Below are 57671 nucleotides of genomic sequence, written 5' to 3'. Positions count from 1 at the left end.
TTTGGAGGATCTGTTTCCGCTTATCGGTTATCTCAAAAAGGTTATAAGGTATTGGTGATCGAATCGGGAAAACGTTGGAAGGCTACAGACTTTCCAAAAACCAATTGGAGTTTACGTAAGTATCTTTGGATGCCGAAACTAGGTTTTTATGGAATCCAAAGAATCAATTTACTCAATGATTTTTTACTTGTGAGTGGGTCTGGTGTTGGTGGTGGTTCATTAGTGTATGCATGTACATTATATGTGCCTTCCTCAAAAGTATTAAACTCTCCTTTGTATTCAAAAATGGGTGGGGAAAAAACTTTATTACCCTATTATGATGTAGCAAAACACATGCTTGGTGTGACCGAAAATCCCCAACTTTGGGAACCAGACCGTCTCCTTTTAGAAACAGCAAAAACTTTTGGTAAGGAAGATACTTTCCGTAGAACTCCTGTGGGAATTTATTTTGGAAACAAAAAAGATCCCAAGGATCCTTTTTTTGGTGGGGATGGTCCAGACCGTGATCCATGTAACTTCTGTGGTGGTTGTATGGTGGGTTGTCGCCATAACGCAAAAAACACTTTGGATAAAAACTATTTATACTTAGCAGAAAAGTTGGGGGCCGTTATCCTTCCTGAAACCAAAGTCACTTCACTCATTCCTATCAATCAAAAAGGCATTCCCGATCCGGAAGCGAGTGGGGAATTTGGATATGAATTGGAAACAAGGAGCACAACTGGTTGGTTTGGTTCTCCTAAAAGAAAACTTCGTTCCAAACAAGTGGTGTTATCTGCTGGTGTGATGGGAACCGTTGGTCTTCTGCTTAAGATGCAACAAGAAAACAAAATGATTCGTTTGTCTGAGAAGTTAGGCGATACCGTTCGAACCAATAGTGAAACGGTTTTACCTGTGACTGTTCCTGCTAGCAAGGGCGCTGATTATTCCAAAGGGATTGCCATCACCTCTTCTGTCCATCCCGATGAAAATACACATATCGAACCGGTTCGGTATTCAAAAGGATCTGATTTTTTTGGAGTCCTTGCTAGTGTGATGACGGATGGAGGAGGAATTTTTCCAAGACCACTCAAATTTTTTTGGACGATGGTTCGCCATCCTCTTTATTTTTTGAAATCTCATAACCCCATTGGATTTGCAAAAAATTCCATCATTTTACTTGTGATGCAAACGGTCGATAATAGCGTACGACTTGTACGGAAAAGACGGTTCATTTGGCCTTTCCAAAAAACAATTACCTCTGCTCTGTCAACTGGAGAACCAACTCCAACTTACATTCCTATTGCCAATGCTTTTGCAAGAAAACTAGCTGAAATTGTTGGAGGGATTCCTCGCAGTTCCTTTAATGATACCCTCCTCAATGCTCCTGTTACGGGTCATATTATGGGAGGTTGTGTTGTGGCCGATTCTCCGGAACGGGGTGTGATCGATATGGAAAACAAAGTGTTTGGTTATAAGAACCTACGTGTTTGTGATGCCTCCATGCTCACTGTCAATTTAGGAGTGAATCCAAGTTTGACGATCACAGCCCTTTCCGAACGAGCGATGAGTTTGGTTCCCACAAAAGATAAAACTCCTATCCAATTTCTTTCGTTTGAAACCAAAAAAGGTTTTGATAAAATTCTTGGATCCTTTCCAAAGAAATCTTCCGTTAAAAAATCGACTTCTGTGAGGAAACGTGTATCATAACCTAAATGAGTTTGATTGACGTTGCCAAGTCGGGAAGTATCGAAGAATGGGAGAGTGAGATCCGTGCAGGCGCTGATCCTAATGAGTTAGATTCCTATGGAACAAATCCTCTCTCTTGGATGTTCAAGATGGAGAATGAGGATTTGTTTCGGTATGCTATCTTACAAGGTGCCGATCCCGCTTTTCCTTACCGCATCCCAGGCAATGTAATCTTTGATATCATCAGTCAAAACAAAGAATCCTTTCTAAATATTCTCGTCGAAACTTATTCAGTTTGGAAAACCTCACCTCACCTTCTGACCCGAGATAAAAACGGAAACACGATCTTTCATCTTTCCGTTTTACAATCCGCCGAACCACTTTGGGAAGAGATCTCTGACTCCTTAACAGAGGAGGTTCTCTCTTTACGAAACGAGGAGGGCCGATCTGTATTTTTAGCAGCGATCGCGGAAGATCGAATGGAAATTGTAACAAATCTCATCCTTAAATTTCCTAAGGGAATCGAACACAAAGACAGTGAAGGAAAAACGGCACTTCATTTAGTCGCAGAAAGAAATTTATATGATCTTTGTTCTTATCTTTTGGAGGAGGGAGATTTTTCTTTAGAAACAAAAGACAATTTGGGGAACACCGCTTTGTTTTTAGCAGCCTCTGCCGATGCCGTTGAATGTTTGATAGATCTACTAGACGCAGGTGCGAATCCCTTTGTTTGGGGAGAGAAGGACGAATCCATCACACGACTTTTGGACCGCGAAAAGTTTGGCCATAGTTTGAAAACTTGGAAAGACTTTGTCATCAAAAAAGCAATCCTCGGTGCCGGGTATTCGCACCGAGAAGAGATGATCGATTACATCAAAAAAGAAAAACCATTCAAACCAGAAGAATTAACCAAAGCAAAGTTAGTTGACCTAATCTGAATTCATCATTTTTGCGGAGTGGAATCATCTCCCAAAAACTTAGGTCCATAATTTCCTTCTCGGTCTGTGTGAGTCCGGTCAGACTTTGGACTTTCAAAGGTATAATGTTGTTCTATATTGGTTTTGAAAGGTGCATTCTCTGGTGATTCACCGTATTGGTGGAGTTCACCAATTCTTAAATCCGACCGGGGGTGTTTACCGAGCCTACCTGAAAATCGAAAGAAAGATGCCAACTTGGGATCTACCCTGTGGTGGCCGTCAGGGTCTTTGTCTGCAGTTTGGCCCACCCAACCCGGTTCTTCCCAAGCCACTAGCCTTTCGATTCTTTGTTTGATCATTTTACGTGCGTCAACATAATGTGTTGGTTCGGAGATGCCTTTGGATTCTGAATCATCTAAAGGGACTGTATTATCTTTGATTCCAGAACCAATTTTAACATTCGTTAAATCTTTCTCGGTTATATCTTTTGGAACAATCAGGATAGATGTTTCTGGATTCAAACTTGGAAACACATCCCAAGGATCAGAAACATAATTAAACAAGGCATTTCCTGCATGTAGTTTAACCGTATAATCGCCATAAGCTGATGTTGGATTCCCTCCATCGGAACCCATATTGCCTTTCGCCACATAAAGGATTGGGTGATTTTTTATAGAGTTAATATTTCTAAAATCTGTATCAAGCAGGATATGGTCATGGCCTGTGAGTAAAATTCGTTTTGGTTTTCCATCTCTAGAGATAAGGAGTGCATAGGATTCTAAATCACCTTGGTGGATATTGCCAAACTTGGTTGGTCCTTCATTCCAATCGTACCAAATCCAATAGGAAATGACCATATCTCCATTCCCCACTTCATACCAATAGTTACTGTTGTCTCTAAATCCAGGAAGCGCTTCCTTCTGTGTTCCCGAGACAGTTGTATTGGCATAACGCACGTGATAGTATAAATGGGTTTGTTTTTCTGTTTCTCTTAGGTCAGGAAATTCCACATAGTTCCAAGTGGTTTGGCGAAGGGATTTGCGGCGAATGTCTTTATTGGGAAGTATATATTCTTTTGACTGAAAATAGTCTGCATACTTTTCGATATTAGTTGGTAAATATTTTTTATCTTTATGAAAGACAAGAATGGGTGAAAACTTTGCAGCCAGCTCTTCTTGTTTCTGATTGGGAATTAAGTTCTCTTGGCTTACAAAAGTAAACTCATGTCTTATGTTAGGATTTTTGAAAAGAGAATCTGTATTTTGAATCCAGTAAGGATTGTGGCCAGGAGAGTATTTTCCATGGACTTTTTGAATTCCTTCAATGCTAATTGCGAGATGAGTCCAATTGTTTGGTAACTCTTGTGAGAAGGTGATTTGGTCCGAAGTGGAGTCCATTGATTGATTGGTTGTCTGTGTACTCGTGGATACAGGCGTATAACAGTCTTTAGCACTGGGTGAGGTGCAAAAATAAAACTTTAAAGAGTAAAAAATCTTTTCCCCTTTTAATTCTTTGGGAATGGATTTGAGTTTTAAATGAAACTGAATGGATTTTGGTTGGGAAGTTTCTTTTTCATTCGAACTAGAACAATTGATTGTAAATATTAAAAAAACGAATAACGGAAGATAAGTTGCGGTTTTGCTGATTAAGTTCATTTGGTTTTTAAGGCATAAAAAAACCCCTGTTTCCAGGGGTTTTGGTTTGAGATAAGATTTAGATTACTCTGCGTCTTTTTTTGCTTTTTTCTCTTTTTTGGCTTTCTTAGCTTTTTTAGCCTTCTTTGCGCTATCTTTGTTATTCTTTTTCTCTTTTTTCTCACCGTCTTTGTTGTTCATTTTTTCTTTTTTAGGTTTAACGGTTTCAGAAGCTTCATCAGCTTGCATAGTCGGTTCTTCGTCTGCTTCTGTTTGAGCAAACAGACCAAAAGTGCTGAAAGAGAATAGAGTGAGAATCACAAGAAATTTTTTCATTTTTTACCTCGTATCGAATGTGCGACCAATTAGATACTATTTGGACGATTAGACAATCGTAAATTTAGAGGTTTTTGTGAATTATTTACCTACACAAAATTTACTAAAAATTCTGCCTAGAATTTCTTCATTATCCACATGACCGTTGACTTCACCAATTTCTTTCAGGGAAGAATTGATCTCTTGGATATAAATTTCAGCGGGAGCTCCATCTTCCATAAGATGGACAGCTTCTGATAAACTAGATTCGATTTTTTGAATGTGATACCTTTGTCTATCTTCTAATAAAACTACATCTTCTGCATTATCTTGGGATGTGAGTTTTGTTTTTAAAAGTTCTAATAGGTGAGAAATCCCCAGTTTTGTTTTACAAGAGATTTCTGTAATTTCTAACTCAAATTCTTTTTGAAGGTCTTCCAATTGATTTGAATTCCAATCTTTATTTTTTTCATCGATTTTATTGGCTACAAGGATGGAACCATGGAGTCTTTCTTTATGTTTTGATAAAAACGAACTTTTGTCGAAAGGAAGAGAGGTATCAATGAGAAGTAGTTTCACATTGGCACTGTCGGCTTCTCTTTTGCTTCGTTCAATTCCCATCTGTTCAATATTATCCGATGTTTCTCGGATTCCTGCTGTATCCACGAGCCGAATAGGGATTCCATCCAAACTCAATTCTTCTGCTATATAATCTCTGGTTGTACCGGGAATGTCGGAGATAATCGAACGATCCTTGCCAATGAGTAAATTCATTAAGCTGGATTTTCCTGTGTTGGGTTCTCCAAATAAAACGACGGTAGATTGTAAAATTAAAGTTTCTGCTCGTTCTGAATCTTGGATTAACTTCGAACAAAGATTCTTGAGTGAGATCATCCGATTTTTTCTTTCTTCCAAACTTTCAAAGGTAAGGTCTTCTGTGGAAAAATCAATTTCAGCTTCGCACTCTGCTTTGAGTGAAATGAGATCACTTCTGATTTTGGAACTTAACTTTGTGATTTCCCCAAACACATTTTTTTGAGCCAATTCCAATTCATATCGAGAACGTGCTTCAATCAGTCGACTGATGGCTTCTGCACCGGATAGATTGATTTTTCCATTCAGATACGCTCTTTTGGTAAACTCACCCTTCTGTGCCGGGCGGGCTCCCTTTTCAAAAAGGATTTGTAAACCACGTTTGAGAAGGATTGGATTTCCATGTAAATGAAACTCAGCTAAGTCTTCACCTGTATAGGAGTTAGGTGATGGGAAATAGAAAAAAACAATTTGGTCGAGAGGTTTTTCTGCATCTACGAAATCGCAGAAAATAGCAGTTCTTTTTTGGTTTTTAATAAATTCTTCGGTGAGGGGAGAGGCGTTCTTTTGGAGAACAGAAAGGGCAATGGGCAATACGGCAGAGCCCGATACCCGAAGGATGCCAATCGCTCCGGGACCTGAGGCAGTGGACAATGCCGCAATGGTATCAATCAAGATCTTCTTGGTCTACTCCGTCTGCAAAGTCTTCGACAGGAAGGCCTTTTTTCGAATTATCTTCCAAATCTTTGTATTTATGTTTTTCTTTTGCAGAGATGACACGAACTCTTTTGAAAGTTCCGTTGCCTTCGGATCTAGTGAAAACTCTTTCGTCTTCTTGGATTGCCATGTGAACAATTCTTCGTTCAAACGGATTCATTGGATCTAAAAGTTTGGATCTTCCTGATTTGATCACCGATGCTGCCACCGATTTTGCCAATCGAATGAGAGATAACTCGCGTTTGTCGCGATAAGATTCAATATCTAATACAATTTTTCTATTGTGGCGAATTCTTGGATCGACCATCAGGTTCAGAAGGAATTGAAGTGAATCTAAAGTGCCCCCTCTTTTTCCAATGATGAGTCCAGATTCTTTACTGGTAAGTTCTACATAGATTTTTCCATCTACATCACCCATTCCCACTACTTCCGCAGGTATTCCCATTTTTTTCAAAATGGTTATGATCACTCCATGGATGATTTTTTCGGATGGGATGTCATTGTTAGCAACAAACGCGCGTACAACGGCAGGTTTTTTTTGTGTGATTCCCAAAAATCCGGATTTTCCGGAATCAACTACTTCGAATCGTAAATCGCCTGGTTGGAGACGAAGAGTTTCTAAAGAGTATTCTTCCGCCTCACTTTTAGTTTTTCCTTCGGCTTCGAAAATGTAATTATTCATCTGTGATCTTCCTTGTTAAACAATGATTTCATTTTTTCTTTTTGTTCTGGTTTCTAAATCCAGGTCGGGCAACCGTCGTTGCGTTGTTTGCTGGTTCTGGCCCATTATTCTTTGGTTTTTTATCTTCCGATTTTCCAAACTTGTTTGTATACACTTGTTGGGCAATGGATAGAATGTTTTGCATTGTCCAATACATGGTCACACCGGCAGGCATTGACCAGAAGAAGTATAACATGATGACAGGCATCATATACATCATCATCTTTTGGTTCGGGTCTGTCGAAACAGTTGTCATTCGAGATTGAACCACTTGAGTTGCTACCATGATGAGTGGTAGGATGTTGATGGCGAGGGCTCCGATGAACGCTAACTTGGGAGTTGTATAAACTGTATCTGGTTCACTTAAATCTTTGATCCATAGAAATGGAGAATTCCAAAGATCCACTGTGTCAGAAAACGCGGTATAAAGTGCGATAAAGATAGGAATTTGGATGAGCATCGGAAGACAACCCGCCATTGGATTGGTTCCATTTTTCTTATACAACTCTACCGTTTTTTCTTGTTTGAGTTTTGGATCATCCGCATACTTCTCATTGATGAGTTTAATCTGCGGAGATAACTCTTGCATCTTTTTCATCGATTCCGCTTGTTTTTTGTTCAGCGGATAGAATGCTAATTTGAATAGGATGGCAAAAATAACAATGGCCCAACCGTAGTTCGGAATTACTAAATAGATCTTTTTTAAGATCCAAACAATTCCGTTGCGAAGAGGAGTTGTAATCCCTTGGTTGAATGATTTGTCGAGTGAATCACTGAGACCAGCAAATACTGAGTCTTTATTGATTTTTGGATCAAGTTTTGAATCTCTAAATGCTGTTCCGTCCAGCTCTCGAACCCCGACGTAGGCCGCATAATCTAGGTTCACTTCTTCACCAGGACCAAGTTTCCAATTGTCGTAAGCAAGAAGGACCCCTGTTTCATTTCCTTTCCGGTTATCGAGAAGGACTCCCGCTGGGTTATCATTTAAAGGATCGATGACCCCAATGAAGTAACGGCTTCCGGTTCCCACAAAGTCAACCTTATCATTAGAACCTTTTTTGATTTCGTAACGAGTGTCTTTTCCTTCGTTGGAACCAAATAGGTTATCAAAAAATCCTTGGGTACTTGTTCCATCTACATGGTCTTTAAAACTTCCATCTAAGTAATAATAACGGAAGTAATGCGCGTTGTCGCGGTCATTAAAGTCTTCTTTTTTCTTAAGAACTGGTCCAAGAGAACTAAATGATCTAAAATATACATCTGACTTAGTGGGTGAAACATTGATGGTTTCGTTAGTTCTGTTTTTTAGAGTTAAATGAAATTTGAAATAGTTTTCAGAAGGGAAAAATTGGAATTTCTTTTGGATTGTAAATTTGCCATCTAACGAAGGTGCTTCGAAGATAACAGTTTTTGTTTCAGCATTATAACTGGAACTAAAGTTTACTAAGTTATAGGCGGAAAAAGGAATTGTGTCTTTGTCTTCAATAATATTGAAGTCAAAACCTTGTCCTCTCGTGAGTTCCACAGCCTTTTCTTTTTTTCCATCAAATTCGATTTCAAACTTAGGATCTTTCGCTATCGCAAATTCTGAACCATCTGGTTCTTTATGGTCTTTGATATAGTATTCAGTGATTCGTCCACCTAAACTAGAGAAATGGACTAAGAAGGAATCCGTTTTAAGCGAAAACTTTTTTTCATCTTCTGGTTTTACGGGAACTAACTTTGTAGTTTCCGTTGTTGGTTTTTTTAGTTCGGCTTTTGGATCCGCAGGATTTCCCGAAAGTTTCTCTTTCTCAGAGCCTTCTTGTTTAGAAGTTTCATCCGCGGTTTTTGGTTTTGGCGTTTGTGGAGGAAAGAAGAAATAGTTTATCCCCATCCATACTGCTAAACTTAAGAATAGCGCGAGGAATAAACGACTTTGTCTGTTAGTGGAATCATTTTGCATAAGTTAACTCTTGTTAAAGGATTTCGGTAAAGGGTCATGCCCACCTTCGTGATAAGGGTGGCATTTAGAGATTCGGATCACACTAAGAACAAACGCTTTGTACCATGGGTAGGTTTCAAACGCTTGTTTGGCATATTCAGAACAACTTGGGGTAAATCGGCAAGCCGGAGGCAATAGGGGGGACAGCAGTTTTTTGTAGAGGAAAATAAGGACCAAAAACAGCCGATTCATGGGAATTGTTTTAGAACCGAAAGGAAAAAAACCTCTCGGTCTTCCTTAGATAACTTCGCAAATCCTACCTGCGCCAATAGTGCGTAATCGTATCCTATTGGAAATGCAGGAAGATGTTTCCGAACCAGTTCTCTCAGGATTCGTTTGGAACGGTTACGTTCAACGGCTGTTTTGTGAGTTTTATCGGGGCAAAATAAAAAACTGGCAAACGGAAGGCCGTTTTTTCGGACAAGCCATCGCATTGGTGGCCTGCCCATTTTACGATTCTGACGAAAGAGTTCCTGGATTCTGGTTGGGTCGTGAAGGGTCTCCGAAGGAAGCTCCTAAACTAGAACTTTCTCCCGATTTTTTCGTCGGAAACAGTTAATTTAGCGCGTCCTTTTCTTCTTCTGGAGGCTATCACATTTCTTCCACCTGGGGTAGCCATTCTAGTTCGGAATCCGTGAGTTCTCACGCGTTTAATATTACTCGGTTGGTACGTACGTTTCATGAAACACCTAATTTATCTATATATGATCGCAAAAATATGAGGTCTTTTGAAAGGTTTTTGGTACCCTCATGGAAGTCAAGGGGAATTGGGAAAAATGATTGGACAGCGACTTTCTTATGAGACATAAGGTAAAACTTTGGGTGGGGAGCCTTCGAAGAGTTTCCTTTTGCGAAGCGATTCCACAGTCAGTAGGTTTCTTTTCATTTTATGGGGAATTGTGGTAATCCTTGGGGGAGGATTTCGTAATGAAAAAAGAAACGGACTTAGCTTTTCCTCTGATGATCAAAATCGCCTCATTGTCTTTTGTGATCGGTTCATTTATGGCCCTGTCTTTATTTTCAGAACCAACGAAAAACAAAAGCCCGAAACAAATCAATCCACCCCAAAATTTGAATCTAGAGTCTGGCCTCAGACAATCCATTTTGTATTTCAAACGAATGCCAAAAGATACAAAAATTCGTTTTTTGGAAGAGGAGTATACGAATGGCGAAGTTCTTAGTTCTTTAGAAGATCTTTATTCGGTAGTCCTTGATGCATCAGAATTTCAGATTCAAACTGAAATCAAAAAACGTTTCCAGTTGATTGAATTAAGTCCTTCCGACGGACCACCTACTATAACAGGATATTATGAAATACGAATTCATGGAAAAACTAAGCCAGAAGGAGAATACCAATACCCAGCATTATCTCCACCATTGTTGAAACAAACCAATGCTGTTCTAGAAAATCCAATTCACTTTTCTCGAGAAAGATGGAATGAAAAATCCCTTTGGGAAAAATATTCAAAACCAATTGTGTTTTTACGTTTGACCGATTTACATTTAGCACAATTGGAAGGATCGGCACTGATTCAGACGGAGACAAACGAATTGTTTCGTATCAATTACGCAGCGGACAATGGCCAAAATTATATCAGTCCTTCCGTTTATCTTAAAGGAATTTGTCCTAGTTTAAAACCATATCATTTATTCAATTGTATCCAATCAAACCCAAAAGAAGTCACGGAAGCGATTCTTAAAAATCCAAGATATATTTTCTTTGAGAAAGAAACTCAAGCTAATCCTAAAATAATGGAAGAAGGACTTGGACCATTGGGAAGTGGAGGAATCCGTTTAGTTGCTTTTCGTTCTGTCGCCATGGACAAAAAAATCCCCTTAGGATTTCCTGTCCTTTTATCCTTTCGATCGAGTGATGAACAGGCAAACGATCGTTTGGTGTTTGTGCACGACCGTGGCAATGCGATCACTGGTGAAGGCAGATTGGATTATTATCTGGGAAGTGGAAAAGGAGTGGAAGCAGTCGCAAACAATTTATTAACTAAGGGAAAAGTGACTTTGTTACTCCCCAAAAAAGAAAAACCGAGAAGGGAAGAGCAAATAAATAAAAAAATAAATCCGAAGATTATTGTTCCTTTTTAATTCCATGATAAAAAATTTCAAAAAGAGTTTCGATTTCTTCTTTTGGATCCATTGGCAATTTCGGGGCCAATACAAATTTCGTAATTAATAAACTAGCACCTAAACTAAAAGAATTCCTTACGATTTGATGGGGATCTAAATCCTTTCTGATTTCACCAATTTCTTGGAAGTAGCGAATCGCCTCTAGTGAGGTATCATATAAATTTGTTTTCCAGAGATTCCCAAAAATTTCAGCGAACTCCTTGGAGAAAAGAAGAGCACCGAGCAGTAGTTTTAATTTTTTTGGTTCTTTGGCTACCGCTTCCCATCTTGCCTTGAGAATCATAATATACCAATCCTTAAAATCTGGTTTCAATGATTGTAATCGTTCCTTTAGGTCTGACATATGACCGGGAACAATTGTGGACAATAGTAAACCAGACAAAATCCTTTTGTATAAATCAAACTTTGTAGGAAAATATTTAAAAAGCGTACGTTCTGTAACGCCAGCTCTTTTTGCCAATTCCGCTGTGGTAGCACCTGCAAATCCTAATTCTGCAAAAACATCTTCTGCGGCGCTGATGATGTCTTCTTCCTTCGCTGATTGAGGATTTTTATAGGCATTAAATTCATTTTGTAATAGTTTTAAGGTCAGTTTCATCAAGTTCCATTCGATCCTTTTGGATCATTTTTTCCCTCCTGTCAAATTTTTCGATTGATTTTTTGTATAGTAATTACTTTACATTGAAATTATATTGGTATAGCATACACTATACCTTGGAGAAGGGTATGAAAAAAGTCAAATTGGGACTATTGCCAAAGTTACAAATTCAGTGGAATCGGAAGCCAGTAACTTCTGCAGAAACAGGAAGAGAGGTTATGGCAGATGGGCGAGTTAAATATTGGATTCGACATGAAACATTAAAAGGAGTTCATGCTAATATGTTAGTCTGGTGGTTTCAACATTTAGAAGGGGATATAACATATGAGGGAGGTGTCTATAATCGATACCATGTATGGCATCCGGAAGACCATGTTCATGTCAGTTACGAAAAACGAAAACCCGATGGGAGTGTTGGGCCAGGTGCTGAACTTAGAATCGTAGAATACCTAGGTAGGCATAAGAGTTATTTAGTGAATGTTGTCAGTTCGATTGAAAAATTAGATGAGGAGGGTTTCATTCATAATCCTCGTTTGTATGGGATTTTGCCTATTGCTCGAATGGAATATAGTTTTAAAGAAACGGAAAATGGAACCAGTTATGAGAATTGTTTGATTGTGGGATGGAAAGGTTTTACCTTTCAGTTACTTCGACCATTCTTTGAATTTTTGTTCTTTGACAAAAAACATGGCTTAGCTTGGATCAAACATAACATAGAAGAGGTGGGTCAGTTCGAACGTTTTTTACCTGATCTCTATAGGAAGGAAAATGAAAATTTACGGTGATAAACAATCTGGCAATAGCTACAAATTAATCCTAGTGACTTCCTTTTTAGAAATACCTTATGAATGGCAAGACATTGACACAAAAAAGGGAGAAACCAGGACAGATTCTTTTTTGCAAATGAATCCCAATGGAAAAATCCCAATTTTAGTTTTAGACGACGGACGGATTTTGTCCGAGTCCAATGCCATTTTAAATTTTTTAGCGGAAGGAAGTGATTTGATTCCTAATGATTCATTCGAAAGAGCTAAAGTTTTTCAATGGCAGTTCTTTGAACAGTATAGCCATGAACCCTTTATTGCAGTTGCAAGATACATTCGTCATTATCTTGGAATTCCTGACGAGAGGCGTGGTGAGTATGAATCAAAACAAATGGGAGGTCATAAAGCTTTGAAGGTTATGGAAACCCAGTTAGAAAAAACACCGTATCTAGTTGGAGATAACCTGACTACTGCCGACATTTCGTTATTCGCTTATACTCATGTGGCCGAGGAAGGCGGATTTGATTTATCGTCGTATCCGAAAATTTTAGAATGGATCAAACGAATCCAATCTTTAGAAAACTTTAAACCAATGAACTCATTTTGAATGGAGCTCACATTGTTCGGCATCTGTTTCAAGTTCGATGGTTGTATGGATAATTTCAAAATCTAAGGCAACCTTTCGAATTTTCTCTTTTACTTTTTGAAATTCATTTAGTTTTACAGTTTTATCTATCAATACATGTAAAGATGCTACATGGTGGTTCCCATCTAAACTCCAGATTTTAATGTCATGCACTGAATGAATTCCTTTGATTTTTTCCCATCTACTGACTAAGTCTTGTCTATCGATTGATTCGGGAACTGCTTGTAACATTACAGTCATCACCTGTTTAATGTTACCGTAAGCATTCCATAAAATCCATAGGGCAATCGCTAGAGAGAGTAAAGGATCAAACCAAGGTAATTGGAAATACATCATTACAATGCTACCGATAAGGACGGCAATCCATCCAAGAATATCTTCTAAAAAGTGCAGAAACACTGCTTTCTCTGTTAATGATTTGCCATGATTCAATCGGATCATGGCGGCTCCATTCACCACAACACCAATAATTGCTAAAACAAACATAACATCCGCTTTGGTTTCTTCTGGTGTAATGAATCGTTTTACGGATTCAATGATCATGAATATAGAACCTACCGAAAGTAACACTGAAATAATGAGGGCACCTAGTATAGAGAATCTTTTGTAACCATAATCAAAATAGAGGTCTTTTGGTTTCGTTGAAACCTTTTGGAGATACCAAACAAGAGCAAGAGACAATGCATCACCGAAGTCATGGAAGGCATCGGATATAATGGCGATACTATTAGAAAAGATGCCACCGACTAACTCTAAGATAGAAAAACTTAAGTTAAGTGCAAATGCCCAGGCTAAGTTTTTAGATGATGATGTGGAATGGTTGTGGTGATCGTGCGAGTGATGGTCGTGGTTAGAATGATTATGACCTTGTCCCATAGAGGCTATGGTTTCAAATTAGTTTTTTCTCTGCAACTAAAGAAAGAGTATAAAATAATGTGAATTCACGGATTTGAATACAATCAATCAAATAGAATTTGCGGCCTTGAGTAAAGATATCCTTGGACAACGTGACAAGAGGTTTGTTTTAGGCGGAGAAGTTGCTCTTCGTTTTCAATACCCTCTGCAATTGTTTTGAGTCCCAAAGAGTCAGCTAAATGACAAATGGATTCTAGAAGTAAAAAGTTCCGATCAGAGCAGGCAATATCATCTAAAAAAGATTTATCAATTTTTAGTTCATCAAATTGTATTTTTTGCATGTAATGAAGTGATGAATAACCTTTTCCAAAATCATCTAAGGATACGGAGATCCCTTTAGACCTGAGTTCGGATACAATTTGTTGGATGGTTTCTATTTCATCCAAGAATACATCTTCCGTGATTTCGAATATTAAGATTTTTGGATCAATGTTGTGATCTAATAGATAACGAATTATGTATTCGTTGAAGTTTGGATACAGAAAAAATATGGGTGAAATATTAATAGAAACCTGAATTTGTTTTCCATAAGATTCTAATAAACGAGGAATATGTGAAATTACTTTTTCGAAAATACATTTCCCGAAGGGAACAATTAACTCGGACTTAGTGATGATGGGTATAAATTCATCGGGAGTTACATCCCCAAATTCTGGTAAACTCCACCTAGCAAGTGCTTCAAGTCCCACAGTTTTTTTGGAAGTAATATCTACTTTTTCTTGGTAAGCTATCTTGAAGTTACCTCCATTGATGGCTTTCTCCAAATAATTCTTTAGCTTTTGTTCTCTTTCAATCTTCGATTCCATACCTGATTGAAACCAAACCAATTTGGTTAAAATCCCATCTCTTGCCACATTCATTGCTATGGAAAGTTTGCGTATGATTTCATCTAGTTGGGTTGCATCTTGGGGAAATTGAATTCCAGAAACTCTATATTGTAGTCTATGTCCTAGCCGATCCGGTGTTAATAATTCGTTATTGTTGAGGTCAAATTTTACAATTGCCTCTTCGATTTTGGTTTTGCTTGAGTTTTCGATCCAAAGTATAAATTCATCGCCACCCAAACTCGCAACTAGTACATCTGGTTTTTCATCAGTATATAACTTTAATACACAGCCTGTTAAGGCAAGGATCTGGTCTCCAAATCCAATTCCATGTAAAGCATTGATTACTTTGAGTCCTTTTAAATTAATCAATAGAAGAAATGATTCTGATACACCAGAATTGATTCTATTTTGAATTAATTTTTCAAATAAATATCTGTTCGGTAAATGGGTTAATGAATCATAAAACGCTAGTTTATCGATATGTTTCTGCGATTTTAATATTTTGCTTCTAGATTCTTTGAGATAAATTATATTTTTAATTAGTTTTGCCCGTAGTCTTTGAATTAAAAAACCAGTTAAAACAGAAAATAGAATGAGACTGACAGAATTAAAAACCCATTCTCTAGGGCTATTATTTCTAATACCTAAAGAATCAGGGAATCGAATCCAGGAAAAATAAACGAGTCCACCAAATAATGCAGGAAGTAACGATATGATGAGGGCAGAAATTAAACTTAAGATAGGTGGAAGAAAAACAAAGAAAGAAACAATCATAAATGCCAATGAAATTTCGGCACTACCTAAAAGACCACTTCGCAGATAGGATAAAACGGAGATAAATACAGTTGTACAAATTAAACTAAAAACACGTACGATCAATGGTACTTTGTTTTTTAATAGAAATTCTAAAAATAAAATCGCTGCGAAACTAAGATCTACGGTAAAAAAAAGATAATCAATTTCACCTTGGTGTGTTAATAGGGGAACAATGTGTAAACCTGCTGCAACAACGAACAAACCTGATGCGGCTATAAGAAACCGGCGAAGTAGAGGGCTTGTGTCCTTTCGGAATTTCGTCCAGTAGACATATTTGTGTTTATCTGCTAGCATTGTTTCTTATTGGACGAACGGAAGCTATGAAAGAATTCTTCAAAAAAGCCTTTCCTTGGTGATTGGGCAAGGGGAAGTTAACCTCATTGTGACGAATCCTAACGATTTACCAGCTAAGTCACCCCAAGAATCTGCAGTCGAAACAAGGCATATTGTCCTTCCCAATGATGCAAACCATTATGGAACAGCATTCGGTGGGGCCATCATGAGTTGGATCGATTTGATCGCCGCGATGTCTGCTCAGAGGCATTCTGGTCATGAAGCTGTAACAGTAAGTATCGATCGAATTAATTTCATAACCCCAATTCAAATCGGTGATCATGTTAATTTAAAAGCTATGGTCAATTATGTGGGCACTACATCTATGGAAGTAGGAGTTCAAGTCAATCGTGAGAATCCCTATACCGGTGAGATGGTTCGTGCGACCACAGCCTATCTATCGTTTGTTGCTTTGGACGAAAATAAAAAACCATGCCCTGTCCCTCCGTTACGATTGGAAACTGATCTCGAAAAACGTAGGTTTGCTGAGGGGAAACTCCGGATTGAAATGGCAAAAGAATTTTCTGCCAAAATCAAAGCCGGAAGAAAGATCATTTAGCAAACAAGTGTTACTTTTCAGTTATTTGGTTTTGAATACGATCCATGTTGCTATATAAGTTTCGAAAATGCTGAGAGGAATGGCGTACAAAAGAATCGCAAATGGTAGGACACCTAGATTCCAGGTTACGACCCACATTAGAACAAAGCCTACAAACCAACTAAATAAAAAAGTTTGTAAAAACTTTAAATGATTAGATAAGAAAAAAATTGAGACTGCCAAAAGGAGAGACCATACACCCCAGACCGCGCCATTGATGGGTTCAGTAGGGAATGTGAGTCCTAAGTTGGTAAAATGATCGAGCCAAATGGATTTGAAAAGAAATTCATTTCTAAAAAATTCTGACAAACTGATCCAAATTGTAGCATAAATTACAGGGAAAATTTTGGTTTTAATCATAAAATCAAAATCTATCGTTAGGCGAAGAGTTGACAATTCATATTCGATCAATTCACCCTTTTAAACCTTCCAAATACAAAGTTTTGAATTGTATGAAATGGTGTCTCATGATCCTCTCTGTGAAACTCAATCGGTTCCAATTCAGGAGAAAAACAATCTGTTAAGGTTTCTTCAGTATATTGTTTGATATCCAATCCACTACATTTTTGGGGACCGTCCGTACTAAAAGTACCTATGATGAATTCTCCATCTGGTCTTAGTGCTTTTAATAAATTCGCTTTATATTTAGCAATCGCAGTAGGTTCGGTAAGAAAATGAAAGACGGCACGGTCGTGCCAAATGGCAAAAGAAGTTTCCGGATGGTATTCTGTAATATCAGATACAACCCAATGCAAATTTTGACCTTTGTTTCCGATCCGATTTTTGCATCGATCTAGAGCATTTTTACTGATGTCTAAAATTGTAATGTTCTCAAAACCGAGATCTAAGAGACAATCAACTAACAAAGATTCTCCGCCACCGACATCGATGATCTTTGCTGTTTTAGGTTGATTTGCATTTTGAATCAGTTTTAGGGATAAAGAAGGAGTTGATTGTGTCCAACTCACTTCGTTTGGTTGTTTATCTTTGTAGATAGTTTCCCAATGGAATTGCTTATCCATAAACTTTCAATTTCCTTCGATTGCGTTCGATATAAACAATAATAAAAATCGTAATCAAAACGAGAAAAGGAATACTTACTAAATTCAGGCGAAGCCAACCAATTTTATTTTCCAAGTAACCCGCGCTATATGTCGAAAGGATGGCCATAGAGTAAACAATGGTATCATTAATTGCTTGGATTGTATTTTTCTCAGAAGGATGGTATTGTTCCACAAGTAAGTTTGTTCCGCCCACATACATAAAATTCCAACCAATGCCGAGAAGGATGAGGGCCACAGCAAAAGGCAAAAATTCGGTTCCTTGTAAGGCGGCGAAACTTTCTAGTCCCATAACAAAAATTCCGAGGAGAATGAGATAAGGAGCTGTCATCTTACGCACCAATTGTCCTGAGAAAAAAGAAGGGATGTACATTCCGAGGACATGCCATTGTAAAACAGTGGTGGAGGCATGCATAGCATGACCATGTGTTTTCATTGCCACAGGAACAGCAGACATAAGCATTGCCATCAGTCCAAAACTAAAGGCTGTTGCTAAAACAGAAACCCAAAGGCCAAAGTTTTTGATATGATAGGAGAGAGGTCTTACGGCTTCTCTAGGAGAGGATTGTGTTTCTATCATATGAGCTTCGTTTGTTGGTTTAGAATGTGTGGGAAGAAAGCTGATAAAAACAAACTGAAGTGACAAACTTAAAATAAGGATGATATAACATCCCAAGTACATTGCATCCGGAATGAGTTGGATGCCGTGAAGTCCTGCCAATGGACCTAGAAAGGCTGCAGGAATTCCCGCAATTAAAATCCAAGACAAAGCACTGGCCCTATCATGTGTGGGGACCGATTCCATTGCCACAAATCGCAAGTATTGTACAAAGGCTTGATGAAACCCATATAACAAATGTGCTACGGAAAAAAGTAAAAAATTTCTTTCATACATTGCATACGATGCAAGGGCCGCTCCGAAAATACCAATCACTGTTCCTGTGAGTAAACCAAACTTACTACCTTTCCATTTCATAATTCTTGATGCTGGGACTAAACCAAGAAGGGTTCCTAGAATCACAAAAGAAATGGGTAAGGATGCCGATTCGGGAGAAGGTGCGATACTTTGGCCGGCTAAAGCAGAGACGGCCATGATCATTACGGTTCCAATTTGGAATACCGTTTGGGTAATGGAAAAAATTCCGAGTATTTGGATTTTATCTATAAATTTTTTCATAAGAGAGGTATCACTTAGACAATACAAAAATGAATTTGGGTATGTTAGATACCTAACTTTGTTATGATTTCTTTTGCTTGTGTTACAAAATGAACTTCTTCCTCTTTTTGAAACGGTACAAAGAGATTTTTTTCAAAACGAACGGATAAATGGGCATATTCGATACAACCTGCTACGGTTAATTCTGGTTTTGCTTTGCCTGGAAAAATTTTGATATCAGATCCATCAGGCACAACGAGAGATCGTGGAGGGATTTTTTTACCGCCGCGAATCATACATCCTGCGGCAATTTGAGAACCATCACCGATTTCTGCATTGTCAAGAACGATAGAGCCAATACCGATAAGAACACCTCTGCCGATTCTACAACCGTGAATCATAACATTGTGACCAACTAATGTCCATTCGCCGATAGAGATAGGGCTTGTGCTATCTGTATGGAGTGTTGAATTGTCTTGGATATTCACATAACTTCCTAATTTGATAGAGTTCATATCGGCCCGAACCACAGCTCCTGGCCAAAGAGAAACAGAAGTTCCATACTCTATCATACCGAAGGCGGTAGCGGAAGGGTGGATGAAGGGTTTTGTAAACACTGGAATTTCAGAATAGGACATGGATAGCAAATTCAACCTAGACTTTGAATTTCGCAACCGATAAATGTAATGTCGTCTTGTTTTACATCCCCTTCAGTAAACGAAGCTAGTTCACTGAGTACTTTTGCCATTGTATGATCCAAACTCATCTTTAGGTTCTCTTTTAAAATTTCATACAACCGGTCTTCACCGAACAGTTCTTTTTCTTCATTGAATTGTTCAAAAATTCCATCAGTGAACAAAAAGATACGATCGCCTTCTTCAATTTGGTGTTCAATGATTCGGTACTGAGTATGATCCATAAGACCAATGATTTTCCCCGTCCTTGGCAGGAGTTTGATGTCATAAATTCTCTGATGAATTTGATCTGGATGGCCAGCAGAGGCATAGAAAAGTAATTTGTTTTTTAAATCAATATCGCAGACAGAACAAGTAAAAATAGTTTGAATATTGCTATATTTATTAATAAAAATTTGGTTCATATGAAATACCAAATCATCTGGATGGTCATAAATCATTTTTAATGATTCATATTCGGCTTTGATTGCCATTGTGATAAGGGCTGCTTGGATTCCATGCCCTGTGGCATCGGCCACAAAAATTCTATAGTAATCAGGTTTTACTTGTGTTAGGTCATAAAAATCGCCACCAACTTCTGACATAGATTGATAGTAGGAATGAAAATGGATTCTTGGATCGCTGGTTTTAATATCCGAAAACAAAGTTTTTTGGATTTTTTTAGCAACATTTAAATCTTTCTTAATCAAATTCAATGATTCATCTAAAGTTTTTGTACGCTCTCTCACTTTTTCTTCGAGAGTGACTAATGCCTCGGCTTGTGTTTTGGTCTTTTCTTCTTTTAGTTCATTGATTTTATTTGCGAGGGCTAAAGATAAAATGGCGGCTTCCAAGGTAGATCCAATTTGATTTCCATAAATTGTAAAAACATTCACAGGCAAAATTCCATTTTGCATCAAAGTATACATTAGGATCCCAAAGAGTAATGTACTCCAACCGATGAGAAACAACCTTGCTTGTTTGTTACCCGTGCTATAGTTTACTATGGCAACAAAAAGAGTGGACACAACAAAAACTTGCGCGATGAAATTTCCCAAACGAACTGCGATGTCGATGGGTAAATAAGCATACGGAATCAAAATATAAAATAAAACAAGGACTTTGAGGATTTGGATTAGCCTATGAGGCCAAGGATTCAGTTCCCGAAGGTTTAAAGTTTGTTGTGCGAATGTCCAACCCGATAAAGCCGAACAAGTCACAATGATACTTCCAATACGATTATGAATTTCTGGATGATCTAACGTAATTACTTGGTTAAGAATTCCATTTAGATACATTTGTAACATTAGATTAAAAAATATAGAAATGGAATAGGAGATGTATGCTTTTTCTTTTAAGATAAAATAAATGAATAAGTTGTAAATTACCATGATGAAGATGGTTCCGTAAAAAAAACCAAGAATGATATTCTCTAAATTTTCTTTTAAGTAAAATGTTTCTTTCGAATAGAAGCGAATCAAATAACTTATATTAGATGATGATTTTGTTTCTAAAATAAGAGTTTTTGTTTCGTTTTCTTTCCAATCCAATTCAAAAGCAATGGATTTGGAGAAAGCATCCCAGTGAGAATGGGCGATAAAATCGCCGCCTTCTTTGATTGGCTCTGGATTTCCCTCTTCATAGACACGAACCATGTCAAGATGGGGATTTCCTAAATCAAGAATCAATCTGTTAATGGTAGTTTGGTTTGTAGCTTTGATACGAAGGTAAACATGGTTTGATTGGAAACCTAAACTTAAGTTATTCTTAAATATAGGAGTCCAACGAAGTTTCTGAAAATTGACGTCAGTGCCCGCGGCGATCGCGTAATCTATTTTTTGCGGAACAAAACTGTCGTCAGCAATGGATTTTTGAATTTCCAATCGCGAGCAGGACAAAACTAAGCCCGACAAAATGACTGTTAGGAGTGTCCGCATAAACTCGGATGATTTCCCGATAAAAACCGGGATTTGTCAAAGCAAATTTATCGTAAGCTGTATCCGTTCGCTTTTGCTGTTTCTACCAGTGAATCGGAAAGTTCTTTGAATCTTTCTTGAGTAAAGGTTTTGTCATAGGACATAAGTTTGAATCGATAGGTAACGGATTTTTTACCTTCACCTACAGAATCACCTTTGAAGATAGTTTGCACAAAGACAGATTCTAGTTCGGGAATTTTCATCGTTTGTACTAAGTTTGCAAAGGATTCTGTCGAATCTTTTTCGTTCATTAGTAAGGAAAGATCGAGTTGACCTTGAGGAAAGTTGGATGGGGGAATAAAATGTGAGTTTCTTCCCTGTTTTTCCCAAACATCTACTAATTTCTCCATATTAATTTTAGAGAGAATAGCGCGGCGTTTTAAGTCGTAATCGTCCGCATAACGCGTGTGAAGAATTCCTAAATCAACAATTTCAATTCCATCATAAGAAAGAACAAGAGAAGCATTGGGATGAAAGTAGTTTCTGTTTGATTTGGACCATTGGAATTTTGGAAGGTTTAAATACTCGAAAAGTTCGGAAATAGTTTCTCTTAAATAAAGAAATTCTGATTCAACTGCGGCCAAGTCGCTGGGTTTGTTTTTGGAAAGAGATAAAATGGCGAGCCAACGTCTTTCTTCTGCTAAATCAGAACCTTTGCCTTCTTTATGGTAAGTTCTACCTAATTCAAAAATATTGACTGTTTCAAATCGATCTTGGTTGACTTTTGCTTGTTTGATAAGACCAGGAAATAAACTATTTCGTAGTAACGAATGTTCGTCGGGCATTTCGTTTGCAATTTTCAAAGAGGAACTTTCTTGTGATGATTCTAATTTGGCATCTGTCGGGGAAGAAAATGAATAATTAAATACTTCATTAAATCCCACTTCTAAAGCGAGGAAATTTTTGACTCTTCGTTCTAGTTCGCGGAGTGGATTTCGAATCGGTGTTTCCACTGCCATGGATAGGGCTTGTGTTTGGATGGACGCATAACCAATGGTTCTTCCAATTTCTTCCACAAGATCTTCCGGAATGGTCACATCATAGTTTTGTCTATACCTAGGGACAAGAACAGAGAGTTCATCTCCTTGGTTCGTGACAGTAAACCCAAGTCGGGTTAAAATCTCAGTGACTTCATTTTGGGAAATGTCTTTTCCTAATTTATGGCGTAGGAAAGTAAGATTTGTTTTGATAGTAACAGATTTTGATTCTGTATGGTTGAATCCTTGTGGCTCATAAACCTTAATTTTAGGATTTCCATTTTCTTTTAATAGTTGAACGGCCCGACGAATCACCGGCAATGAAGTGAAACTATCTAATCCTTTTTCATAACGAACTGCAGATTCTGTACGAATATTGGTCTTACGAATCGTATAACGAACATCTTCTCTTTTGAAAACAGCTGATTCCATCACAATGTTTTTTGTAGAATCGATTACAGCTGAATCCTTCCCCCCCATAACACCCGCTAGAGCTACAGCATCTTTTCCATTTTGGATAAGAAGGAGGTCTTTTTGTAGTTTGGGGGTAGTATCATCTAACAGAGGAAAGGAAGTCCCTTCTGTAGATTTCATAACAGAGAAAGTGGTTGTGGATAATCTTTCTCTATCAAAAAAATGAGTGGGTTGTCCGAGTTCTAGAAGTAAGTAATTCGAAACATCCACTACATTATTTATGGAACGAATCCCACATTTTTCGAGCCTTGCTTTGATTTTGGGAATAGAAGGAGCAATGTTTACATTTTGGATGGAACAAACATAGTAGGCATGAGCATGTTCCGATTTTGTAACTGAGAGTCCATCATTGCCTGATTCTAATTTCGTATCTGCTTGGAATGGAAAATCATTCAAAGGCAATTGGAGTTGTGCCGCAAGTTCACGAGCAAATCCAAAATGATTCCAAAGGTCAGGTCTATGTGTGATCGATTTGTTATCGATGGTGAGGATGGTGTCTTCCCATAAAAATAGTTTGCGAACAGAAATTCCAAGATTTGTGTCCGAGGGAAAAACCAACACTCCAGAAGATTCTAAAGTTAGGCCCAACTCTTTTTCAGAACAATACATCCCTTGGGAACGAACCCCACGCAGTTCCGAATCTAAAATTTCTTTCCCGTCTAGTTTGGTTCCCGGAAGGGCCAAAGGAACAATGTCTCCGACTTTGACATTGGTGGCTGCAGTCACAATTTGGTAGTCCTTGGAACCATCTGTGGCGATGGTGGTTTGGAGTTTTTCCGCATTCGGATGTTTTTCAAGTGATTTAATTTTTACAATGATAACCGATGATAGGTGGTGTTTGAATTCTTCCACATCATCAATTTCGCAAATGGAGGTATTAATTTTTTCCAGAACCTTTTCGAAAGGAATCTGGGAGAGCGGGGTAAATTCGTTTAACCAATCAACTGAAAGTTTCAAGTGAAATCCTTAATTGATAAAAACGGTGGGAAAGCGAACGGGTCAATCCGAAATTCCAAGTTCTGTCTTCAGAAAATGAAGGCAATCCTCGGAAGTCATTGGTTTGGCAAAGAAAAAACCCTGGATAAGGTCCACTCCACTTTCTGCAAGTAACTGCACTTGTTCTGCCGTTTCAGCCCCTTCTGCCACTACACTCAAACCAAGGTTATGTGCCAAGTTTGCAACAGCATGGATAATGGTTTTGGAATCTTTGTCTGATGTGATCTCTGATACGAAGGAACGGTCAATTTTTAAGGAAGAGATCGGGAGTTTTTTCAGATACCCCAAACTGCTGTAACCCGTTCCAAAATCATCGATGGCAATTTTGGCACCAAGTTTTCGAATTTCTTGCATCGTACGAACGGCTGCGTCCGCATTTTCCATAACGGAACTTTCTGTGAGTTCCACTTCTAAATCATGTGGGTCTACTTTAAAAAGTTTCAAATTTTCGGCAATGGTGGAGATCAATTTTTCGTGTTTGAATTGTTTGGTGGAGATATTCACTGCCATAGAAACATCATTGATTCCTTCATCTTTCCAAATGCGCATGGTTTGGATGGCAGATTTGATCACCCATTCCCCGATGGCTAAAATCATTCCCGTTTCTTCAGAGATAGGAATGAATACATTGGGTGAGATAAGTCCACGTTCGGGATGGCGCCAACGAATGAGTGCTTCCACACCCACAGGTTTTCTTGTATAAAGATCAATTTTTGGTTGGTACATCAAAGTGAATTGATTTTCGATAATGGCAATTCGCATTCGATTTTCGATTTCTAATCTTTCGGCAACAACGGTTTGGAGTTCTTCCGTAAAAAACACATAACAGTTTTTTCCTTGGGCTTTGGCAAGGTTCAGGGCACTATCTGCATTTTTTAAAAGTGTATTGGAATCTTTTCCGTCTGTTGGGTATAAGGCGATGCCAATTGATATATTAACAAAAATCCTTTCTCCATCGATCACAAAAGGATGGGTCATGGCATCTAAAATGGATTCAGAAATGACTGCAGCATCTCTTTCATTCGATAGGTCAGGTAATACAACAGTAAACTCATCTCCCCCTTGTCTACTGATCAAATCATACACTCGAATGCTTTCGCGGATTCTATAGGCAACGAGTTTGATGATTTTGTCACCAAAGTCGTGGCCTCTCGAATCATTGATGATTTTAAAGTTATCCAAATCGATAGCAAGAACTCCTACCAGGTTTCCATGCCTTCTTGCTTCTTCAAATATAGGAAAGAGTTTATCAATCAGAGAATTGCGATTGGGAAGATTTGTGAGTTGGTCAAAAAAAGCCATATAGGCAATTTTTTCTTCGGCATGTCTTCTTTGCGTGATGTCAAGAAAGGCAACAGCCAATCCAAAATTCTCAATAGGGATCGGTGTTGCTAAAATATCAAACCAAGTAATTTTATCTTCCTTGATCATTCCAATTTCCAAATTCCGAATCACTTCTTTATGACGGAGAGCACGCATAAGACTTGATTTACGTGGATAAATTTTGTTTCCGTTGGGTTGGATGAGAGTGTATTTTCGAATGTTTAAGGTTCGGTTTAAAAGTTCACCGTCTTGGATATTAAAATAGGTCCTCGCGGTTTTATTGGTTTCAACAATTTTTCCTTTTTCATCGGTGATGGCAATACCCATAGGTAAGTTATCAAAGATAGATTTATACTTTTGTTGTTGCAGGAGGAATTCAAAGGATATGTCTTTTTGGATAGTGAGATCACGATCAAAACCCAGAATGATTTTAGATTCCCGCAAAGGGATAAGTAACCAAATGATCCAAACTACTTCATTGGATTTTGTGACGAGCCTATTTTCGAAATTTACTATATTTGGATTTTCACCCAAACTATCGAAGGTGTACTTTGTGTTCTCTTTGTCGTCCTCTTGGGTGAATTCAACAATTGAATTGCCAACAATCTCTTTGGCTTCAAATTCCAGAAACTTGGCAAACCTTTCGGTAACAGAAATAAAATTTCCATCCCAATCCAAAACCTGAAAGCTATTCGGATACTCCGCAAGGAGCGATTTAACTGTGAGTCCAGAGAGAATTTTACTGCCTAATGGCTCATTTTGCATGAATTTCTTTGCCTAAAAAGTAAACTGATTCGATGGATCCAGGGAAACTAAATCCCTCAAAGGGTGACCAGCCGGACTTACTTTTAACCATTGATTTTTTAAATTCAACTGGTTTTTTTAAATTTAGGATAGAAAAATTCGCCGCATAACCTTGATTAATGACGCCAACCCCCTTCCCAAATTTTTCCGGTAAGTAGGGAGCCACAAATTCCCCTGGGTTTTTGGAACATATTTTAGCTATGGTAGTCATCGGAATGTTTAGTTTGAGTATCATATAGGTGACAAATAATCCATAAGTATCGAGTTGAGAGATCCCACTGGTACCTTTTTGTTTCTCTTCTATGGAATGAGGGGCGTGATCTGTTGCTAAATAGTCAATATGCCCATCCAAGATCCCTTTGACCATGGCTTCTCGGTCTTCTTTTCCCCGCAGTGGTGGATTCATTTGAAACCACTTGTGGTTGGTTTCTGTTAACATATCGGTATCAAACATCAAATGGGTGGGAGTGACTTCACAAGTGACATTCACTCCTCTTTTTTTAGCGGCGATGATTTTAGAAAGACCGTCTTTTGTCGAATAATGACAGAGTTTTCCTTTGAGATTGTATTTCTCAATCAAATACAAAGCAAAGTCAGTGGCCACGGTTTCTGCTTCTTTGGGGCGTCTTTCTTCATGAGTAGGTTGTGTCTGGTTTGCTATTAAAATTTCTGGATCTTCGCAGTGGAAACTTATGTCTTGGCCTACGTAATTTTTAATGACTTCTTCTAATGAGGCATTGTCATGAAAGAACAATTCTCCAATGGATGGACCCATAAATACCTTATAAGGAACTTTTTTTGTCAGTGGTTTGGTGTGGGGGCCAATTCCTGCATACAAGGTGATATGGATGGGGGCCTTTTTCGTGAGCGCTTGTTTGGCGGTGTAAGATTCGTCATCAATGGGAGGAACGGGGTTATTCGGCATATCGGCCACATGGACCACTCCGCCGTTGATGGCGGCATTCCCAGCAGAGATAAAATCTTCCTTGTAAGTATGTTTACCACTCACATCTTCACGTGCATGGATGTGGATATCACCAAAACCAGGAAAAATTACCGAACCATCGGAAAACTGGCGGGCATCGGGATCGATCCCTTCTTTTACACTGGTGATCAGTCCAGAACTGGGATCAAAAGAAATCGTTCCTTCAAATTCTCTTTCATGTGTAATGATCTTCCCTGCAATTTTTTCCATTTTGCCCCTATGAATCTGCAGATTCTAAGAGACTAGGAAAGTTTCAAGGGAATTTACTTGGGGTATGACTGAATAGAACCTTGTTCCCAATCCACCTATAGGATCTGCCTTAAGATTCAAACTCGAAATTGATTTTGATTCAAAAGGACTTTTTAGTCCCATTTGGACAAAATTTCAATGATATCATTTCCAAACCGTTCCACTTTCGCAGGCCCCACACCTTTTGTGGCTTCGAGTTCCGAAAGGTTCCTTGGTTTTCTTTCCGCAATTCGTTTCAGAACTGGATTTTGAAATACCATAAACTTCTTCCATTTGAGTTGTCTTGCTTTCCGATCCCGGTAGTTGATCAGTTCTTTTAAAATTTGTGAATTGAGAGTGGGAGGTTTTTTTGTTTTTGAAATCGAAACACTCGTATCATCAGAGTTAGATGAGGATACTTTCGATTTTATTTTTGTAAAATTGGGTAAATAGAGTTTTGGGTATTTGGCTCCGGCCACCAAAACTTTTTTTTGTTCCACCCAGGTTTCTAGTTTTGCAACGACTGCTTCTTCGGGAATTCCATCCAACTTTCCGTGAAATGGATTTCGTTCCATCCGGTACCGGAGTACATCTTTCGTACGTTTGCCTACAAGGGTTTTGGCTATGATGGTTTTTCCAAATACGGCCGGATGTTCCTTTAAAAAGTTTTGGATGGTTTCTTCTTCCCATTCGGAAAGAGGATAATCCCGTTTTTCATTTTTCTTTTGGACCTTGGCGGCTTCTGTTCTTAAAAATTTAGAACGATCAATATTGGCACCAATTTCTGTGCATATATCGCAACTCCCACAAGGAGAAATGGTTTCGCCAAAGTAGGAACAAAGTTGGACCTGCCTACATTTTTCATTGTTGGCATATTCCTTTATGTATTTAAGAAGGGTATCTCCTCCTTTGAAATTTGTTTCTTTAGACAACATAAAGATTTGGGTGGCAACGTCCCCCGCTTTATAAAACAAAACACATTCCGAGTCCAACCCATCCCTTCCGGCGCGGCCTGCCTCTTGGTAATACGCTTCGAGGGAAGCAGGAACTTGGTAATGCACCACCAAACGAACATCAGGTTGATCCATTCCCATTCCAAAGGCATTCGTGGCTACAAGGATGGGAACTTTTCCCGAGGTGTAGGCATTTTGGGTTCGTTCTCGGATCCCATCGGTTCTGCCGGCATGGTACTTTCCCACAGAGAAACCAAAGTCTTTCAGAAGATCATAGACCTCATCGGTTTTTTTCCGAGTGGCACAATAAACAATAGCTCGTCCTGGAAATTTTCTTCCATCTTTCCATGGTTCTAAAAGTTCAATCAAACGATCGGCTTTGTCCCTTTCAGCGGCAGGGTATTCCACGCTGAATTTTAAATTGGGCCGAAAGAAAGTAGATAGAATCACTGTGGGTGTTTTCATCCCAAGAGAGGATTGTACATCTGTTTGGACTCTTTCTGTAGCCGTGGCTGTAAGAGCAAGGATAGGAAAGTTCGGACGAGGGTGACGCTCCCGTAAAACATGAATTTGGCGGTATTCTGGCCGAAAGTCATGTCCCCATTGAGAGACACAGTGTGCTTCATCCACAACGAGGGAAAATAAATCGAGTTCCCGAAAGATTCGAAGAAATCCATTGGACAGGGCTCTTTCCGGCGAAACGAGTAGGACTCGAATTTCACCTTTCACCGATTTGGCAAGGATGGTCATTTGTTCCACTTCGTCTTGGGTGGAATTACAAAAGGCAGCAGGAATTCCTTTGGCAAGTAAACTCTCTGTTTGGTCTTTCATAAGCGCAATGAGAGGGGATATAACTAAAGTTAGTTTGTTTGTTTGGATGGCCGCAGGAAGTTGGTAGATCAGAGACTTTCCGGCGCCTGTTGGTAAAATGGCCAAGGTGTCTTTTCCTGAGAGAACAGAACGAATGGCCTCTTCTTGGCCCGGGCGAAATTCCGAAAAACCGAATTTGGTTTTGAGTTCCGAACGTAGATCCAAGGTAACTCTCAAGATTTCCTGAATTCCGAACGGGTCAACGATAAGATTCCGCATTTTAACCTCATTTTTTCAATTTTACAGAATCGAGTGACCCGGAAATTGTAACGAAGACCGATGCTTTTTAATACCTTTGTCTTTTTGATCTTCTTTCTCTTTGTGTATGCGGTCTTTTTGGGATTCGGATGGTTTGCCGGAAAACAAAGATGGGCCTACCGCGCCCAAAACCTCTGGTTACTTCTTGCATCCTATTTTTTCTATGGATGGTGGGAGTGGTTTTTTCTCACCCTCATTCTGATCAGCACTATCATCGACTACACGGCTGCCCTCCTCATTGAAGGAACAGAAAACAAAATTCGCCGTCGTCTCTTTTTATCAGTTTCCATCATTGCCAACTTGGGCCTACTTTTTACAATGAAGTACTACGATTTTTTCGCAGTAAACCTCATTGATTCTTGGAACCAATTGGCTTTGTGGTTTGGTTCCACAGCGGCCACCGATTCCCATACCTATTTATTGCGAAACATCATCCTACCTGTAGGGATTAGTTTTTATACCTTCCAAACCATGTCGTACACCATTGACGTGTTTCGCAAACAAATCAAAGCGGAACGCGACTTCTTTGATTTTGCACTCTTTGTGAATTATTTTCCACAGCTTGTGGCAGGGCCCATTGAACGTGCACAAGACCTTCTCCCTCAATTGAAAAAACCAAAATTCCCCACACTCGATGGGGTACAAAAAGGATTGTATGACATCCTTCTGGGTTACTTTATGAAAGTCTATGTGGCAGATAACCTAGCCACCTATGTTGACCAAGTATTCTTTGCAGGAAAGTCACTTTACACACAAAATCCTGAGATCATTCAAGTTATGGATGGTTCCCAAGTATTTGCCGGTGGATATTTATTTTTAACTCAGATTTACTGCGACTTCGCCGGTTATTCTTTTATTGCTCTTGGAGTATCGCGCCTACTTGGTGTCACTCTCACCGTAAACTTCGAAACTCCCGAATTTTCGAAAACACCAACCGAATTTTGGAACCGCTGGCATGTAACACTAAATCGGTGGTTTCGGGATTATATTTATATTTCTCTCGGGGGAAGTAAATATGGTAAGTTTGCGCAATATCGAAACCTATTTATCATTTTTTTCTTATCGGGACTTTGGCACGGAGCCAATTGGACTTTTATCACATGGGGTTGTTTGCAAGGTGTATACACCATCATTTATCTAGTAGCTTTTGCTAAAAAGAAAGAAGAGAAAACAGAGCCAACTGAAGTCACAAAACCTTCGTTACAGGAAAAACTTTTTGGTATCCTCACGGGAACTTTAAGTCGAGTATTTATCTATTCACTCGTTGTGTTTAGTGCTGTTGGGTTTCGTTCTTACGATGCTCAGATGATGTTCCTATATATGGGAAAATTTTTGTCGGTTTGGAATTGGGACATGAATCCAAACAATAATATTAAGGATATGTTTGGACTTTTTGGTGAATACTTTAGAATCTTTTTACCACTCCTTATTATCGATGGAATCACTTACTTCAAAAAAGAAAGATATTGGGTTTTTCTATCCCATCCTCTCATCCAAGTGTTTGTATTGTCTTTTATGGGATTTCTTATCCTCACCCGTGGGATTTTTGGAAAGGAGGTAATCTATTTTGCGTTCTAAATTTTTAGGAATAGGGATCACCCTTTTATTGTTTTTGGTATTGGAACTTGTGGTTCGGTTCACCGGAATTCATTACTTGGAACAACCAGAAATCTTTTTTGTAAACTTAAAGAAAAACTTTGTAGAATCAGGAAAGGGTGATGCCGAAGTTCTTGTGTTAGGTGACTCTCGGTCTATGGCCTTGGCTGGATATTCCAAAGAACCGGGCATCGAATATTCTGTTTATAATCATAGTTTGCCGGCCATGGGGCCAAAGTATTACCGTTTCTTTTTGGATAAGTACTTAAAAAAAGGAAACGCCAAACCGAAAATGATTTTGTTCGCCGCATCTCCTAAGTTATATGCAACGGGATACGGACCTCCCCTCTATGATCCCGATGCTAAGTCAGTAAAGGAAAACGAATCTATTTCCACTTATCTAAACCGCAGATGGAAGGAAGGAATTCAGAAGAATTTTTTTCGCACCCCCACACCTACAAACATTATCAGTTATAGTGGAAAACAAGAAGACGCCAACCAAATCCTTTGGGAATTTTTTGGACATCGTTACCTCCACCAATTTACCTTTTCGGAACTATCGGAACAATACTCTGGTGTGGAACGTTTATTTATCCTTTCGAAAGCAACCCCACTTTTGTATGAATCCTACAGGTTTCATGGAGCCATTCGTAATGCCTTAAGCCAAACCAATTGGAAGGTAGATAAAAACTACAAAGAACGATCTTTGTTTTGTGAGTCTTGTGAAAATGTCGAATCGGGACTTTGTAAACCTGCATCCTCTCAATTGGAAGACAACCTTACCATTGAAGACCAAATCACTCGTCATTTCGGAAAATATAATATTTCCAATCGACTGAAACCAGAACTGGTAATCTTTTCCAAAGAATTGATTCGAAAGGAATTGGATACAGAACTCACCCAACCACAACCCACTGTATACCACAAACCAGACTTTATTGTATTAAAAGATCTGATCGAATATACACGTGCCAAAGGAATCCGGTTTGGAATGGTGTATATGCCTTGGATGAAGGAACGCCAAGAATCCAAGGAATCTAAAGCTTTACTGGCAGATCTAAAAACTTTTTTTAGAAATTATCCAGATGCGGATCTTTTTTTCTTTCCGGATTCTTCCTATCCTGCGGACCGATTTGTAGATAATATCCATTACGATTGCCGAGGAGAAAAACGGGTAAACGAAGAATTTCGTAATTATGTTCTTCCCCAGGTGTTCCGTTTTTTGCAATCCAAAGAAAAATCCAATTGATTTCCGATTTCTGGTGATGGAGAATGAACCACTCCATCCGGATAAGAGGAAACCCAATCATGTTTTCGTTTCGAAACATATTTGTTTGTATTCTATCAGCCTATCTCATCGGTGTACCGGTGTTTGGGCAGAACCGTTATGCGTTGTTCATTGGAACTAACTACAAAGGGAACACAGCCAAAATCCCTGAGTTGAATCTCTGTGAAGCAGACGCCACATTCCTAAAAGAAAAAATCCAAAAGAAAGGTAACTTCAAGGATATCAAAGTCCTGTTAGGTTCCATGGTCACTCGCGAGAATGTAAAAAACGCGATTTCCCAATTGGGTAAAGTTGTGGGAAAAGAGGACTCAGTCTTTTTATACTTCTCTGGCCACGGAATGTATATGAAAGATGCGAAGGCAAAAAATGGAATGCGCAACTACCTCATTTGTTACGACCGCCCTCATATCTCCGATGAAGAATTAAACGAATTTTTAACAGATATCAAATCCCAAAAGACGGTTCTTGTGATGGACTGTTGTTATTCGGGAGGGATTGCCAAAAAAGGGAAAAATACCCGTGGTGCCGCCGAGATTCCGATTGCCCAAGGAAATGATGGAGTTGTTCGCCAAAACGCGGAAGATTATTTTTTCCAAGACAAAGCAGTCATTTCCTCCTCAGACGATGACCAAACTTCCATCGAAGTAGGGGGAACCATCAACCATGGAATCTTTACTTATAACTTTGGAAATGCCCTGGAAAAAGGGGATTTAAACAAGGACAGTGTGGTGACTGCCCTCGAAGCCTTCTTTGTTGCTAAAGAAGAAACAGTCAAGATGGCCCGCCAGTTCAACCACGAACAAACCCCACAAGTTTCAGGGAATGCGGCAGGGATCTTTTTATCAGGTTCTCCCAAACCACAAAACCCTCCACCGAAACCACCAAACGTAGTCATCAACGTTCCCATCACTCCAGTGGAAAATACTCCGCCAAACAATAATACGACGACACCTCCTGTGGTGGCACCAGAGCCGGAACCAACTCCAGCGAACGAAACCACAGTGGTCATCCCTCCGATTACGGAAGTGGAACCACCGGCTCCACCTTCTGTCACAACTGGAAGTATCCTCATCCGTACTTCCATCATCAAAGATAAATCGTATGGGGGAGCGGCGACCAAATCTCCTTATGACCTTCTCAATAAACAAGGAAAACTAAAATCCTCTCCAGCTGAAGACAAAGTAAGGGCTATCAAAGTCCTTGTCGATGATCAGGAATACACTTCCCAAGTCACTACTGAGAAATCTAAAATTTGGGGATCAGTGACAAAAAACGGAACTTTGATCCAAGGTGATATCTACAATGTGAAGATTGACAATCTCCCTGCGGGTGTGCACCAAATTGAAATCCGTGCGGACAAATATCCAATCTACAAAACGGCCACTGCTGTGCTTCCGAAGCAGACCGTCACTGTGGATGCTATCAATTCTATGGATGGATTTGGGGCGATTCGGGGCCGAGTGTTCTATAAAACCTTGGACAACCCCATTGAAAAACACCCCATCTACATGCCGACAGTGGTCTCGACCAACCAAATCTTCAAAGTCACTACCGACAAAGACGGATACTTTTGGTTTACCAACTTAAAACCGGGCAAATACGAAATCCGAGCGAGTTTCATGGAAGAGATGAAATTGGAAAATTCGGAAATCAATATCAAACCAGGGGAATTGACAACAGTCGAGATCATCCTCAATAAAAAATTGAGTTATACCAAGACCAAATACTGACCCATATCCTTTTTTAGAGTTTAGAATGACAATGAAAAGACCCTCTTCGGAGGGTCTTTTCATTCATCCATCTAGTTTCTCGCTTGCATCTGATGATTAGTTGCCATGAGGAGGTCTGATTAAATTTAATCTTTAAATGATTAATATTAATCTGATTTCACCATTTTTTCCTTCTTTTACCTTTCCTTGGGGAAATTCTCTGGTTTTTCCGATTGAATTTAATCTCCTTGAGGAGTTTTCTTGAGTCATAGAATAAAAAGGGAATCGGAAAAAGAGGTTCCCACTCTAGAGAGGATCACATGAAAACAATAAAGATTATCGCAACAGGGATCTTGGCTATGGGACTTGCAACAGCAAATCTCCAAGCTTTAGATACAAACGAAAGATTAGAGCTTTTGGAGTCTGCTATGATTGAACAAGCAACCACTCCGGCGCAAAAATCTGCTGTTTCAGAATACCTAGCGAACATCGCAAAAGAAAAAGTAGAGATGGCTCAGGCACTTCGTGACAGAGCAGGATCTACTCGTGGTGGTAAGGCTCTTAGCCAAATGAACGAGAAGAAAGAACTTCTTCGCCGTGCAGAAGCTCTTGAAAAAGAAGCCAAAAAATACCAAACTGTCTCTATGGACCTAAGCCAAGGTTCCATGAGAGTCGCACAAAACTAAGCACCTCAAATTCAATTTGAGCTAGTGAGAAAGGTCAGGTTCGCCTGGCCTTTTTTTGTGTCCTGCTGATAAATGCTTTCCAAACAGCCTAACTATGTGACATAATCAATATATGGTTGACACCCCCCCTGAAATCAAAGAAAAACGATTTGGGCGTGTGGTTCCGATCCTTTTAGTTTTAGTGGGTCTTGTGGCTCTCGGACTTATCTTTCGTTGGGGTAGGCCCGTAAAACCAGTGGTTCGCGTGGAGTGGGAAGGCCTTACGGCTCTCTCACCGCCCGAGGTTTTGTTGTATCTGGGAGTGGATCCAAAAGCCCCAAACATTGGGGATTGGAAGGATTGGGAGAAACGACTGGCTAGTCATCCGAGGATTCGGAAGGTTAGAATCACTCGCGATCCCGATGGATTTTTGATTATCAACTTACAGGAGAAAGTCGCCGAATTTGTCATACATGTAGGAAATTCCCTGTATGAAGTGGATGAAGATCTGGAGATACTTTCCAGAGATCGAGTGTTAGCTGATCACTTAATTGTGATTAGTGGGCAATTCACCGTAGGGGAACAAAAACTAGAAGGCAGACAGATTTTTGATATCACCAAAGAAATGCGACATGCCCTTTCCTTATATCCCGCACTTAAATCACGAATCTCAGAACTTGCAGTCGAACGTGATGGAAATTATACATTGTATTTAAAATCACCAAACCCCATTAAAGTATACTTAGGTGATAAGTTAGAATTGAATGTGTTTCGCAAATTATATGCATCTTTAGCTTATATGGAAGCAGAATCTGTAAAAGTTGTTTCCATAGATTTAAGAGGAGAGGACGCCGTTTACCACTAATATGACCTATGATGACGTACCTATCATAACGGCCTTGGATTTAGGATCCTCTCTCATTAAAGTTGTCATTGGGCGACTTGTGGGAGATCATGAAATCGAAATTATTGGAACAGGTGTTTACCCTTCTGCCGGTATCAAAAACGGATCAATCGTTAATATAGAAACAACAACAAAGTCTATCATAGAGGCATTTGGTGATGCCGAACTTATGGCCGGTCAAGAAGTAAATACGGTGGTTGTTAATGTTTCTGGAAAGTCGGTAAATGGATTCAATGAAAAGGGAATCATCGCTGTTACCAACAGAGAACGTATTGTTTCAGAAACAGATATCATGCGTGTTGTGGAAGCGGCACAGGCCGTTCATATTCCGAACGACCAACAAGTCATTCATGTCCTCACAAAAGAATTCAAAGTGGATGACCAAGTCAATATCAAAGATCCTATCGGAATGACAGGGGTTCGTTTAGAAGCTGAAGTACATATTGTATCTTGTGGAAACACAGCACTTAACAACATTGATCGTTGTGTGGAACAAGCCGGCCTTTTACAAATGGACCGAGTGTTATCAAGCCTTGCTTCTTCTGAAGCCATCCTCACTTCAGGGGAAAAAGATTTAGGAACCGCTGTCATTGACATTGGGGCTGGAATTTGTGACATCATCATTTATGTGGATGGGGGAATTGCTTTTTCCTCTGTGGTTCCTTTTGGTGGATTCCATATCACAAGTGATATTTCGATCGGTTTGAAAACCACAGTCGAAACAGCAGAAGTGATCAAAAAAAGGTATGGTCACACTCGTATTGATATGGTGGACCCTACAGAAAAATTCGAAATTCCATCAATCTCCGGAAGACCTTCACGTTCCGTTTTTCGCCAAGAACTAGTGGAAATTTTGGAACCGAGGGTTCGTGAAATTTTAGAAATGATTGATCATGAGTTGGTTCGGTCAGGATTTAAGGCTAGTTTGGCGGGAGGAGTCATCTTAACAGGAGGAACTTCCCTATTACAAGGAATTGAAGCCACTGCTGAGGAAGTTTTGCGTCTGTCAGTGGGTCGTGCCAAACCTGCGGGCCTCAGTGGTCTTGTGGATAAAATTTCCTCACCAGAATATGCCACTGCCGTTGGCCTCATTAAGTATAGTTCAAAAATACAAAACCTAGAACAAAGAAACATGCATTCCGGATCTGATTCAGACGGTTGGATGAAGAAGGTTCGTCGTTGGATGGAGAATAATCTCTAAGGATATGTCGATGTTGTACCTAGAAGAAGAAAAAACAAGCCCTGCCATTATCAAAGTCATTGGAGTTGGTGGAGGTGGAATGAATGCCGTCACACGTATGGTTCATTCCAAAATGACAGGTGTTGATTTTATTGTGATGAACACCGACGAACAAGTATTATTAAAATCTCCTGTAGAAGTCAAAATCCAATTGGGTAACAAAGTAACCCGAGGGATGGGGGCAGGTGGTGATCCAGAACTCGGAGAAAAGGCCGCCCTTGAAGACAAAGAACGAATTGTATCGGCCCTCAAAGGTGCGGATATGGTTTTTGTCACTGCGGGTATGGGTGGTGGAACAGGAACGGGAGCGGCTCCCATCATTGCAGCCATTGCTAAAGAAATGAAATGTTTAGTGGTAGGTGTGGTAACGGTTCCATTTTCCTTTGAAGGAAAAAGAAGGGCCGAACTTGCCAAACAAGGAATCGACCAACTCCGGGCCAATGTAGACACTCTGATCACCATTCGTAATGATTCCATCTTTCAAGTGGTAGATAAAAATACTCCTGTGGATATGGCTTTCCGAGTGATCGACGATATCTTGTTAAACGGGGTTCGTGGAATCAGCGATATCATCAACCATCCTGGAATCATCAATGTAGATTTTGCCGATGTGAAAACCATTATGAAAGATACTGGGGATGCGATTTTGGGTGTAGGGGAAGGGAGTGGGGAAACACGCGTGAGTGAGGCTGTGGAACAAGCCATTAACAATACCTTGCTTGAAGACTCTAGCATCCAAGGGGCCAAGTCTCTACTCATCAATGTAACTGGTGGGAATGATCTTACCATTCATGAATGGAACGAAGTTTCGCAAATCATCACAGCACAAGCCGATCCCGATGCTAACATTATCATTGGGCTCAACGAAGACACGAGTCTTTCGGACCAAATCCGAGTGACAGTGATTGCTACTGGTTTTTCCAAACGAGGAAAACAGTACCAAAGAGAACAAAAGGCGGTGGGTTCCGAAGAATCCATTTCTCCCATGGTATACATTCGAAAGAGTGAGGAAAAGGATTCTGGATTAGGAAAGGAACAAGATTCTGCTCGAAGTATTCGCCAATCCAACAGGGGATTTTCTTCTCAGAAACAATCCTCCCCGTTTCAAAACTACGGGGAGGATTACGATATCCCGGCTTTTTTAAGAAGAAAAAACGACTAAAAGTAAACCATTCGACTGACTCAGTAATTCGATTCTAGTCAGTTTGTTTGTCAGTTCGAATAAGAACGAACGGAAACAAACAGAGGTTTGTCGGCTTCAACCAAAAGTTTTTTCGGAGCAGAAGTCACAACAGAACCTGGGGATTCTACCTTAAAGTCATATTCTCCCGGAGCGAGAAGGATTCTTTTGACTTGAAAGTTGGCAGGGATGGTTCGCCAGCAACGTAAGTCTGGGGCGATCGTTTGGGAAACAGCAAGTCCCGCCGCCGCTCCAGCGGCCACTCGAATGAGAGTTGATACTAAATCATTGTTTTTATTTTTTCCACCAGATTCTATGGCACGCGCCATAGCTTCCGAAGCAATCACAGCAGCCACTACCTTTAAAGACAAAGAAGTCAGGTTCTTTGTGATAAGAGTTTTGTAATTCTCATTAAAATTGTTCATCGCTGTTTCGGAATAATTGTTCATGATATCCGAATACCCAACATCTACACCGTTGATATAATACTTCTTAGGAAGGGAACCTTTTTGATCCCTTTCTTTGTATATAGGGATTGGATTTTCCGCAACGGATAGAGCTGCCACTGCACCTGCAAGAGAAGCACCAGCACCTTTTGCACGTAATCCTACTTCTACAGCGCCCCTTAGAGCAACTGCAAAGTATTCATCGTCCATAAGTTTTCCCCTAGACATTTTGATCGCTGATTTACCGGCTTCATGAATGATGATGACTTCAGAAAGTTTTTCATTTTCTGGAGAGGTTCGTTGCATAGAACTGTTGTAAGCTTGTAAACTATTACGGCCTGCCGCAAACTTGGATTGGTCACCAGAGTCACCTTCTCTAACAGCTAACAAATATCTATCGGCAATTAGATTTTGACTTTTTCCAATCAGTTGTTCCATGTTTTTGTATTGGACACGGGCATCATTGTAACGACCGAGTTTTTCTGAAACATAGGCATCGATAAGTCTAGCTGCATTGTTTTGTCGGTACTCCGGAGCCAAAAAACGCATTTCTTTTAATTCGAAGTCGAGCCTTCGGAAGTAAATTTTTGCGTTATTTGTATCCCCTTGGAGTAAGTAATTATTTGCAATATAGAACTTGATCATGACTCTTTCAAAGTCTTCACCGGTATAATTGGATTCATTATCCGATAGGATAAACGAAAGTCCTGACCTCGTCATACTGACTCTGATATTATCTGCTAAGTCTTCCGCTTCCTTAAAAACTTTATTGGAAGTTTCGTAATCACCTTTGGTATGAAAAATCATACCAGCTTCCATCAAAAATAGAAGTTTGTCCTTACTGGAAGATCCTTCATAGAGTTTTCGAATTTTTGGAATGGCAGAGTCATAGTTTTGCCCATAGTATGCCGATTCGGTTGCTTCAATGATTTTGTTATAATCACTGGCACAACCGAGAATGAAAAGAGAGAGAAAGAGAATTGTTTTTTTCATGGAATGATGGAGGGACTACCAGCTAACCCCTTTATTTCCTCGAACGGCTAATTTGCGATAAGAAACTTTTTCAGACCAAACGGCAATAGTTGTTTCTACTTCTACAAGTTCTATGTTGATGGATTGTTCTACAATTTTTTCACCATCAGAAGTAAACATGTTTTCGTTGATATCGCAACGAACAAAGAAGTTGGGTGATTTGAGTTTTCCAATGGAAAGTCGGTTGGAAGTAAGGCCGGACAAACTGAACTGGATTTCGTTTAATGACTGTTCTCTTGTTTTTGTACGAACCGTATAAATTTTACTTTTGATCAGTTTCGAAACAAAAGCGTTGTCGAAAAGTTCAGTTTGGATTTGTTCCGATGTATCGTTACGTGTAGGGAAGTGGGCAACAAAGACACCTTCTTCATGTGGGTTTTCTTTAAAGTACTCCCCAATTTGGCCTGCTAGTTTGTCCGCAGCTTTTACCAATTCTTGGCTTGTGAGCCCACCTGAGTCGGAGATATAATCATCAGCGTTGTCAAGTCGTTTGGGACTGCTACTGCATTGGAATAAGAATCCTACTAAGAGAAAGGAGAAAAGAATTTGTTTCATAACCCCACTTATATGGGGGATACAACCGGGTCTTGTCAATTCCAAAAATCGACTTTCAATTCCTCCTGTTTTGCACTGCGGTAAGTAGTTTTTTCCTCATCGGACATTTCTAAGATTTCTCTTGCGTAAATCAACTCAACCACTTGGCGAAAAAACATAGGGCTTTCCCAGGATTGGATTTCCCATTTTTCGGTTTGGTAGAGTTCCTCCTTTTTCCTAAGAAAGATACGTTTCCGTTCCCGGGAATAACTGTAGGGATTTTTCTGAACATAATCTTCTAGGTAAGATAAAAGCAAAATTGGTGGAGTGGTGGGGTGTTTGGGAAAAAGAATGGTTCGAATGACAAGAGGAAATATTTCTTCTGACAAACGATTCACGGCTGTTAGCTTTTCGTAAGAAGATAGGTCTTCTCTTTGTTCCAGTTCCACAGTTTTTTCCTTCCAATTCATAAAAGCCACATACACCGCATAAAGAACTTGGCCTCTTTCGTCTGGATAGGTTTCGAGTAAATGGGCGAAGGTTTTTTCCCTGTCGCCTTTCCAAAGATAGGATTCTTTTCCGCGAAGAGTTTCTAAAAAATCGCGTAAATCCGAAGGATATCCTGGCCCGAGGAGAACCTCTGGACGATTTTGTAACCTCTGCCAGTAGATCTCGGAATGGGAATCGAAGGAAGTTTGGGTTGGATCTGACTTCGTTTTTTTCAGAAAAAGGATATAGACAAGGCTGCCCAAAAGGAGGGAAAGTAGAATCAGTATGAGAAGAATGGTGATGGTTTTCTTTTTATTAACAGGCATTGTCTTTATAGCAAGTGGTTGTAAGAAAGAAACAAATGATGATTCTGATACGGAATTACTGAGTTCGATCCTATCGCAGGGGAACGCTATCAATTCCGCCTGTCAAAGATTTATTTTATCAGAAGCAAATTGTGTGGCTGTTTCGGACTCTAGTTTGACTGTCTGCCCAGGGCTTGTCTCACGAATGAGAGGCGAAATTCTACCACAGGAATTGAGTACGGATGCGGTTGCTATTTTATACTTTGATTGTTTTGCAAAAATCAATTTAACTTACAATATCTCTAAGGCTTGTAACCAGAATTCTTTTAATTCTAATTCCGATTATCGAAGAGTCCAAAGAACAGGGACCTCTCAAGCGGAACTATCCTGGCGAGAAGCTTTTAATCAATGTGGCTCTTTAGAAAATGAGGTTCCTCCAGCAGATTCTGGGCTTCGAGAAACAGACACCATTCTTCGTTCCGATCCGTTTTAATATTTTTTTAGGAGTGCAGTATGTCACTGGTAACTAAAGACCAATTGGTTCAAAAATTAAATCCCATTTACCTTCCTCATGAAATCGAGGAAAGGATCCTTCCTTTAGCGGAAGAAATTAACCGTCTCAAAAAAGAAAAAAATGCGGTGATCCTCGGCCACAATTATATGACTCCCGATGTGTTTTGGGGAGTGTCCGATATCATTGGAGATTCTTTGTATCTTTCGAAAATGGCAAAGGAAACCAAAGCCGACATGATTCTCTTCAATGGAGTTCATTTTATGGCGGAGACTGCAAAAATTCTATCTCCAGAAAAAAAGGTTCTGATTGCTGATCTAAAAGCAGGATGTTCTCTTGCAGAAGCCATTACAAGAGACGATGTTAAAGCTCTCAAAGCCAAATACCCTGGAGTTCCTGTCGTTACGTATGTCAACTGTTCGGCGGAAGTAAAAGCAGAAACCGATGTTTGTTGTACTTCAGCCAATGCCGTACAAATTGTAAATGCTGTGGAAGGAGATACTGTGATTTTTTTGCCAGATGAGTATTTGGCAGGAAATGTGCGTAATCAAACATCCAAAACCATCATTTCCCATCCCGGACGTTGTATGGTGCATGAAATGTACACACCAGAAGATATTCGTTCCGCAAAACGATTGTTTAGTGATGGACTCACTGTGATTACACATCCAGAGTGTCATGAAGATGTGGTGAAAGAGGCCGACTTTTCTGGATCCACTTCCCAAATGGTTGATTTCATTCGGCAAAGTAAAACAAACAAAATTATGCTTGTGACAGAATGTTCGATGGGTGATAATTTGCGCGCGGAATTTCCTGAAAAAGAGTTTGTATCCACTTGCCAAACTTGTCCGCACATGAAGAAAATTACTTTGGAAAAAGTGAGAGATGCCCTTCTAAAAGAACAGTTTGAAATCTTTTTAGATGAAGAAGTGATTCGCCTCGCACAAAAATCTGTGAATCGTATGTTAGAATTGAGTTATAAAAAGTAGGATCTATGTTTAGAGTTGGAAACGGAATCGATTTTCATAAATTAATCCATGAACCCTTTCGCCCGCTAATTTTGGCTGGTGTCGAAGTAAAATCGGAGTTCGCCTTTCTTGGTCATAGTGATGCGGATGTGATCTTACATGCTGTGGCAGATGCGATTCTTGGCGCTTTAGCATTGGGTGATATTGGCGTTCACTTTCCCGATACAGACCCGCAGTATAAAAATATGAAGTCCACTCGCATCATTGAGAAATGTTTGGACTTGATGGCAGAGAAAAAATTTAAACTAGTGAATATCGATTGTACTTATGTGGGAGACCATCCCAAAATCAATCCCATTCGTGCAGAACTCAATGCCTCTTTAGCAAGTATCACCAAGTTACCGTTAGACTGTGTTTCGATCAAAGCGACTACTTCCGAAGGAATGGGTTCACTTGGTCGTAGTGAAGGTGTGATGGTAATGGCAACTGTACTACTGGAAAGTACAAAGGTTAAGTCTTAAAATAGTTTTTGTTTTCCTTGGGCGATATGGTCGAGATCGGCATCGCTAAAGAATAAAAATAGAAGTTTGGAAAGGGTGTTTGGGCTTGTTTCCAATTCCCATTTTCCATGGATGCGAACACCGTTCTGGATGGCTTCCAAACGGTAGGATTCTTTTAAGGTCCGGTAGTGTTTGAATCCTTCTGCAGAAATTTGGAACCCTGTCTGGCCTTGTGTGTTGGCAGAGGTTGTAGTGCATTTTACTGTTTCGCCCATGATTTTGGTTTCCCAACTTTCACCTATGACTGGCAATCGAGAGGATTTGGGTTGGAAGGAGTCATAGAGAACTTTTTGTACTAGTTCTGGTTTGTTTGTGACTTCCCAGGTCCGTTCCACCTGAGTTTCATTTTGTCGGAATACAGCAATACCAAAGACCAAAACAAATACACCAAAGACACGAAGATACCAAATCATATCTCCATTGAAAAATCTATTGCCTAGGGATCGATTGAAATTTATTTTTCTCCTACCGAAGGGAAACCTGAGGGAGGGTTTTGCCACTGCACGCAGGAAGAGAAATATCATCGAAACGTGTCTCGGGACTGATTCAAGTGTATCAACGCGAGAATCATTTATCACGCCACACCAATCCCTTTCCGGAAAATTTAGATGATACGATTTACAATCGAATTCTAAAAGATCCTAACTATTGGATCTCTCAAGATTTAGAAGATAAAATCATTCAAATTATATCCCAATCCCTCGATATTTCAGGAATTCTGTATCATCTTGGTACAGAAAGTCTTATCACGAATGCGTATGATTTACTTCCTCTGGATGATTCTCGGATTGATTTGGAGGAGATGATAGAACGTCTTCCTATTTTGATTGGTCGCCTAACGCGAGCAGTCTATCTAAATGTAAAACCTGTTTCCAATCAAAAAGTGATATTTCTATTCAATTACTTACCTGAATACCAAGAGAAGTGGTACGATGCCGTATTTTTTCAAGGGATGTTGAACGGGCTTGCCGTCCTCTTTGAACTCAAAGAATTCAATATCCGAATGACTAAAACAAAACTTTTTGGAATCCATGTATCTCACAAAGAGTTAGGTGATGATATTTTATTTGGGGCCGATTCCAATGAATATGAAATGGAATGGTTGGAAGACAATTTGTTTTTGTCTCGCTCGCGTTTGACAAAAGACGATTTAACAAACAGGCATCGAGTGATGGTTACCTCTAGAGTGGATTCCCAACTGGAAGAAATTTCTATTATCGATGTGAAAGATGTTGTAGGAAAGTCTAGGGAACTAGCGATCGAAAATCGCGATTTAGAAGCGGCAGTTGAAGTATTAAAATCTTTCAAACAAGAATTAGAAAAAAAACAACTCTCAATGGAAAAGGACTTACGGTTGGCAAAAAACATCCAGAAGGGTCTTATTCCAGAAATCATTCCCGATTGGAATGGAATCCAGTTTTGGACAGCATTTACCCCAATGCAAGAAGTGAGTGGGGATTATTATGATTACTTTCCGTATAATATGGATAAGTTGGGAGTTGCTGTTTGTGATGTTTCTGGTCACGGAGTCCCTGCAGCTTTTATTACGGCATTATCTAAGTTACTTTTTTCCAATTTTAAAAAACCAAAACCATCGGAAACATTCAAACTAATTAATCGGGAGTTGTTAGACTTAGTCAAACAACAAGGTTACACAACTTGTGTTTATGTTTTGATTCATGATGATTATAAAGTTTTGTATTCCGTTGCCGGCCACCCAAGGCCCATTCTTTATCGAGCAAAAACAAAACGAGCTGAAATTTGTGAAGGAGACGGAACCTTCCTGGGTATGTTTCCCGATGCCGGCGATACGTTTAGAGATCTGCAAATCCAATTGGAGCCGGGTGATAAATTATTTTTATACACAGACGGACTCACCGAAGCAGAAAATGATAAGGGAATCGCGTTTGGAGAACATAGACTCATCCAAATCATCGAAACCACTTTTGAAAAATCCATCCAAGAAACTGTGGAAACCATCCTAACCATTCACAAAGAGTTTACTATGGGTACAGACCCAATGGATGATATCACATTACTTGGTCTTCAGTTGTCTCCCAGGCTTCCCGAATTCAATTTGATTAAAGCGAAAGGAGATGAAGCTTACCGAAAAAAAGAATTCAATGAGGCTGTAGTTTTTTATGAACAAGCACATCAAATTTTACCTCGTGAACTTGATACCCAACTTTCTTATGGGAAGGCACTTGCCTATAGTCAGAATTTTGAAAAAGCCATCCATTTGTTAGAGTCTTATAATAAATTCAAAACCAATCATTTTAAATCACATTCAGTTCTTGGATATTGTTATTACCAAATGGAAATGTTTGAAAAAGCAGAAGTAGAATGGAAAAAGGCTCATTCCATCAATGACTCAAATTTATCTAATTTGTATAACTTAGCACAATTGTATCGAAAGTTAAACGAAAAGAAAAAAATGAAAGATGTCATCGAAAAGATGAAAAGAATTGAGGAATCTTATCTTCATATCCTTCCACTTGAAAAGAAGTGGGAGTCTTTACCTGATGAATAGAATCAAAGTTTTAATCCTATCACTCCTTTTTTTTCATTTTAGTTTTCCCAAAGATCATAGTTTTCATTCTGATTTTGGGTTGGAGTGGTGTTACTTTGTGGGGCATTTAGAATCTGATAAAGGAAATTTATATGGCTATGAATTGTCTTTTTTTCGACTGAAGTTTTCTGATGAAACCGATTGGAATCCAGAAGTGTATCCTGTTCATTTTGCGATTTCTGATTTTTCTTCTAAAAAGTATAAAAATGCCCAAACCATCAAACGAACCATAGGTGGTCTTTCTGGATATTCAGATAAATTCATTTATAGTGGAACCTATCGGTTGGAGATTATTTCCAAAGATAAGTTTCATATTGTGGCTGAGTCAAAATCAAAAGATTTGAGTTTGGATTTGGAGTTACAAGGAAATGGAAAAATCCTTGTCCATGGCAAAGATGGGATCTCTATTAAATCCAACCGTAATGCCAATATTTTTTCGTATTACTATAGTTATCCGAGACTCAAAACAAAGGGAAATCTTTTTATAAATGGGAAGAGGGAGACTATTGTTTCTGGAAATTCTTGGATGGATCATGAGTGGAGTGAAAAAAATTCAAAGTCTATCCCTACTTTGGCTACAGGGGAAACTGGTTGGGATTGGATTTGTTTGTCGGACAATTTAGGTGAGGACTTTGTATTTTTCCGATTTCGGGAGTCAAGCCAAGAGGACCCAGATATTTTTGGAACTTATCGAAATCCAGAAGGAAAAACTACCTATTGGAAGGAACCGGGTCAAATCCAAATGGAAACTGTAGGATCCTTTTGGAAAAGCCCCGCTACAAAAATAGAATACCCACTCCACTGGAAAATCAAATACCCTGGTGGAGAATGGATAGTGTCTCCCATTTTCAATGAACAAGAGTTTGACGGAAGTAAGTCAACATCCACAATTTATTGGGAGGGTGGAGTGGAAGCCAGAGATCCAATTCAAAAAAAGTCAGCCAAAGGATATTTAGAATTGAAAGGTTACAAAAAACCGAAAGAGTGGTGGGAGTTCTAAGACATGTGGAAATATTTTCTAAAACGTTTTTTACTCATCTTTCCAACCTTACTTGGAATCACTTTCCTTGTTTTTTTGATTTCCCATTTTGCTCCAGGGGGCCCACTGAATAGTGAGATCGCCAAACTAAAAGGTACAGGAAATTTAGCTGGTGCTTCGACCAAACAAATTTCGCAGGAAGAAATCGAACTCATCAAACAAAGGCTCCATTTAGACAAACCCGCGCCAATTGCTTATCTACTTTGGCTGAAACAAATTGTTCAATTTGATTTAGGGGAGTCAAGGTTACACTCTCGTAAGGTATCAGAACTCATTGTAGAAAAACTTCCTGTATCTCTTTTTTTTGGACTTTCTGGTTTCTTTTTAACTTATTTGATTTGTATTCCTCTCGGAATTCAGAAGGCATTAAAAGAAGGAAGCCGGTTCGATTTCATTTCTAGTTTTATTATCTTTTTTACCTATTCTTTACCAGTTTTCGCCTTTGCGATGTTACTCTTATATTTGTTTGCCTCGGGAGAGGTATTCTCCTTTTTTCCTTTAGGGCATGAAGTTTCTGACTTCTATGAAGATTTGAGTTTTTGGGGAAAGGTAAACGATCGACTTGCTCATATGTTTTTACCTGTGATCTGTTATGTGGTAGGAAGTTTTGCAGTCCTTACACTACTCATGAAAAATAGTTTATTAGATCAAATTGCAAAAGAATATGTTCGCACGGCCGTATCCAAAGGACTTAGTTTTTCGGATTCCATCTTTCGTCATGCATTTCGAAATTCACTCATTCCGATCGCTACTGGTTTCGGAAGTAACTTAACTTTAATTTTTTCAGGTTCTTTGTTCATTGAGTTGGTCTTTAATATCGATGGGATGGGCCTATTAAGTTTTGAAGCAGTTAGAGAAAGGGACACGGATCTTATGATGGGTTTACTTCTTGCTCAAAGTTTTTTAGGACTAATCGGAAAGATTGTCTCCGATTTCTGTTATATACTGATAGATCCGAGGATTGATTTCGAATGAATTTTATTTCAAACCCGGCAAACATTCGTAAGTGGGAAAAGTTTAAAAAGAATAAACGTGCTTATTATTCGATGTTAATTCTTTTTTATACTTATATATTGTCTTTGTTTTCCCCTCTTCTTATCAATAATAAACCACTATTCATTTTGTATGAAGGGAGTGTTTCGTTTCCTATTTTTAGTTTTTATCCAGAAACAAAGTTTGGTGGAGCCAATCTAACCGAACCCAATTATAAAAAACTCAGTAAAGAGTCGCGGTTTGTCGATTCATCCAATCATATGTTGTTTCCACCTATCCCTTTTGGTGTAAATGAAGACAATTTGGAAAGTTTAGAAGAAGGAACCAATCCTCCTTCTAAACCTTCACTTCGTCATTGGATGGGAACCGATGATCGGGGTCGGGATGTGTTCACTCGTATCATTTATGGATATCGGTTGGCGATGACTTTTAGTTTGATCCTCATCATTGTCGAGATCCTCCTTGCCTCCTTTATCGGTGGAATTCAGGGATATTTTGTGGGTCGATTGGATTTGTTTTTACAAAGGATTATAGAAATCTTATCTGCGATTCCATTCCTATATTTGATTTTGATTATGGGTTCTTTTTTTGGACGTGGATTTATGGTACTCATTGTTACTTACGGATCTTTGAGTTGGATTGGACTCAGTTATTATATGCGTGGTGAGTTTTTAAAACTCCGCAAACAACAGTTTGTTGATGCAGCAAAAACTTTAGGAGCCTCTTCTTTTTCAATCATTATGCGTCACCTACTTCCGAATTCCATTACACCTCTTGTTACTTTTTTACCTTTTATATTAATTTCAGCAATCTCTGTTCTTTCGGCCCTTGACTTTTTGGGTTACGGAATTCCAGCTCCCAATCCTTCTTGGGGAGAGTTGATTGGGCAAGGAAGAGAAAGACTCACGGCCTGGTGGTTGATTACCTTTCCATCCGTGGCTTTGTTTCTGACCATTTTGTTTTCGGCATTTGTTGGTGAGGGACTCCGGGATGCGTTTGATCCCAAAGACAAGGTGGTTTACGAATGAGTGCAAGTCCAAAAGCCATCCAAGTTAAAGACCTCTCCATTCAAATTAAAACTGATGATGGGATTTTGCCCATCGTTGATCATGTAAATTTTTATTTGGCAAAAGGGGAAACTTTGGCTCTTGTCGGTGAGTCTGGTTGTGGAAAGTCTATCACTAGTTTGGCCCTCACTCAACTATTGCCATCCAACACAACTTTGTATCCCACAGGATCTATTTTATTTGAAGAGAATGATTTGCTCAATTCTTCACAAGACCACCTAAGATCTGTTCGTGGAAAGGAAATTTCTTATGTATTCCAAGAACCATTTTCTGCGTTAAATCCTCTCCATAAAATTGGAGCCCAACTTACCGAAGGATTTTTATTACATGGGCTTGGTTCCAAACAAGAAGCTGAAGATAAAGCGATTTATCTTCTCGAAAGAGTTGGGATTACCGATGCAAAACTTAGATTGGGGCAATATCCTAATCAATTTTCGGGTGGGATGTTGCAAAGAGTTTGTATTGCAATGGCACTCATGTGTGATCCAAAAATTTTAATCGCCGATGAACCCACAAGTGCCATAGATGTCACCATCCAATTGCAGTTGATTGAACTTCTAAAAGAATTACGGAAAGAAAATGGAATGTCGGTTCTTTTTATTTCTCATGATATTGGACTCGTAAGCCATATTGCGGATCGGATTGCCGTGATGTATGCGGGAAAGATCATCGAACAAGGAAATGTGGCCGATGTCATTGACAGTCCCAAACATCCATACACACAAGCCTTAATTGCTGCTTATCCCACCCATGAGAATATTGGTAAAAAATTAGTTACCATCGAAGGGATTGTTCCTTCTCCCAAATCCTATCCCACAGGGTGCCGGTTCCACACGCGTTGTAATGAAAAACTTCCAATTTGTAATCTATCAGTTCCTCAAACAATACCGATCGCTGAGCATCAATCAGTAGATTGTTTTTTATACGGAGGTAATGAAAGTGCTTAAAGTAAAAGACTTAGTTGTATCGTATAAACAATCGCAATCACTTTCTTTTTCTTCTAAACGACTCGTGGCCGTTGAGGGAGTTAGTTTTGAAATTCCACAAGGAAAGATTTTAGGACTTGTGGGAGAATCTGGTTGTGGTAAGTCCACCATTGGTCGGGCGATTTTATCTTTATTACCGTTTGATTCTGGTTCCATTCAGTTTGAAGATAAAGAAATTAAAAACATTCCTAAAGAAGAACAAAAAGCACTTAAACGAAAAATCCAAGTTGTATTTCAAGACCCGTATTCTTCATTAAACCCTCGTTTTACGATTGAGGAAATCATAACCGAAGGATTACAAATCCATTTTCCAAACTTATCCCCGGCAGAGAAAAAAGAAAAAGCAGTTAAAGCACTAACAGAGGTAAATTTACCATCCGATATTTTACATCGTTACCCACATGAGTTCAGCGGTGGACAAAGGCAGAGGATTGCTATCGCTAGGGCTTTGATTTTAGAACCAAACCTTGTTGTTTGTGATGAAGCAGTTTCGGCATTAGATATTTCAACGCAAGCACAAGTAATTAATAATATTTTGTTATTACGTGATAAATATGGACTATCTTATTTGTTTATATCTCATGACTTGAATATTGTAAAACATGTATCTGATAGAATTGCTGTCATGTATTTAGGACAAATTGTCGAAGAAGGAAGCCGTGATGAGATCAGCAAAGCGCCCTTACATCCCTACACAAGGGCTTTATTTTCTGCTAGTTTTGATTTAAAGGATCGAACAAGAGTTACGAAGACATTGAAGGGAGAAATTCCTAGTTTGATGAACAAACCCAAAGGCTGTAGGTTCCATACAAGATGCCCCATTGTTCAAGATATTTGTAAAACGGAAGAACCTGCGGAAAGTTTTCCTACACCAACAAGTAGAGTAAAATGTCATTTCCCTTTAAAGTAAAATTTTAATGAACTTAAGTATTCGTGACAAAATCAAAGGAGTGGTCGGTAAAATCCTACTGACTCTAATATTTGTCGTTTCTATGACGATGTTTTTTATTCTGTATCCACTGTTAGCAGATCCAGATTATTATAAAAAATTAATTTTAGATACAACAAATCAACTCACGGGCCTACAGGTGAATTACCAAACATCAGAGCCAGTGTTCTTTCCTTTTCCAGGGATTGAGTTGGCCGAGGTGACTGTATCAAAGAACGAAGATGAGTTGATCCAGGTTCACAAACTTAGAATCGAAGTTTATTATGGTGTTTTTGTTGGCCAAGCTTTAGAAATCAGAAAGATATATCTCAATACAGGAACTGTGGAGATCACACGTGAAAAGGATGAATCTTTTCCAATGTTTGAACGTGTTCTCTCTAAGTCAGAGGTGATTCCAGAAAAAACAACCCAAGGTACTGAAGAGGTTGTTCCTTCTGAGACAAAATACTATTTTTCCAAAGTATTCGCTAACTTTGTAAACCAAATCGAAATTAAAAACATCACAATCCTATTTGAAGATAAACTGTATTCACGAAACATCAAATTGTATCTTTGGGAAACCACCTTTCAGTTGGATCGAGATTTGAGAAATTTTGATGTATATATCTATGGTAAGTTAAATGATGAGCCAATATCTTTTAGTTCAAACTTTTTGTTTGTTACTGATGAAATGACCTATGAATCGGCGAGATTTGAAGGAGAATTTTCTTTTCAAAACTTAACAGGTTCGGACCTTCACGATATAGTAATCATTTTTACTTATGGTGATTTGCGTTTAGCAAAAACTACAGGTAATATCCCTTTTTACAAACGAGACGAGACAAAAATATACGCGATTGTCGATCGATTGCACATTAAAGACTTAGCTTTAAAAGATGGTAAAACATTCGCAGACGGCCATGTATCAACAATTATCAATTATGACATTCAAGAGAAAAAAATATCTTTTGCAAACATTCTTGTTGATTGGAAGGGAAAATCCAAGTTAAGCGGATCAGGATATGTAAATTTTTTAAAGCCACCCCTATCTCCAACAATTTCTTTTGAAGGGACTTCGGAATATTTAGATGTTCCTAGTATCATTAAGGTTATTAAAATTTGGGTCGATCCTGATTTCGAAAAATCAATTCTAACGAGAGACATTCCAAGCACAGGCTATGTAAATCGAATGAATGTATATTTAAATTTTAATTTGCGAAATCTAAATGCAGGAGATTTCCATGCAGATTTTCTAAAATTAAACTTACATTATGCAAAAAGAAAGCTCCAGATCACTAAATATGATTTAAAGGCCTACGAAGGAATTGTGAATGGAACAGGTCATTATCTTTGGGGAAACAATGCAGGTTTAGAGATAAAAGGTAATATCAAAAATTTAAGTGTGGCTCCGATACTCTCTGATCTTTTTAAGATTTCTCCTATCACAGGAAAATTGGATTCTGAATTTGTTTTGGTATCCCCTGCAGATACAGAGGATGGACTTATTTCTAATATACAAGTATTGGGGAATGTCAATGCTTCTAACGGCGAACTTCTTAGTTATACAAACATTTTGAAGCCAATTAGTTCGATTGGTAGTGTAATCAATTTGAAGAAAGTGGATTTTAGTCGAGCCACTCCTTATCGTGAGTTAAAATTTGATTTTCATTATGCAAACGAATCGATTGAAATACGCAACTTCGCATTGAAGGCAGATGGAATCGCAGGTTCTGGCGGTGGTAAAATTGGATTTAATAAAAATATCGATATGAGGTTTACCATTGGTTTTCCAGGTGTTGCCGGTAGGGCATTAAAACTTCCCATTATCTATAGAGGAACTTATGGAGTTTCGGCTCCATTCATAGATCCCATCTGGCTTGGTTCTGTCTATGCTGGAACCATCTTTCTTGCAAGCCCTGCTGGTGCAGCTGTTGGTGGGATTGCAGGCTCAGCTATGTCTGACTATGTCGATAAAGCAGTGGATAATGTCTCTGGCGGTGTAAAAAGGGGGTGGAAAGGAATCAAGTCACTGTTTGGTGGGGAAGAGGAAGAAAAGGAAAAATAAAACTAACTTATGAAGCGCTGTTGGAAAAGAATGAAAATGGTGGAAAATAAGACTTAGAATAGAAATTTCACTCTTCTTCGTTACGAATCGGAATTCCTTCCTTTTTCAAAATCTTGAGGGCGTTTGTGGAACCGGACACTCCATCTCGAATCTTATAATCAAAATCCATTTGTCCATCTATTTCAAGTTCGGTGAAGTGAAATCGTTTGGCCCAAGGAATTTCTGCGAGTTTTAAATCGTGAGTTGTTAAAAATACTATCGTTTGTTTTTCCCGTAAGACAGAAAGAATCTCTCTAGTGGCAATGTACCTTTCTTTGGAATTCGTTCCCTTTAAAATTTCGTCCAAAAACAAAACGGGAACCTTCTTATGATTGTCAGCCGTTTGGATGATAGAAGACAAACGTCTCACCTCACTATAAAAAAAGGAAACCCCATCTTCCATGGAATCTTGGGAGCGAATCAGTGTATGGATTTGGAATTCAGGAAATTCAAACTCCGAACCAAGCACAGGAGCACCCGTTCCAGCAAGTAATAATGACATGGCGATGGATCTTAGATAAGTAGTCTTTCCACTCATATTGGATCCGGTCACAATCATTAAATCCCCAGGTGACATTTTCGTAAGTGGATTGAACACACGGCTTTCTTTGGGAAGTAAAGGATGAACCAAACTCGTCGCACTGAGATTCCCAGTTGGAGAGGAAGTGGCAAAGGTAGCTTCAGGAAATAAAAATCCAAAATTCACAAAGGGAAGCTCTGCATCTGTTCTTATGATAAGAAATTGCAGACCATTCCAAAGGTTTTCAAACTTCAGTTTCCATTTTTCTAAGGACTTAATTTTCCATAGGTCCCATAAAAATAAAATATTGAGAACGAGGTGAGGGAGGGGAGAGATGAGTAATTCAGAAGAATCTCCTAAAGAAGAAATTTGACCAATCATTCGTTTGGTGGTCTTTCGATCTTTTGCCAAATAAACAAAAGTTTTTTCAAATCTTCCCGCCCCAGAAGACAAAGTTTTAATTTCTTTCCATTGTTTTAATGAGTCATTTCTGTAACTCAAAAATAATAGTCCATTGGTTAGTAGAAGTAAAGGGATCAGTGGCAGATCAAATAACAATCCAAGAACCAAATAAATAGGTGAGAATATCCCCCAAATTGGGAAAAAATACTTTAACCCCCCCCTTTTTTTCCAAAAAGAATTTTCTGCACTCACCCGCGGTAGAGGAAACTTTTCATTGGTTTCTGATTCGGGAACCAAAAACTTTCGGAGCAAATGGTAAGCGCGAAAAGGTTGGTTTAAAATTATTTTAATTTCAATCGGATCAAAATTGAGTTTTATATCTTCGATTGGTTCTTGCAAAAAACGTTTGAGATAGGTTTGGAATCCAATTTCGGTAATGGTTGTATCATAAATTCCGAGAAATCCTTGTTTGGTGCAAAGGTCTAAATCAATCGATAGAGGATGGTTTCGCACAAATTCAGGATATTCCCAAAGTTCTCGTGTTTTTAACTTTTTAAACTCACCACGAAGTCTGTTGATCTCTTCCAAAACAAAGGTCTGTGTTTTTTTTGCATATTCGATCTGTATTTTCCGTTTTGCATATAACTGCACCAAATAGACAAAGGGAATGAGAATGAGAAAGGAATATGTATATTCTTTCCAGGATTGTTTGGTTAGATAACAAAGTATAAGAGCACTAGTAAAAAGGGCAAAGGTAACAAAGCGGAAAATAGAAACTTTCCTTAGTTTTTGAGAAAGGGATTGTATTTTGTTTTGGTAACGTTTGTTCCTAAGGTTTAGGAAAACATAAGTTGGATTAGTGGAAAAGGGGTCGTTCGTAATTTTCTTCTTCCCTGCGAGAAATCTCTGTGTCGAGTACACGGATTAGACTTCCTAAGTCATTTAATCTCCATTTATCGATCAGACGACCTCTTTCGCGGCCAGAAAATTTGTTCAAATACAGGGTGCCAAACAGGTCTTCCCCGTACTCGTAAGCAACGAAACGCCCGTTCCGTCTGCCAGTAGAATTTTCCAATCGAATCGTCATGAACGAATACCAATCACCAGATAAAAAAAAATAGTACAAGCAAAATTTTTTGCTTCAGGATATTCATTTTCCGGCGATACATATATTGGGGAAAGGCTACTTACCACGGATGGTGGGAAACCTTAAAAACAAATACCCCGGAAACCGGAAAGCACGGAGGCTTGTATGGATTTCTATCCCGATATGAATTTGGAGTTTAAAAGCTCCTTTGTGAAGACCAACCAGTTTTTAGCCAACACACAAGATCAAAGCCTGCTCCCTCAAATGGGACTTGCGGCAGGTAACCTACTCAATCTCTCTCAAATGACCAAACTTCGCGAAATTCGCGAACGACACTTGAAAAAAGGACACCAACGCGAAGGGTTCCACTGGGACTAAATGCCTAAATTTCTCTTGACCATCTGAAAGTAGGGTCTATCATAAAGACCGCTTTTAGATGGAGAGATATGGCAAATAACCTAGCAGACGTTTATAAGGAATCCGCAGAAAAATTCGGTCCAAGACCCGCATTCTGGTATAAGAATGCCCAAAAGGATTACCAAGCCCTCACTTACAAGGAACTCTACGAAGACGGACTCGCACTGGCAGAAGCCCTCATTGATTTAGGAGTTAAGGCAAGAGAACACGTGGGTGTTCTTGCTGACAACCGTATGGAATGGATCATCGCTGATTGTGCGGTGTTAACTGCAGGTGCCGCCAACGTTCCACGGGGTTCTGATATCACAGATTCAGAAATTGTTTATATTTTGAACCATTCGGAAGCGAAAGTTGTTTTCTTAGAAAACGATAAAGTATACGAAAAATACAAAAACAACAAATCCCAAGTGAAGTCGGTTAAAACCGTCATCATTATGGACAAAGACACCAAACTCAAATCAGGTGCTGGAATCCTTCATTTTTATGATCTCCTAGAAAAAGGGAGAGATATGCGTGCTAAAGGAAAACGAGAAGCTGAAAAACGAATGGCCGGAATCAAACCGGACGATTTGTACACTCTCATTTATACTTCAGGAACCACAGGAATGCCAAAAGGTGTGATGCTTATGCATTCCAACATGATCCACCAAATGCACTATGTAGTTCCTCGCGTTGCTAAAGTATCACCTGACGATCGTATGTTGTCTATCCTCCCTGTGTGGCATATCTTTGAACGTGTTGTTGAATACTTTGCTATCATCAATGGTGGTTCTACTTATTATACAAAAGTAACAGAACTTCGTAACGACATCCAAAAAGCAAGACCTACCTTTATGGCTTCGGCTCCCCGTGTTTGGGAAAGTATTTACAATGGGATTTACACACGTATTAACGATCCCAAACAAACTCCTCCTGTGAGAAGGTTTTTGTTCAAAGTCGCATACTTCTTTTCTAAACACTACCATGCAGCCATTCGATTTTTAAAAGGTTGGGAAGTGGATTATGAAGGAAGAAACATTTTCCAATCCTTAGGATTGGCTATTTTTTCTGTCATTAAACTTTTGTTAACTGGCCCATTCACTGTGACTATCCTTGCTATTTTGGGAGCACAGTTTGGTTTGCCAGAGGACAGTGCATTCAGAACTCCACTTTATGTGCTTGCTGGCCTCGGAGCTCTTTTTAACTCCTTTACTTTGGATCGAATCGTTCTTTCGAAAATTCGACAAGCTACGGGAGGGCATTTACGTGCTACTTTATCCGGTGGTGGAGCTCTTCAGAAACATGTGGATGCTTTCTTTATGGATATCGGTATTACCGTTCTTGAAGGTTACGGAATGACGGAAACAGGTCCTGTGATTTCGGCTCGAACTTTTGAAAGACCGGTGATGGGATCTGTGGGTGACATTGTGCCACTTAGCCAAGTACAACTTCGCGATGATGCTGGAAATGTCCTTTGTCATATCGACGATAAAAGAAATATCATCTTTGGTAAGTTAGGTGTTAAAGGTGTGGTTCATATCAAAGGACCTCAGGTAATGAAAGGATATTACAAAAATCCAGAAACTACCAAAAAAACCATTGTGGACAACTGGCTCAATACCGGTGACATTGGGATGATTAACTTCAAAAAGACGCTGACTCTCACAGGTCGTGCGAAGGACACTATCGTTCTTCTTGGTGGAGAAAACGTAGAGCCGGTTCCTATCGAAAACAAAATCGATGAGTCAACTTACATTAAACAGTCGATGATTGTGGGCCAAGACCAAAAAGTTCTCGGTGCTATCATTGTTCCTGACTTTGATGCTCTCATTCCTTGGGCAGAAGAAAATGGAATCTCCGAAAAAAATCCTGAAAAACTAATCGCCAATCCTAAGATTGTGGATTTTTACAAAAAGGAAGTTCGTAATTTTAACAGTGTTAAAACGGGTTTCAAAAACTTCGAACAAGTGCAGTATGTAACACTCATTACAAAACCATTTGAAGTGGGTGATGAACTAACAAACCTAATGAAGATGAAACGACACGTAATTACAGAAAAATACAAAGACAGAATTTTAGAACTCTACAAAAACAGTTAATATGACTCCATTTGCAGAGATTTTTCATGGAGACCGCATCTTGGAAATCAAGATGCAGTCCAATGAGAAGAACACCTTCGATTTTGAAGCTTTCGTTTTATTCGAACAAATCTTAAACAAACATGCAAATAATCCAAATTTGCGTGTTTTGCTTTTTACATCCTCACAAACCCAGTTTTTTTCCAACGGGATCGAACCTACTCTGATGTATGGAAAATCAGAATCCGATGTTCGTAAGTCCGTGGAACAATTGTTAAGAACTGCCCAAACCTATTTTCAATTTCCAGTACCTACCATTGCCGTCGTAAACGGACATTGTATGGCAGCTGGGGCTGTGTTTGCTCTCTTTTCTGACTATAGATACATGGTAGACAAAGGGGGAAGGATTGGGTTTTCCGAAGCCATTGTTGGCCTTAACTTCCCTTCGATTCCAACCATTGTCTTACAAGATTTGGTAGGAGTAAAGGTGGCTCGTGACCTTTTATACACTGGAAAACAAATCAAAGGACCCGAAGCAAAAGAAATCGGACTAGTGGATGAATTATTTAGCGCCGAAACGTTGTTTGGTGAATCAATGAAATTTGCCGAATCACTTGCTAAACTAACCAATAACTCAAGCCGAGGAATGAAAACAGCCTTACGAGAACCCTATCGTAAGCGAATGGAATCTCTTTTTCAGACCGATGCTGATCTCTTTACAAAAGTCATTTTGTCTCCAGACGGGCAGGAAGGATTCCATTCCCTTATCGAAAAACGAAGGCCTAAGTTCGTTACTTAAAGCTAAATGGATTTGTTGTACTGATTAGTCAATTTGAGTAAAATCCTATCTGACCATTCAATTAGTAAAACTGGCTGGATTGACTCCTGGATGACTTTTAAAAGTCTAACCATTAGGAGTTACCCATGGCAGAAAA

The 57671-nt window shown here is 39.1% G+C and carries 52 protein-coding genes and 1 pseudogene (2 of these 53 cut by a window edge); 27 read left to right on the top strand and 26 right to left on the bottom strand.

Annotated features, from left to right (window positions below; translation table 11 throughout):
- Positions 1-1686 carry the 3' portion of a GMC oxidoreductase gene (locus JWG40_RS05370; protein ID WP_205284825.1) on the top strand. 63 nt of this gene lie to the left of the window's left edge, so the window shows 1686 of its 1749 coding nt (coding positions 64-1749); its start codon lies off the left edge, out of view; it ends in the stop codon at positions 1684-1686.
- Positions 1687-1691: 5 nt separating this feature from the next.
- Positions 1692-2603 carry an ankyrin repeat domain-containing protein gene (locus JWG40_RS05365; protein WP_205284824.1) on the top strand — a complete coding sequence of 304 codons (912 nt, stop codon included), beginning with the start codon at positions 1692-1694 and terminating at the stop codon, positions 2601-2603.
- Positions 2604-2608: 5 nt separating this feature from the next.
- Here JWG40_RS05365 and JWG40_RS05360 read toward each other — a convergent pair whose 3' ends face one another.
- The 8 genes and pseudogenes from JWG40_RS05360 to rpmH all read right to left on the bottom strand — a co-directional run bounded on the left by JWG40_RS05360 (position 2609) and on the right by rpmH (position 9448).
- A complete protein-coding gene (locus JWG40_RS05360; RefSeq protein ID WP_205284823.1) occupies positions 2609-4237 on the bottom strand; it encodes a hypothetical protein in 1629 nt (542 codons plus the stop codon).
- Between the two features lie 63 nt (positions 4238-4300).
- On the bottom strand, positions 4301-4552 hold the full coding sequence (locus JWG40_RS05355; RefSeq protein ID WP_205284822.1) for a hypothetical protein: 252 nt from the start codon (positions 4550-4552) through the stop codon (positions 4301-4303).
- An 81-nt stretch (positions 4553-4633) separates the two neighbouring features.
- Positions 4634-6019: a tRNA uridine-5-carboxymethylaminomethyl(34) synthesis GTPase MnmE gene (gene mnmE / locus JWG40_RS05350; RefSeq protein WP_205284821.1), complete on the bottom strand. Its 1386-nt coding sequence runs from the start codon at positions 6017-6019 to the stop codon at positions 4634-4636.
- The gene (jag, locus tag JWG40_RS05345) at positions 6012-6743 is read right to left on the bottom strand and encodes an RNA-binding cell elongation regulator Jag/EloR (RefSeq protein WP_205284820.1); all 732 of its coding nucleotides are present in this window, start codon (positions 6741-6743) and stop codon (positions 6012-6014) included. Before jag ends, mnmE begins: the two co-directional genes overlap by 8 nt.
- A gap of 28 nt (positions 6744-6771) precedes the next feature.
- Positions 6772-8727, bottom strand: a complete 1956-nt coding sequence (gene yidC / locus JWG40_RS05340) for a membrane protein insertase YidC (RefSeq protein ID WP_205284819.1) — start codon at positions 8725-8727, stop codon at positions 6772-6774.
- A gap of 3 nt (positions 8728-8730) precedes the next feature.
- Positions 8731-8958 (bottom strand): membrane protein insertion efficiency factor YidD, encoded by a 228-nt coding sequence (yidD, locus tag JWG40_RS05335; protein WP_205284818.1) that lies wholly within the window; start codon positions 8956-8958, stop codon positions 8731-8733.
- Positions 8955-9260 (bottom strand): annotated as a pseudogene (locus tag JWG40_RS05330) (ribonuclease P protein component); the annotation flags it as partial. The gene yidD and the pseudogene JWG40_RS05330, both read right to left, overlap by 4 nt.
- A gap of 26 nt (positions 9261-9286) precedes the next feature.
- A complete protein-coding gene (gene rpmH, locus JWG40_RS05325) occupies positions 9287-9448 on the bottom strand; it encodes a 50S ribosomal protein L34 (RefSeq protein WP_002977245.1) in 162 nt (53 codons plus the stop codon).
- A gap of 245 nt (positions 9449-9693) precedes the next feature.
- On the opposite strand from rpmH, the gene JWG40_RS05320 reads away from it, so the two are divergent.
- Positions 9694-10866 carry an MltA domain-containing protein gene (locus tag JWG40_RS05320; protein ID WP_205284817.1) on the top strand — a complete coding sequence of 391 codons (1173 nt, stop codon included), beginning with the start codon at positions 9694-9696 and terminating at the stop codon, positions 10864-10866.
- Here the strand turns inward: JWG40_RS05320 and JWG40_RS05315 are convergent.
- On the bottom strand, positions 10850-11506 hold the full coding sequence (locus JWG40_RS05315; RefSeq protein WP_205284816.1) for a TetR/AcrR family transcriptional regulator: 657 nt from the start codon (positions 11504-11506) through the stop codon (positions 10850-10852). The genes JWG40_RS05320 and JWG40_RS05315 overlap by 17 nt on opposite strands.
- 128 nt (positions 11507-11634) lie before the next feature.
- Between JWG40_RS05315 and JWG40_RS05310 the strand changes: the two genes are divergently transcribed.
- Entirely contained in the window at positions 11635-12291 is a 657-nt protein-coding gene (locus JWG40_RS05310; RefSeq protein WP_205284815.1) for a DAPG hydrolase family protein, read from the top strand.
- Positions 12275-12877, top strand: a complete 603-nt coding sequence (locus JWG40_RS05305; protein ID WP_205284814.1) for a glutathione S-transferase family protein — start codon at positions 12275-12277, stop codon at positions 12875-12877. Before JWG40_RS05310 ends, JWG40_RS05305 begins: the two co-directional genes overlap by 17 nt.
- Here JWG40_RS05305 and JWG40_RS05300 read toward each other — a convergent pair.
- Both JWG40_RS05300 and JWG40_RS05295 read right to left on the bottom strand, forming a co-directional pair.
- A complete protein-coding gene (locus JWG40_RS05300; protein WP_205284813.1) occupies positions 12869-13792 on the bottom strand; it encodes a cation diffusion facilitator family transporter in 924 nt (307 codons plus the stop codon). The two genes, JWG40_RS05305 and JWG40_RS05300, sit on opposite strands and share 9 nt — an antisense overlap.
- A gap of 83 nt (positions 13793-13875) precedes the next feature.
- Positions 13876-15768: a putative bifunctional diguanylate cyclase/phosphodiesterase gene (locus JWG40_RS05295; RefSeq protein ID WP_205284812.1), complete on the bottom strand. Its 1893-nt coding sequence runs from the start codon at positions 15766-15768 to the stop codon at positions 13876-13878.
- Positions 15769-15856: 88 nt separating this feature from the next.
- Here JWG40_RS05295 and JWG40_RS05290 point away from each other — a divergent pair, with 88 nt between their 5' ends.
- The gene (locus tag JWG40_RS05290; protein ID WP_205284811.1) at positions 15857-16366 is read left to right on the top strand and encodes an acyl-CoA thioesterase; all 510 of its coding nucleotides are present in this window, start codon (positions 15857-15859) and stop codon (positions 16364-16366) included.
- Positions 16367-16387: 21 nt separating this feature from the next.
- On the opposite strand, the gene JWG40_RS05285 is transcribed toward JWG40_RS05290, so the two are convergent.
- The 9 genes from JWG40_RS05285 to JWG40_RS05245 form a co-directional block, all read right to left on the bottom strand.
- Entirely contained in the window at positions 16388-16765 is a 378-nt protein-coding gene (locus JWG40_RS05285) for a hypothetical protein (RefSeq protein ID WP_205284810.1), read from the bottom strand.
- A 47-nt stretch (positions 16766-16812) separates the two neighbouring features.
- On the bottom strand, positions 16813-17427 hold the full coding sequence (locus tag JWG40_RS05280; protein WP_205284809.1) for a class I SAM-dependent methyltransferase: 615 nt from the start codon (positions 17425-17427) through the stop codon (positions 16813-16815).
- Positions 17420-18643: an MFS transporter gene (locus JWG40_RS05275; RefSeq protein WP_205284808.1), complete on the bottom strand. Its 1224-nt coding sequence runs from the start codon at positions 18641-18643 to the stop codon at positions 17420-17422. Before JWG40_RS05275 ends, JWG40_RS05280 begins: the two co-directional genes overlap by 8 nt.
- A gap of 44 nt (positions 18644-18687) precedes the next feature.
- Positions 18688-19245 carry a gamma carbonic anhydrase family protein gene (locus JWG40_RS05270; protein WP_408611488.1) on the bottom strand — a complete coding sequence of 186 codons (558 nt, stop codon included), beginning with the start codon at positions 19243-19245 and terminating at the stop codon, positions 18688-18690.
- Between the two features lie 26 nt (positions 19246-19271).
- Positions 19272-21233: a 7TM diverse intracellular signaling domain-containing protein gene (locus JWG40_RS05265; RefSeq protein ID WP_205284806.1), complete on the bottom strand. Its 1962-nt coding sequence runs from the start codon at positions 21231-21233 to the stop codon at positions 19272-19274.
- A 47-nt stretch (positions 21234-21280) separates the two neighbouring features.
- Positions 21281-23680, bottom strand: coding sequence for a phenylalanine--tRNA ligase subunit beta (pheT, locus tag JWG40_RS05260; protein ID WP_205284805.1), 2400 nt, complete (start codon positions 23678-23680; stop codon positions 21281-21283).
- 42 nt (positions 23681-23722) lie between these two features.
- A complete protein-coding gene (locus JWG40_RS05255; protein ID WP_205284804.1) occupies positions 23723-25807 on the bottom strand; it encodes a sensor domain-containing protein in 2085 nt (694 codons plus the stop codon).
- Positions 25797-27041, bottom strand: coding sequence for an amidohydrolase family protein (locus tag JWG40_RS05250; protein ID WP_205284803.1), 1245 nt, complete (start codon positions 27039-27041; stop codon positions 25797-25799). Before JWG40_RS05250 ends, JWG40_RS05255 begins: the two co-directional genes overlap by 11 nt.
- 152 nt (positions 27042-27193) lie before the next feature.
- Positions 27194-29101: a RecQ family ATP-dependent DNA helicase gene (locus JWG40_RS05245; RefSeq protein WP_205284802.1), complete on the bottom strand. Its 1908-nt coding sequence runs from the start codon at positions 29099-29101 to the stop codon at positions 27194-27196.
- A gap of 60 nt (positions 29102-29161) precedes the next feature.
- Between JWG40_RS05245 and JWG40_RS05240 the strand changes: the two genes are divergently transcribed.
- The 7 genes from JWG40_RS05240 to ftsZ all read left to right on the top strand — a co-directional run bounded on the left by JWG40_RS05240 (position 29162) and on the right by ftsZ (position 37704).
- Complete coding sequence (locus JWG40_RS05240) at positions 29162-30718, top strand: MBOAT family O-acyltransferase (RefSeq protein ID WP_205284801.1); 1557 nt, start codon at positions 29162-29164, stop codon at positions 30716-30718.
- Positions 30708-31985, top strand: coding sequence for a DUF1574 family protein (locus JWG40_RS05235; protein WP_205284800.1), 1278 nt, complete (start codon positions 30708-30710; stop codon positions 31983-31985). The genes JWG40_RS05240 and JWG40_RS05235 overlap by 11 nt, the downstream gene beginning before the upstream one ends.
- Before the next feature lie 59 nt (positions 31986-32044).
- The gene (locus JWG40_RS05230; RefSeq protein WP_232369187.1) at positions 32045-33754 is read left to right on the top strand and encodes a caspase family protein; all 1710 of its coding nucleotides are present in this window, start codon (positions 32045-32047) and stop codon (positions 33752-33754) included.
- Positions 33755-34053: 299 nt separating this feature from the next.
- Positions 34054-34419, top strand: coding sequence for an LIC_10421 family protein (locus JWG40_RS05225; RefSeq protein ID WP_205284799.1), 366 nt, complete (start codon positions 34054-34056; stop codon positions 34417-34419).
- 112 nt (positions 34420-34531) lie between these two features.
- The gene (locus tag JWG40_RS05220; protein WP_205284798.1) at positions 34532-35263 is read left to right on the top strand and encodes a cell division protein FtsQ/DivIB; all 732 of its coding nucleotides are present in this window, start codon (positions 34532-34534) and stop codon (positions 35261-35263) included.
- A 1-nt stretch (position 35264) separates the two neighbouring features.
- A complete protein-coding gene (gene ftsA, locus JWG40_RS05215) occupies positions 35265-36503 on the top strand; it encodes a cell division protein FtsA (protein ID WP_205284797.1) in 1239 nt (412 codons plus the stop codon).
- A 10-nt stretch (positions 36504-36513) separates the two neighbouring features.
- A complete protein-coding gene (gene ftsZ, locus JWG40_RS05210) occupies positions 36514-37704 on the top strand; it encodes a cell division protein FtsZ (RefSeq protein ID WP_205284796.1) in 1191 nt (396 codons plus the stop codon).
- Between the two features lie 50 nt (positions 37705-37754).
- Here the strand turns inward: ftsZ and JWG40_RS05205 are convergent, their stop codons facing one another.
- Genes JWG40_RS05205 through JWG40_RS05195 form a run of 3 tightly spaced genes read right to left on the bottom strand, consistent with a single transcriptional unit; the run spans position 37755 to position 40549 of the window.
- Positions 37755-39161 carry a COG3014 family protein gene (locus tag JWG40_RS05205; RefSeq protein ID WP_205284795.1) on the bottom strand — a complete coding sequence of 469 codons (1407 nt, stop codon included), beginning with the start codon at positions 39159-39161 and terminating at the stop codon, positions 37755-37757.
- Between the two features lie 15 nt (positions 39162-39176).
- The gene (locus JWG40_RS05200; protein ID WP_002972347.1) at positions 39177-39755 is read right to left on the bottom strand and encodes a hypothetical protein; all 579 of its coding nucleotides are present in this window, start codon (positions 39753-39755) and stop codon (positions 39177-39179) included.
- A gap of 35 nt (positions 39756-39790) precedes the next feature.
- Complete coding sequence (locus JWG40_RS05195) at positions 39791-40549, bottom strand: hypothetical protein (RefSeq protein ID WP_205284794.1); 759 nt, start codon at positions 40547-40549, stop codon at positions 39791-39793.
- Between JWG40_RS05195 and JWG40_RS05190 the strand changes: the two genes are divergently transcribed.
- Genes JWG40_RS05190 through ispF form a run of 3 tightly spaced genes read left to right on the top strand, consistent with a single transcriptional unit; the run spans position 40524 to position 42528 of the window.
- Positions 40524-41021, top strand: coding sequence for a hypothetical protein (locus JWG40_RS05190; RefSeq protein ID WP_232369186.1), 498 nt, complete (start codon positions 40524-40526; stop codon positions 41019-41021). The genes JWG40_RS05195 and JWG40_RS05190 overlap by 26 nt on opposite strands.
- A gap of 20 nt (positions 41022-41041) precedes the next feature.
- The gene (nadA, locus tag JWG40_RS05185) at positions 41042-42028 is read left to right on the top strand and encodes a quinolinate synthase NadA (RefSeq protein WP_205284792.1); all 987 of its coding nucleotides are present in this window, start codon (positions 41042-41044) and stop codon (positions 42026-42028) included.
- 5 nt (positions 42029-42033) lie between these two features.
- Positions 42034-42528, top strand: a complete 495-nt coding sequence (ispF, locus tag JWG40_RS05180) for a 2-C-methyl-D-erythritol 2,4-cyclodiphosphate synthase (protein WP_205284791.1) — start codon at positions 42034-42036, stop codon at positions 42526-42528.
- Here ispF and JWG40_RS05175 read toward each other — a convergent pair.
- Positions 42525-42980: a hypothetical protein gene (locus tag JWG40_RS05175; protein ID WP_205284790.1), complete on the bottom strand. Its 456-nt coding sequence runs from the start codon at positions 42978-42980 to the stop codon at positions 42525-42527. The two genes, ispF and JWG40_RS05175, sit on opposite strands and share 4 nt — an antisense overlap.
- A 137-nt stretch (positions 42981-43117) precedes the next feature.
- Here JWG40_RS05175 and JWG40_RS05170 point away from each other — a divergent pair, with 137 nt between their 5' ends.
- From JWG40_RS05170 to JWG40_RS05140, 7 genes are read left to right on the top strand one after another with little or no spacing between them, the layout of a single operon-like run.
- Positions 43118-45097, top strand: a complete 1980-nt coding sequence (locus JWG40_RS05170; protein ID WP_205284896.1) for a SpoIIE family protein phosphatase — start codon at positions 43118-43120, stop codon at positions 45095-45097.
- The gene (locus JWG40_RS05165; RefSeq protein WP_205284789.1) at positions 45090-46136 is read left to right on the top strand and encodes a lipocalin-like domain-containing protein; all 1047 of its coding nucleotides are present in this window, start codon (positions 45090-45092) and stop codon (positions 46134-46136) included. Before JWG40_RS05170 ends, JWG40_RS05165 begins: the two co-directional genes overlap by 8 nt.
- Positions 46137-46139: 3 nt before the next feature.
- Entirely contained in the window at positions 46140-47150 is a 1011-nt protein-coding gene (locus JWG40_RS05160; protein WP_002972926.1) for an ABC transporter permease subunit, read from the top strand.
- Entirely contained in the window at positions 47147-48196 is a 1050-nt protein-coding gene (locus JWG40_RS05155) for an ABC transporter permease subunit (protein ID WP_205284788.1), read from the top strand. The genes JWG40_RS05160 and JWG40_RS05155 overlap by 4 nt, the downstream gene beginning before the upstream one ends.
- Positions 48193-49182, top strand: coding sequence for an ABC transporter ATP-binding protein (locus JWG40_RS05150; RefSeq protein WP_205284787.1), 990 nt, complete (start codon positions 48193-48195; stop codon positions 49180-49182). Before JWG40_RS05155 ends, JWG40_RS05150 begins: the two co-directional genes overlap by 4 nt.
- Complete coding sequence (locus tag JWG40_RS05145) at positions 49175-50131, top strand: ABC transporter ATP-binding protein (RefSeq protein ID WP_205284895.1); 957 nt, start codon at positions 49175-49177, stop codon at positions 50129-50131. Before JWG40_RS05150 ends, JWG40_RS05145 begins: the two co-directional genes overlap by 8 nt.
- A gap of 7 nt (positions 50132-50138) precedes the next feature.
- A complete protein-coding gene (locus tag JWG40_RS05140; protein WP_205284786.1) occupies positions 50139-52214 on the top strand; it encodes an AsmA family protein in 2076 nt (691 codons plus the stop codon).
- 67 nt (positions 52215-52281) lie between these two features.
- On the opposite strand, the gene JWG40_RS05135 is transcribed toward JWG40_RS05140, so the two are convergent.
- Positions 52282-53802 (bottom strand): MutS-related protein, encoded by a 1521-nt coding sequence (locus tag JWG40_RS05135; protein WP_205284894.1) that lies wholly within the window; start codon positions 53800-53802, stop codon positions 52282-52284.
- A 229-nt stretch (positions 53803-54031) separates the two neighbouring features.
- The gene (locus tag JWG40_RS19890) at positions 54032-54262 is read right to left on the bottom strand and encodes a hypothetical protein (protein ID WP_084764902.1); all 231 of its coding nucleotides are present in this window, start codon (positions 54260-54262) and stop codon (positions 54032-54034) included.
- A gap of 165 nt (positions 54263-54427) precedes the next feature.
- On the opposite strand from JWG40_RS19890, the gene JWG40_RS05130 reads away from it, so the two are divergent.
- From JWG40_RS05130 to JWG40_RS05115, 4 genes are all read left to right on the top strand, one after another.
- The gene (locus tag JWG40_RS05130; RefSeq protein ID WP_408611486.1) at positions 54428-54640 is read left to right on the top strand and encodes a hypothetical protein; all 213 of its coding nucleotides are present in this window, start codon (positions 54428-54430) and stop codon (positions 54638-54640) included.
- Positions 54641-54708: 68 nt separating this feature from the next.
- A complete protein-coding gene (locus JWG40_RS05125) occupies positions 54709-56757 on the top strand; it encodes an AMP-dependent synthetase/ligase (RefSeq protein ID WP_205284785.1) in 2049 nt (682 codons plus the stop codon).
- A 1-nt stretch (position 56758) separates the two neighbouring features.
- Positions 56759-57535 (top strand): enoyl-CoA hydratase/isomerase family protein, encoded by a 777-nt coding sequence (locus JWG40_RS05120; protein WP_205284784.1) that lies wholly within the window; start codon positions 56759-56761, stop codon positions 57533-57535.
- A 125-nt stretch (positions 57536-57660) separates the two neighbouring features.
- Positions 57661-57671 carry the beginning of an arsenosugar biosynthesis-associated peroxidase-like protein gene (locus tag JWG40_RS05115; RefSeq protein ID WP_205271549.1) on the top strand. Its footprint extends 328 nt past the window's final position, so the window shows 11 of its 339 coding nt (coding positions 1-11); the start codon lies at positions 57661-57663; the stop codon falls past the right edge of the window.

It is taken from the genome of Leptospira abararensis (assembly GCF_016918735.1).
In the GTDB taxonomy this organism is placed as follows: domain Bacteria; phylum Spirochaetota; class Leptospiria; order Leptospirales; family Leptospiraceae; genus Leptospira_A; species Leptospira_A abararensis.
The sequence above is the reverse complement of the archived record's forward strand: the minus strand, read 5'-3'. Positions and strand labels throughout refer to the sequence as shown.

What these genes read in the sequence shown, in the direction of transcription:
- JWG40_RS05230 (WP_232369187.1), top strand. Translation starts at nt 32,045, where the DNA reads ATGTTTTCGTTTCGAAACATATTTGTTTGTATTCTATCAGCCTATCTC.
- JWG40_RS05275 (WP_205284808.1), bottom strand. Translation starts at nt 18,643, where the DNA reads ATGAAAAAATTTATAGATAAAATCCAAATACTCGGAATTTTTTCCATT.
- JWG40_RS05130 (WP_408611486.1), top strand. Translation starts at nt 54,428, where the DNA reads ATGGATTTCTATCCCGATATGAATTTGGAGTTTAAAAGCTCCTTTGTG.
- yidD (WP_205284818.1), bottom strand. Translation starts at nt 8,958, where the DNA reads ATGAATCGGCTGTTTTTGGTCCTTATTTTCCTCTACAAAAAACTGCTG.
- JWG40_RS05175 (WP_205284790.1), bottom strand. Translation starts at nt 42,980, where the DNA reads ATGATTTGGTATCTTCGTGTCTTTGGTGTATTTGTTTTGGTCTTTGGT.
- JWG40_RS05355 (WP_205284822.1), bottom strand. Translation starts at nt 4,552, where the DNA reads ATGAAAAAATTTCTTGTGATTCTCACTCTATTCTCTTTCAGCACTTTT.
- JWG40_RS05360 (WP_205284823.1), bottom strand. Translation starts at nt 4,237, where the DNA reads ATGAACTTAATCAGCAAAACCGCAACTTATCTTCCGTTATTCGTTTTT.
- jag (WP_205284820.1), bottom strand. Translation starts at nt 6,743, where the DNA reads ATGAATAATTACATTTTCGAAGCCGAAGGAAAAACTAAAAGTGAGGCG.
- JWG40_RS05220 (WP_205284798.1), top strand. Translation starts at nt 34,532, where the DNA reads ATGGTTGACACCCCCCCTGAAATCAAAGAAAAACGATTTGGGCGTGTG.
- JWG40_RS05125 (WP_205284785.1), top strand. Translation starts at nt 54,709, where the DNA reads ATGGCAAATAACCTAGCAGACGTTTATAAGGAATCCGCAGAAAAATTC.
- JWG40_RS05265 (WP_205284806.1), bottom strand. Translation starts at nt 21,233, where the DNA reads ATGCGGACACTCCTAACAGTCATTTTGTCGGGCTTAGTTTTGTCCTGC.
- JWG40_RS05150 (WP_205284787.1), top strand. Translation starts at nt 48,193, where the DNA reads ATGAGTGCAAGTCCAAAAGCCATCCAAGTTAAAGACCTCTCCATTCAA.
- JWG40_RS05310 (WP_205284815.1), top strand. Translation starts at nt 11,635, where the DNA reads ATGAAAAAAGTCAAATTGGGACTATTGCCAAAGTTACAAATTCAGTGG.
- JWG40_RS05245 (WP_205284802.1), bottom strand. Translation starts at nt 29,101, where the DNA reads ATGCGGAATCTTATCGTTGACCCGTTCGGAATTCAGGAAATCTTGAGA.
- JWG40_RS19890 (WP_084764902.1), bottom strand. Translation starts at nt 54,262, where the DNA reads ATGACGATTCGATTGGAAAATTCTACTGGCAGACGGAACGGGCGTTTC.
- JWG40_RS05205 (WP_205284795.1), bottom strand. Translation starts at nt 39,161, where the DNA reads ATGAAAAAAACAATTCTCTTTCTCTCTCTTTTCATTCTCGGTTGTGCC.
- JWG40_RS05320 (WP_205284817.1), top strand. Translation starts at nt 9,694, where the DNA reads ATGAAAAAAGAAACGGACTTAGCTTTTCCTCTGATGATCAAAATCGCC.
- JWG40_RS05315 (WP_205284816.1), bottom strand. Translation starts at nt 11,506, where the DNA reads ATGAAACTGACCTTAAAACTATTACAAAATGAATTTAATGCCTATAAA.
- JWG40_RS05240 (WP_205284801.1), top strand. Translation starts at nt 29,162, where the DNA reads ATGCTTTTTAATACCTTTGTCTTTTTGATCTTCTTTCTCTTTGTGTAT.
- JWG40_RS05305 (WP_205284814.1), top strand. Translation starts at nt 12,275, where the DNA reads ATGAAAATTTACGGTGATAAACAATCTGGCAATAGCTACAAATTAATC.
- JWG40_RS05200 (WP_002972347.1), bottom strand. Translation starts at nt 39,755, where the DNA reads ATGAAACAAATTCTTTTCTCCTTTCTCTTAGTAGGATTCTTATTCCAA.
- JWG40_RS05225 (WP_205284799.1), top strand. Translation starts at nt 34,054, where the DNA reads ATGAAAACAATAAAGATTATCGCAACAGGGATCTTGGCTATGGGACTT.
- JWG40_RS05140 (WP_205284786.1), top strand. Translation starts at nt 50,139, where the DNA reads ATGAACTTAAGTATTCGTGACAAAATCAAAGGAGTGGTCGGTAAAATC.
- JWG40_RS05285 (WP_205284810.1), bottom strand. Translation starts at nt 16,765, where the DNA reads ATGATTAAAACCAAAATTTTCCCTGTAATTTATGCTACAATTTGGATC.
- JWG40_RS05190 (WP_232369186.1), top strand. Translation starts at nt 40,524, where the DNA reads ATGGTTTTCTTTTTATTAACAGGCATTGTCTTTATAGCAAGTGGTTGT.
- yidC (WP_205284819.1), bottom strand. Translation starts at nt 8,727, where the DNA reads ATGCAAAATGATTCCACTAACAGACAAAGTCGTTTATTCCTCGCGCTA.
- JWG40_RS05155 (WP_205284788.1), top strand. Translation starts at nt 47,147, where the DNA reads ATGAATTTTATTTCAAACCCGGCAAACATTCGTAAGTGGGAAAAGTTT.
- JWG40_RS05295 (WP_205284812.1), bottom strand. Translation starts at nt 15,768, where the DNA reads ATGCTAGCAGATAAACACAAATATGTCTACTGGACGAAATTCCGAAAG.
- JWG40_RS05250 (WP_205284803.1), bottom strand. Translation starts at nt 27,041, where the DNA reads ATGGAAAAAATTGCAGGGAAGATCATTACACATGAAAGAGAATTTGAA.
- JWG40_RS05195 (WP_205284794.1), bottom strand. Translation starts at nt 40,549, where the DNA reads ATGCCTGTTAATAAAAAGAAAACCATCACCATTCTTCTCATACTGATT.
- rpmH (WP_002977245.1), bottom strand. Translation starts at nt 9,448, where the DNA reads ATGAAACGTACGTACCAACCGAGTAATATTAAACGCGTGAGAACTCAC.
- nadA (WP_205284792.1), top strand. Translation starts at nt 41,042, where the DNA reads ATGTCACTGGTAACTAAAGACCAATTGGTTCAAAAATTAAATCCCATT.
- JWG40_RS05255 (WP_205284804.1), bottom strand. Translation starts at nt 25,807, where the DNA reads ATGCAAAATGAGCCATTAGGCAGTAAAATTCTCTCTGGACTCACAGTT.
- JWG40_RS05165 (WP_205284789.1), top strand. Translation starts at nt 45,090, where the DNA reads ATGAATAGAATCAAAGTTTTAATCCTATCACTCCTTTTTTTTCATTTT.
- ftsA (WP_205284797.1), top strand. Translation starts at nt 35,265, where the DNA reads ATGACCTATGATGACGTACCTATCATAACGGCCTTGGATTTAGGATCC.
- JWG40_RS05365 (WP_205284824.1), top strand. Translation starts at nt 1,692, where the DNA reads ATGAGTTTGATTGACGTTGCCAAGTCGGGAAGTATCGAAGAATGGGAG.
- JWG40_RS05120 (WP_205284784.1), top strand. Translation starts at nt 56,759, where the DNA reads ATGACTCCATTTGCAGAGATTTTTCATGGAGACCGCATCTTGGAAATC.
- JWG40_RS05160 (WP_002972926.1), top strand. Translation starts at nt 46,140, where the DNA reads ATGTGGAAATATTTTCTAAAACGTTTTTTACTCATCTTTCCAACCTTA.
- JWG40_RS05300 (WP_205284813.1), bottom strand. Translation starts at nt 13,792, where the DNA reads ATGGGACAAGGTCATAATCATTCTAACCACGACCATCACTCGCACGAT.
- ftsZ (WP_205284796.1), top strand. Translation starts at nt 36,514, where the DNA reads ATGTTGTACCTAGAAGAAGAAAAAACAAGCCCTGCCATTATCAAAGTC.
- ispF (WP_205284791.1), top strand. Translation starts at nt 42,034, where the DNA reads ATGTTTAGAGTTGGAAACGGAATCGATTTTCATAAATTAATCCATGAA.
- JWG40_RS05280 (WP_205284809.1), bottom strand. Translation starts at nt 17,427, where the DNA reads ATGGATAAGCAATTCCATTGGGAAACTATCTACAAAGATAAACAACCA.